The sequence below is a fragment of the Pseudosporangium ferrugineum genome (assembly GCF_003002065.1).
Taxonomy (GTDB): domain Bacteria; phylum Actinomycetota; class Actinomycetes; order Mycobacteriales; family Micromonosporaceae; genus Actinoplanes; species Actinoplanes ferrugineus_A.
Genome location: NZ_PVZG01000003.1, coordinates 168,798 through 225,647, shown reverse-complemented (window position 1 = coordinate 225,647; position 56,850 = coordinate 168,798). Strand labels below are relative to the sequence as shown.

Here is a 56,850-nt window from a genome sequence, read left to right as displayed (position 1 = left end):
CCGATGATCGCGGGGGCGGCGATGGCGCTGAGCTCGATCTTCGTGGTGGGAAACAGCCTGCGGCTGCGCCGCTTCCGCCCGGTCGCCTGACCGACCTGCGTCGGGCGGTGGGTGTGGCAGTGTGAGCCGGGCGCTTGTTCCCGGCGGTCGCTCCCGAAACCATCGGGGCGCCCGGCTCACCATCCGCGCCGCCGTGGCGTTCGGACCGGTCCCGAGGTCCGAGGTGCCGCGGCGGCATCCCCAGATCCACCTGCGGACATGACGCTACGTGATGACTCGCGCGCGGCGGAAGCGGAGCGTACGTGAAATAGCCGTTCGGTCCGCCTTTCCGAGGCGTCGGATTCCGTCAGGCGGGGGTGAAAGCACGGATATCGGGCTTGTCGCCACTGTGTCGGCGATGCGGCAGATACTCTGCGTAAAACGCGGCCCGTCGCGCAGGGTGATCAGTCGTGGCGGATGGTGTCGATCAGGGCGAGGACCTGGCGGAGCGCGGGTCGCAGAACGCGGAGCCGGGACAGCCCTACCAGGCGGTCGATGAGCGGCACGATCCCGTCGATCAGCCGGCGGGTGCGCCGCTGGCCGGGGGAGCGGTCGTACACCCAGAAGAGCACCACGCCCATCCAGCCCAGCCACAACAGCTCGGGCAGTTCCTTGCGCAACTCCGGATCGATCTTCGCGGACGACCCGTCGATCACGTCCCGGAAGATCGCGATGGCGGCCTCCCGGGCGGGCGACGACTCCCGCGAGAACGGGCTCAGCGGCGACGACGGCTCGGCCGCGGTCTTGAAGAGCGTCGCGGCGAACGAGTGGTACGGCTCGTTGACATCGATCCCGGCGTGCAACGCCCCCCGGAGCCGCGCGGCGAAGTCCTGCTCCCGCGCCAGCACCGGCTGCGCGGCGGCCCGGTGCGCGGCCTGGTTCCGGTCGTAGAACCCCTGGATCAGGTGTTCCTTGGAGTCGAAGTAGTAGTAGGCGTTCCCGACCGCGACGCCGGCCTCCTTGGCGATGGCCCGCATGGTCGTCTCGGTGTAGCCCCGCTCCCGGAACAGCCGCAGCGCCGTCTCGAGAATGAGCTGCCGGGTCTGCTCCCCCCGAGCCCGCCGAGGCCGCTCCTCCCCACCGGCTGCCGTAGACCCGCCGGCCGCCGTAGACCTGTCGGCCGCCGTGGCCCCGCCGGCCGCCGTGGGTTTGCTGGTCCCCGTGGATCCGCGAGCTTCCGTGGGTCCGCCGGTCGTCGTGGGCCCGTCGGCTGACGGGGGACCGCCCGCCGGCGCCGGCCCGCCGGTTGGCGTGGGGCCGCCGGTCTCGGTCGAGGCGGTCGCCGTAGGGCTGCCGGCTCCGGTCGCAACGGGCGGGTGCTGCGGTGAGGCCGGCGCCGGGGCGGCGGGGGACCCGCCCGCGCCGGGTTCTTCGGCGGCGGAGTCAGCGGCAGCGGTCGTCACACTGGTCACCGTAGTCGTCCGCGCGTGTCGACTGCCGGACGGCGGCCGCCGCCGCGATGAAGCGCCGGGCCGCCGGCAGCAGGGACGGGGTGCTCAGCCGTTCCGCCATTCCGCGGTAGTCCGCCAGCGCCCACAGGCAGGCCAGCCACGCGCCGTCCGAGACGTACACCAGGCCGTTGTCCGCGATGACCGTGAGATCCCGCAAGGTCGCGGCATGGTCCAGCCCGGGGAAGCGGCCCCGGGCCTCCGCGGATCCGGCAGGAACGAAATGCAACGGTACGAGCTGAGCCCGGCTCGCGAGCCACCGGTGAGCGGTCCGGCAGATCGGACAGCCCTCGTCATAGAGCACGGTGAGGAAACCGACCCGGCCGGCCCCGAACCCGGCCGGATCGACATCCCCGCTCACGCCCGCCCGGACGACGGACCCGCCCCCGGCGCGCCCGCGGGCGGAGCCACCTCCGGCATGCCCTGCCCCGGCCATCCCGGCGCGCCACCCCCGGCGGCCACGTGCGGTCCGGTGGCTGCGTGTGGTCCCGCGGCCCCCTGCGATCCGGTGGCTGCGTGTGGTCCCGCGGCCCCCTGCGATCCGGTGGCTGCGTGTGGTCCCGCGGCCCCCTGTGATCCGGTGGCGCCGTGCGGTCCGGTGGCCCCGAGCGGTCCGGTGGGTCCCTGTGGCCCGGGCGGCATCATCGGCAGGCGGCCCGCTGGTGGCAGTGGCGGCATCCCCTGGTGGAGGCGCAGGCGTCCGCGCCGGTAGCGGCCCAGGAAGAACACGTTGAGGACGTGCAGCAGGCCCAGGACCAGGAGCACGAAGCCGATCTTGTACGACAGCGTCTCCAGCGCGCGGGCCGCGTCCGGGATGCGGGCGCCGGAGCGCATCGCCACCGCTACGTAGCCGAGGTTGAGCAGGTAGAAGCCCATCACCAGGAGGTGGTTGACCGCCCTGGCGAGCCGGTTGTCCGCGAATACGTCCTCGAGGAACACCAGGCCGTTGCGGGAGAGGGTCGTCGCCACCCAGACCGTCAGCCCCACGCTGATGGCCAGGTAGACGAGGTACATCCAGACCTTGTGGTCCATGGGCCTCCGCCCTTCTTGAACACGTTCAACTGTTGACCGCCTCAGCGTAGGACGGATGTTGAACGTGTTCAAGAGAGATCCGTGACACAGGAGAGGCAGCGGCGGGTGGCGGCCCGCCGCTGCCTCAGCTCTCGGGTGGGATCAGGGCGCCAGGCCGAGCGCCTCCGCGGCGGCGCGGCCGTTGGCGTGGCCGGCGCCGTACGTGGTCACGAACGCGCGCACTCCGGCGGGGCGCCAGGCCGAGGGCCAGCCCATCTCCACCACCGTCACAGTATGGCGGGCGGCTAGGGACTCGATGAGCTTCCGGGTGGCTTCCGTGCGGTGTGTACGCCGGCCGACCACGACGATGGGCCGCGCCCCCGCCCTGGCCGCGAGCTGCTCCGCCGACGTCTCCGCCGCCACGACCGGCACCTGCTCCACGTCGTGCAGGTGCGGGGAGAGACCCCACGGCACCCGGCCCTCGGCGATCGAGTGCCCGGCGACGAGCTGAACGACGAGCGGATCGGCCAGCCCCGCCACCGACCCCTCGACCCGCACCGCCCGCCGGGCAGCCGCATAACCGATCCCCGCATCAGCGGCATCGGGTGTGGCGGGCCGGCGGGTCCAGGCGGCCAGGGCGGCTGTGCGGGCCGCCGCGTCCTCGAGCCGGCGGAGCTCCAGGCGGCCGTCCGTCAGCGCGGCCACGATCTCGGCGGCCACCCCTTCCACCAGCTCCGCGTCGACCCGGGCGCCCAGGCAGAGCAGGTCCGCGCCGGCCGCCAGCGCCCGCACCGCGCCCTCGCCGACCCCGCCCGTCGGTGAGCCGCCAAAAGCGGAGCCGCCGGAAGCAGAGCCGCCGGAAGCGGAGGGGCCGAGAACGGAGCCGCCGGAAGCGGAGGGGCCGAGAACGGAGCCGCCGGAAGCGGAGGGGTCGGGAGCGGAAGCGCCGGGAGCAGAGGGGGCGGGAGCGGAGGGGCCCGGAGCGGAGGAGTCGGGAGCGAAGGGGCCGGGAAGGGCCCCTGCGCTGCGGAAGGCCGCGCTGCGGGCGCCGCGCATCTCCAGGGCGTCCGTCACGATCGTGCCCTGGAAGGCGTACTCCTCGCGGAGCAAGCTGTGCAGGGCCGCGCGGCTGAAGGTTGCCGGGTCGTCGCCGGTCAGGGCCGGGACGCGGAGGTGCGCGGTCATGATCGATCGGGTGCCGGCCGCGATGGCCGCCGCGAACGGGGGGAGGTCGCGGTCGCGCAGGGTGCTCAGCGGTGCGTCCACCGTCGGTAGTTCCAGGTGGGAGTCGGTCACCGTGGCGCCGTGGCCGGGGAAGTGCTTGGCGCACGCCGCCACGCCGGTGCTCTGCAGGCCCGTGACCGCGGCGGCCGAGTGCCGGGCCACCTCGGGGGCGGAGGCGCCGAAGGAGCGCGTACCGATGACCGGGTTGTCGTCGGCGGTGTTGACGTCGACGGTCGGGGCCAGGTCGAGGTTGATGCCGGCGGCCGCGAGGTCGGCGCCGATCGCGGCGTAGACCGTACGGGTGAGATCCGGGTCGCCGATCGCGCCCAGAGCGGCGTTGCCCGGGTAGGGGCTGCCGGTCCGGTGCGCGAGCCGGGTCACGTCGCCGCCCTCCTCGTCGGTGGCGACGAGGAGCTCCGGCCGTACGGAACGAAGGTGGGTGGTCAGGGCGGCGAGCTGGCGCCGGTCCGCGATGTTGCCCCCGAAGAGCGCGAATCCGGCGAGGCCGTCGGCGAGCAGGGCGCATGCCCATTCGGGCGCGGTCCTGCCCGGAAAGGCCGCGAGCAGGGTGCTCAGGGCCAGGCGCCGGAGGGCAGGGTCGGGCGGCACGGGTTCCTTCCTCGGTTCAGCCACTGTGCTGGAGTGCGGTGAACTGCCATGATCGCTGAATGTCGATCGGACACGCGAATCGGTCATCATGTAAGCCGACCGTTACGCTGCCGCTACATGATGTGCGCGAACACCGTGAGGGGACCTAGTTATGGCCGCCACCCGCCTTCCGGGCACACCCCGGTTGCTGCGTGCGCTCAATGACCGCGCGGCGCTGGAGCTGCTGCTCACCAGGGGGCCGCTGACCCGGGCCCAGCTGGGCGAGCTGACCGGCCTCAGCAAGGTGACCGCCTCGCAACTCGTCGAGCGGCTCGAGGAGCGCGGGCTGGTGCGGCGCGTGGGCGAGCAGGCCGGCGGCCGGGGTCCGAACGCCCAGCTCTACGCCGTTACTCCGGGTAGCGCGCACGTCATCGGCGTCGAGGTGCTGCCCGACCGGGTGATCGCCGCGTGCGCCGACATCACCGGGGAGATCGTCGGCCGCAGCGAGCAATCCACCCAGGACAGCGATGATCCCGTACGCGCGGTGCACAGCGCCGTCATGCAGGCCGCGACCCGGGCGGGCACCGATCTCGAGTCGATCCGCCGCGTGGTGCTGGGCACGCCCGGCCTGGTCGACCCCCGCACCAGCGAGGTCTCGTTCGCCTTCGACCTGCCGCGGTGGCACCGAGGGCTGCTCGCCGAGCTGCGCAAGGACCTGAGCACCACCGTGGTGTTCGGCAACGACGTCAACCTGGTGGCGATCGCGGAGCAGCACGCCGGCGCCGCGAAGGGCGTCGACGACTTCGTGCTCATCTGGGTCGGCCGCGGCGTCGGCCTCGCCACGGTCATCGGCGGCAAGCTGCACCAGGGCAGCACCGGTGCCGCGGGCGAGATCGGCTACCTGCCCGTCGCCGGCGCGGACGTGCCGCACAACGCCTCGAAGCGTGGCGTGAAGGGTGCCTTCCAGACGCTGGTCGCCTCCGACGCGGCCAAGGCGATCGGCAAGCAGTACGGCTTCCGCGGCAACGAGTCCGCCGACGTGGTCCGCGCGGCCGTCGCCGCGGGCGGCCCGGGGGAGCCGGTGCTGGACGAGCTCGCCCGGCGGCTTGCGCTCGGCGTGGCCGCCACCTGCGTGGTGCTCGACCCGCCGCTGGTCGTGTTGGCGGGCGAGGTGAGCCAGGCCGGCGGCGCCGCGCTCGCCGAGCGGGTCGAGGCGGAGGTGGCGTCGATCACCCTGGTCACGCCCAAGGTGGTGATCAGCGAGGTGGCCGTGGAGCCGATCCTCAACGGTGCCCTGCTCAGCGCGCTCGACGCCGTACGCGACGAGGTCTTCGGCTCGACCACCGGTTAGGCGGCGGGCCGTCGGGCCGCCGCCCGCGTGCGTGGTTGGATGGACGCGTGCTCGACGCAGAGACCCCCACACCCCCCGACGACGACACCGTCATCTCCTTCGACCGGGTGAGCGTCATCCGCGGCGGCAATTTCCTGCTGCGGGGCCTCTCCTGGCAGGTGGAGCTGGACGAGCGGTGGGTCGTCCTGGGCCCCAACGGTGCCGGCAAGACGACCCTGCTCAACCTGGCCTCCGCGCGGCTGCACCCGTCCCGGGGCGTCGCCTGGGTGCTGGGCGAGCGGCTGGGCCGCACCGACGTCAACGAGCTGCGTACCCGGGTGGGCATCACCACCGGCCAGCTCGCCGAGCGGGTCCCGCCGACCGAGCGGGTGCTCGACGTCGTGGTCACCGCCGCGTGGTCGGTCGTCGGGCGGTGGCGGGAGAGCTACGACCCGCAGGACGAGGCGCGGGCCCGGGCGCTGCTGAGCCAGCTGGGCATGGCCGGCCTGCTCGACCGCGAGTTCGGCACGCTGAGTGAGGGCGAGCGCAAGCGCACCCAGATCGCGCGGGCGCTGATGACCGACCCCGAGCTGATGCTGCTCGACGAGCCGACCGCCGGCCTCGACCTCGGCGGCCGCGAGGATCTGCTGGGCCGGCTCACCGAGCTCGCCGAGGACCCGGACGCGCCGGCGATGGTGCTGGTCACGCACCACGTCGAGGAGATCCCGCCCGGGTTCACCCACGCAATGCTGCTGCGCGAGGGCACGGTCGTCGCCGCCGGGCTGCTCGGCGAGACGCTGACCGACGACAACCTGTCCAAGACGTTCGGCTTGCCGCTCGTCGTGCAGCGCCTGGGCGACCGTTACACCGCCCGGGCCGCCTGAGGAGCACCATGACCGACTCGTCGCGGCCGCGCATCGTCGTGGCGGGCAGCGCCAACATGGATCTGGTCGGGTTCGCCGAGCGGCTGCCGCGGCCGGGGGAGACCGTGCTCGGCCACGACTTCGTGATGGCTCCCGGCGGCAAGGGTGCCAACCAGGCGATCGCGGCGGCGCGCGCCGGCGCGTCGTGCACGATGCTCGGCGCCATCGGCTCGGACGCGTTCGGGGTGACCATCAAGGCGCGGCTCAACGCCTCGGGGGTCGACACGGAGCACCTGCGGACGAGCTACGGCTCCTCCGGCGTCGCCGTGATCATGGTGGACGGCGGCGGGGAGAACTCGATCATCGTGAGCCCCGGCGCCAACAACACCTTCGCGGGGCTGAGCGCGGCGGAGACCACGGTGATCGCGGAGAGCGACGTGCTGGTCTGCCAGCAGGAGATCCCGCCGGACACGGTGCTCGCCGCCGCGCGCGCCGCCCACGCCGGCGGCACCCGGTTCATCCTCAACGCCGCCCCGGCCCGCGACCTGGCGCCGGAGTTGCTGGAGACCATCGACCTGCTGGTCGTCAACGAGGGAGAGGCGACCGCGATCACGGGTACGCCCGAGCCCGACCTGCCGGCCCTGCTGGCGCTCGTGCCCCGGGTGGTGCTGACGCTGGGCGCGAACGGCTCCCGCTACGCCGACCGCGACGGCCGGGAGGAGCACGTCCCGGCGTTCCCCGTCGAGGCGGCCGATTCGACGGCGGCCGGCGACGCCTTCACCGGCGCGCTGGCCGTGGCGTGGGGTGAGGGCCGGGATCTGATCGCCGCCGTGCGCTGGGCGAACGCCGCCGGGGCCGCGTGCGCGCGGACGGCCGGGGCGTCGGCCTCGCTGCCGTCGCGCGCCGACATCGACGCGCTGTATTCCCGTTACGCCTGACGGGCCATGCTGACGAAGCGGTGCACCTCGCCGCGCAGCACCTCGGCGAGCCGGCTCAGCCCGGCCGTGCCCGCGTCCTGACCGCCGTCCACCGCCGCGGCGACGCCGTCGACCAGCCCGCTCATCTCGCGGATGCTGGCGGTGACCGCCTCCAGCACCCGGGCCGCGTCGGCCGCCGCGTGCTGCACGGTGGTGACCTGCCCGAGGATCTCCTCGGACGAGCTGCTGGTCTCGTTGGCCAGCGACTTGACCTCGCCGGCGACCACGCTGAACCCGCGGCCGGCCTCGCCCGCGCGGGCCGCCTCGATGGTCGCGTTCAACGCCAGCAGCCGGGTCTGCGAGGCCACCGAGTTGATCAGGTCGACGGCCTTGCGGATCTGGTCGGAGGCCGTACGCAGCGACCCGACCGTCGCCACGCCGCGTTCCGCCTCGGTGACCGCTGACCGGGCGAAGTCGGCGAGCCCGTTGGCCGTGGCGCCCATCTCCGTCGCCGCGGTGGCCACCTGCTCGGAGACCGTCAGCACCGCCGATTCCAGGTCGTCGGCGAGGGCGGCCCGCGACCTCGCCGCCTCCTCCAGCCGCGCCGCCGACCGGCTCATCTGCTCGTTGGACTGCGAGATCTGCGCCGCCGCCGTACGGAAGGCGCCCCGCATCCCGCGGGTGATGAACCGCCGGTGGAACCGTCCCTCGGCGGCGGCCTCGAGCGACGCCCCGGACTCCCGGACGAAGGCGTCGGTGCTGTCCAGCAGGGCGTTCACCGCGTCGCGGACGTCCCTTTCCTCCCGCGCGTCGCCGAGCGGCGGCACCCGGGTCTCGAAGTCCCCGTCGGCGGCGCGGCGGCACACCTCGGTGATCAGGCGCAGGGTGTCGGGGTTCATGACGCGCTCCGGTTGGTCAGGTCCCACACGAACTCGTCGTAGGTCCGGCCCTTCTCGGCCAGCGTGCGCTGGAGCAGGGCCCAGGACGCCTCCAGTGCGGCCGGGGAGCTGGTGTGGCGCTGCTCCTCGGCGCGCAGGGCGGCGTACAGCTTGCGGATCTCGGCGACCGCGGCCGGGTCGGCCCGGCGCCGGAACGAGTGGTAGCCCACCGGCCGGCCCTGCGGATCGAAGGAGGGGGTGATGTGCGCCAGCACCCAGTAGTGGGCGCCGTCGTGGGCGAGGTTGACGACGTACGCGAAGACCTCCTTCCGCTCCTTGAGGGTGTCCCACAGCAGCTTGAAGATGGCCCGGGGCATGTCGGGATGCCGGATGAGGTTGTGCGGCTGCCCGACGGTGTCCGCCTCGTCCAGGGCCGAGATGCGGAGGAAGGTCGGGTTCGCGTACGTGATGACGCCGCGTGGATCGGTCTTCGTGACGATCACGTCGTCATCGCCGAGCACCCGTTCGCGGCCCGTGGGGCGTACCTGGGTGGCCTTCATGCCAATCCCGTCGGCCCCCGCGAAGAACGTCTGACTATTTTCCGGCGGATGAGACTTTCATCCCCGGGGCGGGGGCGAGGGCCGACCTCACCGGGACACGGGATGGTGGTCGAGGGCGCGCTGCAGGGCGCGGTAGATCTGCCCGAAGCGCTGGGCGTCGTCGGTGCGGACCAGCATCGTCCGGGCGCCGCGCACGTCGGCCCAGATCTCCAGCCGGCGGCTGCCGCGGTCGTAGGAGCGGTCGACGAACTCGAGCAGCACGTCGGCGAGCGGCGCGGCGGCCAGGCCGATCAGGACGCTGCCGCCGACCAGGGCGATGGTGGTGGCGACGGACGCGTCGATGACCAGGGCGACGAGAACGCCGAGCGCGCCGACCACCAGCGGGGTCATCATGGCGAGGCCGAGGGCGCCGCGGCCGGCGACCGCCTTCCACTGCCGGCGCCCGCGCTCGTGCCAGACCTGGGCGAAGTCGTCCAGCCGGTAGTCGTGACCGCCGATCCGGACCCCGCCGGACGTGACCCGCACGTCCCGGTCCCGGTAGTAGGTGACCATGATCCCTCCTTCCGCGCGTGCAATGGTACTTACCCAGCGCCGCAAGTCCTACGCTGTCGGTGACTTGAACGATCGATCAGGAGGAAGCCCGCGTGAGTGATTTCGTGAAGCTGGAGATCGGTGACGGCATCGGCACGATCCGGCTCCAGCGCCCGCCGATGAACGCCCTCAACACCCAGGTGCAGGAGGAGCTGCGGGAGGCGGCCACGGCCGCGGCGGCGTCGGACGAGGTCCGGGCGGTGATCGTGTACGGCGGGGAGAAGGTGTTCGCCGCCGGCGCGGACATCACCGAGTTCACCACCACGACGTTCCAGCAGATGACCGTACGGGCGAGGGCCCTGTCCGGGGCGTTCGACGCGGTCGCGCGGATCCCGAAGCCGGTCGTCGCGGCGATCACCGGTTACGCCCTGGGCGGCGGCTGCGAGCTCGCGCTGGCCTGCGACTGGCGGGTGGTCGCCGACGACGCGAAGCTGGGCCAGCCGGAGATCAAGCTCGGCCTCATCCCCGGCGCCGGCGGCACCCAGCGGCTGGCCCGGCTCATCGGCCCCGCGAGGGCCAAGGATCTGGTCTTCTCCGGCCGGATGGTGGACGCCGACGAGGCCCTGCGGATCGGCCTGGCCGACCGGATCGCGCCCGCCGCCGACGTGTACGCCACCGCCGCCGAGCTGGTGCGGCCGTACGTGCAGGGCCCGGCGCTCGCCCTGCGTGCCGCCAAGGAGGCGATCGACGGCGGCCTCGGCGTCGACCTCGCCTCCGGCCTGGCGCTGGAGAGCCACCTCTTCGCCGGCCTCTTCGCCACCGACGACCGGGTGGAGGGCACGACGGCGTTCGTGGAGAAGCGGAAGCCCGGATTCACCGGGCGCTGATCTCGCGCATATCGATCTGTTGCCATAAAGTTCCCCTCTGTGACGACGCCCGGGCTGTGCACGACGCCGGTGCGCCGCACAGTGCTCATCGCGGTGGCCCTCGTCACCGGGCAGGCGCTGCTCTGCGTCGTCATCGGGTTCGTCACCTTCGGCGATCGCGGCGCGGCGCCGCCCCGGCCGCACGCCGCGGAGCAGCCGGCCGCCCCGCCGGCCGTCGTGCCGCCGAGCGGTCCCGGGCCGGCGGGGCCGTCCGTCGCCCCGCACGGGCCCGGAGCCGTCGTCTCCCACGGCGTACGGCCGGTGCGCCCGACCGCGACCCGCGTCCGGGAGCACCACGCCGAGCGCAGTCCCACGGCCGGCCGCACCACCGCGCTGCCGGCCTCGTCCCCGCCCCCGCCCGCCCCCGAGCCGCCGCCGACCCTCGCGCTGCTCCCGCCGCCGGGCGACGGCGCCGACGACCCGCCGGTGATCGGCGAGCCCTGCGACGACGCGGACACGACCGGCGAGACCCGCGACGGCCGGGCGGTGCGCTGCGACCGTGACCGGGACGGCGACCTGCGCTGGCGGGAGGCCTGACCGGCGTTCCGCGCTGATCAACTCCTGCGCGGCAGCGCCTACACTGACGCCCATGTCCATCGACCAGGGTCGGCACTCGCTCGGCGTCGACTTCGGCACCTCGAACACCGTCGCGGTCGCTCGCTGGCCCGACGGCCGGGCCCGGCCGATCCTCGTCGACGGCTCGCCGCTGCTGCCCTCCGCGGTGTACGCCGAACCCGACGGCCTGCTGGTGGTCGGCCGCGACGCGGTGCACAGCGCCCGCCGCGACCCCGCCCGCTTCGAGCCGAACCCCAAGCGCCGCATCGACGACGGCCTGGTGCTGCTCGGCGACCGCGAACTGGCGGTGGTCGACCTCGTCGCCGCCGTGCTGGTGCGGGTGGCGGAGGAGTGGCACCGCGCGGTCGGCCCGGTGCGCCCCGACGTCACCCTGACCTGCCCCGCCACCTGGGGCGCCACCCGCCGGGGCCTGCTCGCCGAGGCCGCCGCCCGGGCCGGCCTCGAACGCGCGCGCCTGGTCGCCGAGCCGGTCGCCGCGGCCACGTACTTCGCCGAGGTGCTCGGCCGGGACGTACCCATCGGCTCGGTCGTGGTCGTGCACGACTTCGGTGCCGGCACCTTCGATGCGAGCGTGGTCGCCCGTACGGCGGAGGGGTTCGAGGTTCTGGCCGTCGACGGCCGCGACGACATCGGCGGGCTGGACGTCGACGCGGCCCTGGTCGAGCACCTGGGCGCGATCTGCGCCCGGCAGGACGCGGCGGCCTGGAAGCGGCTGACCGAGCCCGAGACGCTGGAGGACCGGCGCGCCCAGCGGCAGCTGTGGGACGACGCCCGGATCGCCAAGGAGCGGCTGTCGCGCACCCAGTCCGCCGACGTGATGGTACCGCTGCTCGACCTCGAGCTGCACGTCACCCGCGAGGAGCTCGAGGAACTGGCCCGGCCGGTGCTCGATCAGACCGTGCAGGTCACCCGCGACCTGCTGCGCTGGGCCGACCTGCCGGAGGGGCGCCTGGCGGGGGTGTTCCTGGTCGGCGGGGCCAGCCGGATCCCGCTGGTCGCGACGCTCCTGCACCGTGCGCTGGGCGAGGCGCCGGTGGTCATCGAGCAGCCGGAGCTGGTGGTCGCCGAGGGCAGCATCCTCGCGGGCGCCGCGCTGCTGGCCTCCGAGCCGGCGGCTCCCGGGCCCACCTCGGAGCTGCGGCTGGTGTCACGCACCGGCCGGAACGGCGGCCGGCTGTCGGTGGACGACCTGGACACCGTGCCGGCGGCCCGGCACGACCTCACCGGCGGGATCCCGCCGGCCGTGGACCCGTGGCCGGACGCGGTGCACCACTGGGCCCCCGACCCGGAGGCGACGGTCGCCACCACGACCGCTTCGGTGCGTCCGGTGTCGCCGCCGGCCCGCCCGGTGTCGCCCGCGCGCGGGGTGTCGTCACCGCCGGCTCCCAAGCCGGCCGCGCAGCCCGCGTCCGTCCAGCCCGCGTCCGCCCGGCGTGCCGCGTCCGCCCAGCCCGCGTCCGCCCAGCCCGCGTCCGCCCAGCCCGCTGCCGCCCGGCGCGCGGCGCCCGCCCGGCCCGTCTCTCCGGCGCCACCCGCCGCGCCGGCTGCCCGGGGCCGGCGGCGTACCGGCCGGGGGCTGCGGGCGGTGCAGGTGTTCCTCAGCGTGGTGCTGCTCGTCTCGGCGCCGGTGGGGGCGCTGCTGGTGGCGTACAGCAGCAGCGCCGGGGTGCCGATCCAGTCGAGTGCCCGCGAGATGGTGAACGATCTCCGGCGGCTCCTGCGCTGAGTCCCGCTCACGTTCCCCCCGCCGGGCCGGTACGGTGCGTGCATCGCAGGCTGACGGCGGGAGTGGACATGGCGGGCACCATCGAGGGGCACGGCGGGGACCTGGCGCTGGCGGCGCTGCGGGCGTACGGGATCACGGAGATGTTCACCCTCTCCGGCGGTCACGTCTTCCCGATCTACGACGCCGCGCACAAGGCGGACTTCCCGATCTACGACGTGCGCCACGAGCAGTCCGCGGTCTTCGCCGCCGAGGCGGTCGCCAAGCTCCAGCGCCGCCCCGGCCTCGCCGTGCTCACCGCCGGGCCCGGCGTGACGAACGGCATCTCCGGCCTGACCAGCGCGTTCTTCAACGCCTCGCCGGTGCTGGTGATGGGCGGCAGGGCGCCGGCCTTCCGCTGGGGCTCGGGCAGCCTCCAGGAGATCGACCACGTCCCGCTCGTCGCGCCGGTCACCAAGTACGCCGCCACGGTCGGCAGCACCGACGCCATCCCCGCGGAGATCGGCCGGGCCCTCACCGCCGCGCTCACCGCCCACCGCGGTCCCGCGTTCCTCGACCTGCCGCTCGAGGTGCTGTTCTCCAGCGAGGACGCCGAGGCCCCTGCCGGGCCGGACGTCCCGGTGATCGAGGCCGACCCCGACGAGGTGGCCCGCGCGGCGGCCCTGCTCGCCACGGCCGCGCGGCCGGTGATCATCGCCGGCTCCGACGTCTGGGGCGGCGGCGCGATCGACGAGCTGCGGGCCGCGGCCGAGGCGCTGCAGGTCCCGGTCTTCACCAACGGCATGGGACGCGGCGCGCTGCCGCCCGGCCACCCGCTGAGCTTCGCCAAGGCCCGGCGTCCCGCGCTGGGCGACGCCGACGTGGTGGCGGTGATCGGCACCCCGCTCGACTTCCGGCTCAACTTCGGCGAGTTCGACCCGGCCCAGGTGGTGCACATCGTCGACGCGCCCAGCCAGCGGGCCGGCCACGTCCGGGCGGCCGTGTCGCCCGCCGGCGACCTGCGGCGGATCCTGGCCGCGCTCGCCGACCACACCGGCGAGCGCACCGACCACGCCGAGTGGATCAACGGGCTGCGGGCCGCCGAGGACGCCGGCAAGGCCCGGGACGCCGAGGCCATGGCCGCCGAGAGCGACCCGATCAAACCCGCCCGCGTGTACGGCGAACTGCGCAAGGTCCTCGCCCCGGACGCGGTCACGATCGGCGACGGCGGCGACTTCGTCTCGTACGCGGGCCGCTACCTCGAACCCGCCCGGCCCGGCACGTGGCTCGACCCCGGCCCGTACGGCTGCCTCGGCACCGGCATGGGGTACGCGATGGGCGCCCGGGTCACGTACCCGGACCGCCAGATCTGCGTGCTGATGGGCGACGGCGCCGCCGGCTTCTCCCTGATGGACGTCGAGTCGCTGGTCCGGCAGGACCTGCCCGTCGTGATCGTGGTCGGCAACAACGGCATCTGGGGCCTGGAGAAGCACCCGATGCGCGCCATGTACGGCTACGACGTCGCGGCCGACCTCCAGCCGGGCCTGCGCTACGACGACGTGGTCCGGGCGCTGGGCGGCGCCGGCGAGACCGTGGAGAAGTCCGCCGACCTGGGCCCCGCCCTCGGCCGGGCGTTCGACGCGGGCGTGCCCTACCTGGTCAACGTGCTGACCGACCCGGCGGACGCCTACCCGCGCTCGTCGAACCTCGCCTAACCCTCGTCGTCGCGGAGGTCACGCTCCCACTGGGCCAGCAGCTCGCGGTCGCGGCGGGACTGCTCGGTGTCCATCGACCGCAGGAAGTCCGGGTCGTCGTCGGGGGCGGCCGGGCGCCGGGCGGGACGGCGCATCGGGCTGCCCTCCCGCGGCGGGGCCACCGGTCGTCCCCACAGGAAGTAGGCGAGCGGGCCGAGCAGGGGGACGACGAGGATCACGAGGACCCACACCGCCCGGGGCATGTTGCGTACCCGATCGGCCGACAGCGAACCGATGAGCGCGAGCACCAGAAGCACCAGCTGCACCGCAGCGAGAAGGACGAACAACCGGACCATCTGGCAATGATGACGCGCCGAGCCCCGAACGGCGACGATCAGAGCATGACAAGCGTGGCGCCGAGGACGGCGAAGGCCGCGGTGATCAGTGCGTACCCGGTGACCGTCCGCCGTCCCGGGTGCGGTGGCCAGGCACGCAGCCCGTGGGCGCGGCGGTAGGCGAGGCCGACCAGCGCCGCCCAGCCGGCCATCGCGAGGGCCGCGCCGACGGTGATCGCGACGCCGGCCCGCGGGTCGAAGGCGGGTCGTGCGGCGAGCAGGGCCACGGCGGTCGCCGACAGTCCCGTACGCCGCCAGGCCAGCCGGGTGCGTTCCGCGGCGGCGCCGGGGTCGCGGCTCACAGCCACGCCTTGAGCAGGACGGCCACCACGAGCAGCACGGCGCCGGCCGCGACGATCAGCGCCAGGATGGCGGGGAAGCGCGACTTGGGGAGGTCCGTGCCGAGGCGCATGGCTTTTTCCGTACGCGCCCAATGGTCCACCGCTCGCAGCGCGACCACGCCGCCGAGCAGGAGCAGCGCCACCGAGATGATCTCCCGTAGCTGCGCGATGGGCAGCGGCGGCAGGAACTGCGCGCAGGCCAGGCCGCCGGCGAGCAGGGCGAGCGCGGTTCTGATCCAGGCCAGAAACGTACGCTCGTTGGCGAGCGAGAAGCGGTAATCGGGCTTCTCGCCGGCCATCGGCGTCTTCTGCGGGTTGAACCACTGGTCGAGCATGGGATCGATTATCGACCGCCGCGGTGAAGAAGCCCTCCGGCCCGGGTGGTACCCGCTTTAGGGAAGGATGGGGTCCGACGTGGTGAGGTGAGTCACTGCCCGTGGCGGGGACTCCTTAGCTACCGCTAAGTAACATCGGTGGAAACGCGAAACCGGCTGCAGGCGTGCGTCCATAAACAGGAGGGTCGTCGAAGCGCGATGAACATCGTCGTACTGGTCAAGCAGGTGCCCGACTCCGGTGCCGAGCGCACCCTGAGCGCGAGCGACAACACCGTCGAGCGCGGCTCGGCGAACAACGTCATCAACGAGATGGACGAGTACGCCATCGAGGAGGCGCTGAAGATCAAGGAGGCGCACGGTGGCGAGGTGACCGTCCTGACGATGGGCCCCGAGCGCGCCGCCGAGTCGATCCGCAAGGCGCTGTCGATGGGCCCCGACAAGGCGGTCCACGTGCAGGACGACGCCCTGCACGGCTCCTGCGCCGTCGCCACCTCCAAGGTCCTCGCCGCCGCCCTCGGCACGCTGAACGCCGACCTGATCATCTGCGGCGCGGAGTCGACCGACGGCCGGGTCCAGGTCATGCCGCACATGCTGGCCGAGCGCCTCGGCATCGCCGCGCTGACCGGCGCCCGCAAGCTCACCGTCGACGGCTCGCAGCTCACCGCCGAGCGCCAGACGGACGAGGGCTACGAGGTCGTCACCGCCGCCACGCCGGCCGTGGTCAGCGTCTGGGACACCATCAACGAGCCGCGGTACCCGTCGTTCAAGGGCATCATGGCGGCCAAGAAGAAGCCGGTGCAGAGCCTGTCGCTCGCCGACCTGGGCGTGCCGGCGGACGAGGTCGGTCACGCCGGCGCGACCTCCGCCGTGGTCGAGTTCGCCAAGCGTCCCCCGCGCAGCGCGGGCACCAAGGTCACCGACGAGGGCAACGGCGGCGCGCAGCTCGTCGAGTTCCTCGCCACCGAGAAGTTCGTCTGAGAAGGGGTCCCACAATGACTGAGGTACTGGTCGTCGTCGAGGCCTCGCAGGCTGCCGGCGTCAAGAAGGTCACGCTCGAGATGCTGACCATCGCCCGCGACCTGGGCGAGGTCTCGGCGGTCGTGTTCGGCGACGCGGGTGAACTCACCGCCAAGCTCGCCGAGTACGGCGCACAGAAGATCTACCACGCCTCGGGCGACGACATCGACGGCTACCTGGTGGCGCCCAAGGCCACCGCGGTCGCCGAGCTGGTCAAGCGCGTCCAGCCCGCCGCGGTCCTGCTCGCCTCCACCCAAGAGGGCAAGGAGATCGCCGGCCGCCTCGCGGTCAAGCTGGACAACGGCCTGCTCACCGACGCGGTGGAGGTCGCCGCCGACGGCACCGCCACCCAGGTGGTCTTCGCCGGCTCGGCCATCGTCAAGTCGAAGGTCACCCGCGGCCTGCCGATCGTCACCGTCCGCCCCAACTCGGTCACCCCGGCGCCGGCCCCGGCGACCCCGGCCGTCGAGCAGCTGACGGTCGCGGTCACCGACGCCGACAAGCTGACGAAGGTCGTCGAGCGGGTCGCCGAGCAGAAGGGCTCCCGCCCCGAGCTCACCGAGGCGTCGATCGTCGTCTCCGGCGGCCGCGGCGTGGGCAACGCCGACAACTTCAAGCTCGTCGAGGAGATGGCCGACCTGCTCGGCGGCGCGGTCGGCGCGTCCCGCGCGGCGGTCGACTCCGGCTACTACCCCCACCAGTTCCAGGTGGGCCAGACCGGCAAGACGGTCTCCCCGCAGCTGTACGTCGCCCTGGGCATCTCCGGCGCGATCCAGCACCGGGCGGGCATGCAGACCTCGAAGACGATCGTCGCGGTCAACAAGGACCCCGAGGCGCCGATCTTCGAGCTGGCCGACTTCGGCGTGGTCGGCGACCTGTTCAAGGTCGTGCCGCAGGCCGACGAGGAGATCCGCAAGCGCAAGTGATCCGTTCCGCGTGCACGGCCCGGCCCTCCGGCCGGGCCGTCGCGTTTTCCGGCCGCCGTCCCCGCCCTGCCCGGTTTTCCTGTTCTGGTGCTGGTCGGTGGCTCGGGCGTCCCGGCTGCCGGGCGGGCCGTCTCCGGCGCGGGTTCAAGGCATAAGCTTCACTGCGATGGCCTACCTGGATCACGCCGCGACCACGCCGATGCTCCCCGAGGCGCTCGACGCGTACGTCGCTGCGGCCCGGCAGATCGGCAATCCCTCGTCCCTGCACGCGGCCGGGCGTGGTGCCCGCCGCCTGGTCGAGGAGTCCCGAGAGCGGATCGCCGCGGTCCTCGGCGCGCGGCCGTCCGAGGTGATCTTCACCAGCGGCGGCACCGAGAGCGACAATCTGGCCACCAAGGGCATCCACTGGGCCCGCCGCGGCGCCGACCGGCGGCGCAACCGGGTCGTGGCCTCCGCGGTCGAGCACCACGCGGTGATGGACGCGGTCGAGTGGCTCGGCAGCCACGAACGGGCCGACCTCGAATGGCTGCCGGTCGACGAGGCGGGCCGCGTCTCGCCGGAGTCGCTGAGCGCGGCCATCGAGGCGTACGGCGACAAGATCAGCGTCATCAGCGTCCAGTGGGCCAACAACGAGGTCGGCACGCTCCAGCCGGTCCACGAACTCGCGGTCCTCGCGGCCGGTGCCGGCATCCCGTTCCACACCGACGCCGTGCAGGCCGTCGGACAGGTCCCGGTCGACTTCGCGGCCAGCGGCGCGGCGGCCCTCACGGTCAGCGGCCACAAGCTCGGCGGCCCGGTCGGCGTCGGCGCCCTGCTGCTCGGACGCGACGTCGTGGCCACGCCCCTGCTGCACGGCGGCGGCCAGGAGCGCGACGTGAGATCGGGCACCCTCGACACCGCCGGGGTGGTGGCCTTCGCCGTCGCGGTCGAATCCGCCGTCAAGACCCAGCAGGAGTACGCGGCGCGCGTGGCGGGGCTGCGGGACGACCTGGTGCGGCGCGTGCGTGCGGCCGTACCCGATGCGATCTTCAACGGTGACCCGGTCGACCGGCTGCCGGGAAACGCGCACTTCTCCTTCCCCGGCAGCGAGGGCGACGCGCTGCTGTTGCTGCTGGACGCCCAGGGAATCGCCTGCTCAACGGGCTCGGCCTGCTCGGCGGGCGTGGCGCAGCCCTCGCACGTGCTGCTGGCGATGGGCGCGGACGACGGCCGGGCGCGGTCGTCGCTGCGGTTCACGCTCGGGCACACGTCGACGGCGGAAGACGTCGACGAGTTGCTGGCGGCGCTGCCGGGCGCGGTGGAGCGGGCGCGGCGGGCCACCGCCTGGAAGTCTCCCCGCCAGTCCTAGCCTCGGCGGGTTGTCCACAGGCATGGGCCGTCGGTGGGGGATCGCCGGAGGCGGCGGCTAGGCTTGCCGCGTGCGAGTGCTTGCAGCAATGTCCGGTGGCGTCGACTCCGCCGTCGCTGCCGCGCGCGCCCGGGATGCCGGCCACGACGTGACTGGCGTGCACCTGGCGCTGTCGAGAAATCCCCAGACCTATCGGACCGGTGCGCGGGGCTGCTGCACCCTCGAGGACTCCCGCGACGCCCGCCGCGCCGCCGACGTCATCGGCATCCCGTTCTACGTGTGGGACATGGCCGAGCAGTTCCACGAGGACGTCGTGGACGACTTCGTCGCGGAATACGCCGCCGGCCGCACCCCCAACCCCTGCCTGCGCTGCAACGAGAAGATCAAGTTCGCGGCGGTGCTGGACCGGGCGGTGGCGCTCGGCTTCGACGCCGTGGTCACCGGCCACCACGCCCGCCTCGGCGCCGACGGCCTGCTCCGCCGCAGCGTCGACCTGCCCAAGGACCAGTCGTACGTGCTGGCCGTGCTCACCCGCGCCCAGCTCGGCCGCGCCGTCTTCCCGCTCGGCGACTCCACCAAGGCCCAGGTCCGCGAGGAGGCGGCCGCCCGGGGACTCGCCGTCGCGGACAAGCCCGACTCGCACGACATCTGCTTCATCGCCGACGGCGACACCCGCGGCTTCCTCGCCGACCGCCTCGGCGAGAGCCCCGGGGACATCGTCGACGGCCGGACGGGGGCGGTGCTGGGGCGGCACGGGGGCGCTTACGCGTACACGGTGGGCCAGCGAAAGGGTCTCGACCTGCGCGTTCCGGCGCCGGACGGCCGTCCCCGCTACGTCCTGTCGATCACCCCGACGACCAACACCGTCACGGTCGGCCCCCGCGAGGACCTGGCCGTCGACACGGTGACGGCCGAGCGCCCGATCTGGCACGGCGAGACGACCCCGGTCGAGTGCGAGGTCCAGCTGCGCGCCCACGGCGAGGTGGCCCGGGCGGTGGTGACCACGGACGGCGACGGGCTGACCGCCCGGCTGCGGACCCCGGCCCGGGGAGTCGCGGCGGGCCAGGCGATCGTCGCCTACCGGCCGGACCCGGGCGGCGACATCGTGCTCGGCTCCGCGACGATCACGGCGGGCCGGATGGCCTCCCCCGTGGCGGCGCACGGTGCCTGAGTTCCCTCCGGCCGGCGCTTCTCCGGCCGGTCCCATCCCCACCGGCGTCGCGGTGTCTTCCGGGGCCTCGTCGCTCGTGGCGTCTCCCAGGGCTTTCTCGCTCAGGGTGGCTTCCGGGGCTTCCTCGCTCGGAGTGGCTTCCGGGGCTTCCTCGCTCGTGGTGGCTTCCGGGGCTTCCTCGCTCGTGGTGGCTTCCGGGGCTTCCTCGCTCGTGGTGGCTTCCGGGGAGCGGGTTCCCTCGCCGGGGGCGGCCTCCGAGGGGCGGCGGTTTCCCTGGCCGGCGGGGGCGGCGACGGGCATCGGGTCGTTGCCCGGCACCGACATCGCCGAGGCGCAGCGGCTCGTCCTCGGCGAGTTCCCCGACCTGCCACACCTGCCCGAACTCCCCGAACGCGGCCCCGGCGCCGACATGATCGGACGCACCGCCGGCTTCCTCGTCGAGCTTCCCGTGCAGCTCTACGCCGGCCGGTGGCAGGTCGCGCCCCGGCCCGGCAAGGACCTGCGGCGCACGGCCGACCTCCTCGAACGCGACCTCGACCAGCTCACCGAGCAGGGCGACCGCTACGCCGGCCCGATCAAGGTGCAGGCGGCCGGCCCGTGGACGCTCGCCGCGAGCCTCGACCTGCCGATCGGCGGGCGGCTGCTGCGCGACCCCGGCGCCGTGCGCGACCTCACGGACTCGCTCGCCGAGGGCCTGCGCCGCCACATCGCCGACGTGCAGAAGCGGCTGCCGGGCGCCCGGGTGCTGCTCCAACTCGACGAGCCTGCCCTGCCGACGGTGCTGGCCGGACGGGTGCCGACCGAGAGCGGGCTGGGCGCGTACAGGGCCGTCGACGCCCCCGACGCGGCCACCGCACTGCGCACGATCGTCGAGGGCGCGGGGGTGCCGGTGATCCTGCACAGCTGTGCTCCGGGCGTACCCCTGCAGGTCGTCCGCGATGCCGGAGCCGCCGCCGTCGCCCTCGACCTGGCCCTGATCAAGGATCTCGACCCGCTCGGCGAGGCCATCGAATCCGGCCTCGGCCTCTTCGCGGGCGCCGTGCCGACCCGCCCGTCGTCCGCGGGGCGTGCCGCGGGTGGTTCGTCGTCCGCGGGGCGTGCCGTGGGTGGTTCGTCGGCTGCGGGGCGTGCCGTGGGTGGTTCGTCGGCTGCGGGGCGTGGCCCGGGTGGTCCGTCGGCTGCGGGGGGTGCGCCGACGTCGGGTCAGGTCGCCGATCGGGTGCGCGCTCTGTGGCGCCAGCTCGGCTTCCCCGCGGCGCGGCTGCCCGAGCAGGTGGTGGTGACGCCGGCGTGCGGACTCGCGGGAGCGACCCCGGGATACGTGCGATCGGTCCTCAAGGCCTGCCGCGACGCGGGACGCCGGCTCGCCGAGGTCTGACCGGCCGGAGGCTGACTCGCTGGGTTGGGCTCGCCGGGTTGGGCTCGCTGGGCTGAGCTCGCCGGGCTGGCTCGCTGGGTTGGGCTCGTGGGGTTGGGCTCGCTGGGTTGGGCTCGTGGGGTTGGACCGTCGGTGGTTCGTTGCCTTGTCGGGCGGGTCCGCTCGCAGGTCGTTGCCTTGGCGGGTGGGGTCCGTCGGGTGGCGGAAGTCTGATCGTTCGGGATTTTTTGTCGGACCCGGCGGGCATCATGCGAGACATGATTGGACGTCTCGACACCGTCGTCATCGACTGCCCCGATCCCCGTGCCCTGGCCCGGTTCTACACCGAGCTGCTCGGCATGCACGTCGTCCACGACGAGGACGGCTGGGTGGTGATCCGCACCGATTCCGACGGGCCCGGCCTGGCCTTCCAGAAGGCCCCCGACCTGGTCCCTCCGCAGTGGCCGGACCCGGCCCGCCCCCAGCAGTTCCACCTCGACGTCCGCGTGGACGACATCGAGAAGGCGGAGCAACGCGCGCTCGCAGCGGGCGCCGAACGCCTCGACGGCCAGGGCGACACCTTCCGCGTCTACGCCGACCCGATCGGGCACCCGTTCTGCCTCGTCTGGTGACGTCGGCCACGCCCTCCTGCCGGTGCACGGCGTCGGGGAATCTTGTCGGTGGGGCCGACTAACGTGCCTTCTGAAAGCCGAACTCGGAGGTCACCGGTGCCCAAGAAGCCAACCCCAGATGCCGTGCCGCCCGCCGGCGAGGAGCTCGCTGCCCACGGCGGAGAGCTTGCTGCCGACAGCCGGGGCTCAGCCGCCGGCGGTGGGGGGCTCGCTGCCGACGGCCGGGAGCTTGTCGCGGACGCTGGGGGGCTTACCGCCGACGGCGGGGAGCTTGCTGCCGGGCAGCCGACCGCCGAGCAGGTGGCCGCCGCCGGGGCCGAGCCGACGCCCGAGGCGAGTTCCCGGCATGCCGAGTTGAGTGACGAGGTTCGCGGGCATCAGTATCGCTACTACGTGCTCGACTCGCCGACGATCTCCGACGCCGAGTTCGACAAGTTGCTGCGGGAGTTGCAGGCGCTCGAGGACGAATTTCCCGCCCTGCGCACCCCCGACTCGCCGACGCAGAACGTGGGCGGGACCTTCTCGACGCAGTTCACCCCGGTCGAGCATGCCGAGCGGATGATGTCGCTCGACAACGTGTTCGACGACGGTGAGCTCGGCGCGTGGGCCGAGCGCACCGTGCGTGACGCCGGTGGGCCGGTCGGATTCATCTGCGAGCTCAAGGTGGACGGGCTCGCCATCAACCTGACGTACGAGAAGGGCCGGCTGGTCCGCGGGGCGACGCGGGGCGACGGTCGCACGGGTGAGGACGTCACGCCGAACGTGCGGACCATCCGGGAGATTCCGGAGCGGCTCGCCGGCGAGGATCCGCCCGAGCTGCTCGAGGTCCGCGGCGAGATCTACTTCCCCGCGTCCGCGTTCGCCGACCTCAACGCCTCGCTGGTGGAGCAGGGCAAGGCGCCGTTCGCCAACCCGCGCAACGCGGCGGCGGGAAGCCTGCGCCAGAAGGATCCGCGGATCACCGCCACGCGCGGCTTGCGCATGGTGGTGCACGGCATCGGGGCGCGCAAGGGCTTCACTCCGGACTCGCAGTCACACGCGTACGAGGCACTGAAGGCGTGGGGGTTGCCGACCAGCGAGCGGTGGAAACTCGTCGACGGCATGGCGGGCGTGCGGGAGTACATCGCCTACTACGCCGAGCATCGCCACGACGTCGAGCACGAGATCGACGGCGTCGTCATCAAGGTCGACTCCGTGGCCATCCAGGGGCGCCTGGGCTCCACGAGCCGCGCGCCGCGGTGGGCCATCGCGTACAAATATCCGCCCGAGGAGGTCACCACCAAGCTGCTCGACATCGACGTCAATGTCGGCCGTACGGGGCGGGTCACGCCCTTCGCGGTGCTGGAGCCCGTACGCGTAGCCGGTTCGACCGTTGCTCTTGCCACGCTGCACAATGCGCGGGAGGTCGAGCGCAAGGGTGTCTGGATCGGTGACACGGTGGTGCTGCGCAAGGCCGGCGATGTGATCCCCGAGGTGCTGGGGCCGGTGATGGACCTGCGGCCGGAGGACGCCCGTCCGTTCGTCATGCCGACCGAGTGCCCGGCGTGCGGCACCACGCTCGCTCCCGCCAAGGAGAGCGACATCGACATCCGCTGCCCCAACACGCGATCGTGCCCGGCCCAGCTGCGCGAGCGGGTGTTCCACCTCGCCGGGCGGGGTGCGTTCGACATCGAGGTGCTCGGCTACAAGGCGGCGCAGGCGCTGCTGGAGTCCGCCATCATCGGCGACGAGGGCGACCTGTTCGGCATCACCGCCGAGGACCTGCAGCGGGCGCCGTTCTTCGTCAACAAGGACGGCACGCTCGGCACCAACGCGGTCAAGCTGCTCGAGAACCTGGAAGAGGCGAAACGCCGGCCGCTGTGGCGGGTGCTGGTCGCCCTGTCGATCCGGCACGTCGGCCCGACGGCGGCGCAGGCCCTGGCCCGCCACTTCGGCTCGATGGAAGCAATCGAAGCGGCGGTGGCCCGAGGGCAGGGCGCCGCGGTCGTGGCTGAGGGCTCGGCGTCGCCTTCGGCCGTGGCTGAGGGTGGGGTGGCGGCTGTGGCCGCGCCTGAGGGCTCGGCGCCTGACGGTTCCGTCGCGCCCGAGGAATCCGTCGCGCCTGACGGATCGGTCGTGTCCGAGAGTCCGGTCGGGCCTGGGAGTCCGGTCGGGCCCGGGAGTCCGGTCGGGCCTGAGGGGGCGGCTGGGGTCGAGGGGGAGACCGGGGTCGAGGGCGACGGGTCGGTGGGCGAGGGGCAGGCCGGGTCCGGCGCTGCTCAGGGGGCGGCCGAATCGGCCGGGGCCGAGCGGCAGGTGGAGGAACTGTCCGCCGTGGAGGGTGTCGGTCCCACGATCGCGGAGAGCCTGCGGGAGTGGTTCTCCGTCGGCTGGCACCGCGACATCGTCACCAAGTGGCGCGAGGCCGGGGTGCAGATGGCGGACGAGCGTTCCGATGAGGGGCCGCGTCCGCTGGCCGGGCTGACCGTGGTGGTGACGGGCACGCTCGCGTCCTATTCGCGGGACGCGGCGACCGAGGCGCTGACGTCCCGCGGCGGGAAGGTGAGCGGCTCCGTGTCGAAGAAGACCGCCTTCGTCGTGGTCGGCGACAACCCCGGCAGCAAGTACGACAAAGCGCTGCAGCTGAAGGTGCCGGTGCTCGACGAGGACGGCTTCGGCGTGCTGCTCACCGAGGGACCCGACGCGGCCCGCGCGGTGGCCGAGATGGCCGCGCCCGCCGAGGTCGCCGCGCCCGTCGAGGCCGCGCCCGCCGTGGCCGCGTCTGTCGAGGTCGCCGCGCCCGGCGAGGCCGCGGAACCGATCCGGGACGAGGGGTGAGGGCTGCGGAACCGGTCGCGGGCAGGGTGGACACTAACGGGTGAAAAATTGTCAGATGCAGCATCTGAGACGTATGCCAATTTAATAACGGCGAGTCTGTTTCGCGTAGTTTTGTCGATATGGATCTAGGGTGAAGTGGACTCGGTCGGTCGACGCCACCATGGAGGTCGCATGGGTGCCGCACAGCAGCGCAGCTCCATGCCGGACGGTGGGCGGGCCGTGGAGGCCCGGCAGGGTGCCGTCGTCGCGGTAGGCGGCGCGATCGCCGTCGATGCTGCCCTCTGGGTGCTCTTCCCCCGGACCTTCGCGGAGTTGCCGACGGCCTTCTGGGTGATGGCCGCGCTGGCGCTGGCGGTCGACGCCCGGCCGTACGTGGTGGCCGGGCGCCGGGCCGGGTCGGTGATCCTGCCGTCGATCTGCTTCACCTTCGGCATCGCGCTGGCCTGGGGCTTCGTTCCCGGCGTCGCCGTGCAGCTCGCCGCCATGGCGGTCGCCGGGGTGCGGATGCGGCAGTCCCCGCGGCGGGCGGTGCACCTGGCCATGCAGCATGCCGTGGCGCTGGCCGCGGCGGCCGTCCTCGCCGGGCTCGCCGGACTGCGTCTCGACGCCGACCCGGACTGGGACGACGCCCTGGTAACGGTCGCCGCCGCGGCCGTCTGGATGGCCGGGCGCTACACGCTCGACGCGCTCACCACTCGGATCCTCGGTGGCGCGCGCAAGCGGCGCGAGGCGCAGCGGTGGAGTCTCGAGCTCTTCGCCACGGCGGCACTCCTGCTCCTCGGGCCGGTCGTGCTCGCCGCCGCCCAGGTGGGGCTCGCGCTCGTACCGTTGGTCCTGCTCGCTCTGCACGCCGTGCACCGGATGGTGCGGTCGGCGGGCGAGTACGAGCGCGCCGGGCGGGTCGACGCGCTGACCGGGCTGCCGAACCGGCGCGCGCTCCAGGCGTCGGTCGCGGAGTGTGACGCCGGGCGGGGTGCGCATCGCCCCGAGCGGCGGCTCGCGCTGCTGCTCCTCGATCTCGACCGCTTCCGTACGGTGAATGACGCGCTCGGTCACGCGCACGGTGACCGGTTGCTGGTCCAGGTGGCACAGCGGCTGGCTGCCGTCGTACCCCCGCATGATCTTGTCGTCCGGCTCGGCGGTGACGAGTTCGCGGTGCTGGCCACGCGGGTCGACGGGCCGGGATCGGCCCGGCGGATCGCGGCCCACCTGGCCGACGCGCTGCGGTCGCCGTTCGCGCTCGACGGGCTGGTCATCGACGTGAGCGCGTCGATCGGCATCGCGCTGCAGGCCGAGCGCGGCGGCGACGGCGCGTCCCTGCTGCGCCAGGCGGAAGCCGCGATGTACGACGCCAAGCAGCGCGGCGCCCAGTACGCCGTCTACGCCCGCGACGCCGCGCATCACACGCCCGATCTCACCCTCCTCGCCGATCTGCGCCGCGCCCTTCAGCAGGAACCGGCCGAGGGCCTGATGCTCTATTACCAGCCGCAGATCGCCATCGCGACCGGCGAAGTCGTGGGCGTCGAGGCCCTGCTGCGCTGGCGGCACCCCGACCGCGGCATGGTCGGCCCCGAGGAGTTGCTGCGGGTCGTGGAGCCCACGCCGGTCATGCGCCTGCTCACGAGCCGGGTGTTGCGCGAGGTCATCGGCCGCCTCGCCGCCTGGCGGGACAGCGGCCGGCCCATCCGGGCGTCGGTCAACGTGAGCGTGCGCGACCTGCATGCCACGGACATCGCCGAAGAGATCCAGGATCTGCTTCTCCGGTACGCCGTGCCGGCCGACCTGCTGCAACTGGAGATCACGGAGAGCGCTCTGATGGCCGACCCGCACCGGGTCCTCGACACCATCACGCGGCTCGACCGGATGGGAGTGGCGATCTCGCTCGACGATTTCGGCACCGGCTATTCCTCTCTTCAGCATCTTCGGCGGCTGCCGATCTCCGAGGTGAAGATCGACCGGTCCTTCGTCCTCGGCATGGCCGCCCATACCGGGGACGCCGCGATCGTGCGGTCCGTCATCGCGCTCGCCGACTCGCTCGGGTTGCGCGTCGTCGCCGAGGGCGTCGAGGACGAACGCACGTGGCGCCTGCTCGCCGCGGACGGCTGCCACGCCGCGCAGGGCTGGTTCCACGCTCGCCCGATGCCCGCGGAGGCGTTCGGCGAGTGGCTGGCGCGCTACCGGCCGCTCCGGCCCGGGCGGGAGCCGGGAGCGCTGGCCACCACCTGAGTCTGCTCCTCCGTCCGGGACGACCCCGCCGGTTATCCACAACCCATGCCGCCGGCTGATCGGCGGCCCGGTTGTCCACAGCCTTGCCGCCGGCCGACCGGCCCGGTTGTCCACAGCTTTGGCGTCGGCTGACCGGCCCGGTTGTCCACAGCTTTGCCGTCGGCCGAGCGGCCCGGTTGTCCACAGACCGGGGAGCCGCCCGACAAACCGCTCGCCGGGGCAAATAGACTTCCCGGGTCAGCATCGCCGACGGAAACCAGGGGGCACGATGGCCGCCATCTCCCGCGAAGAGGTCGCGCATCTCGCGCGCCTGTCGCGGCTCGCCGTGACCGAGGAGGAGCTGGACAGGTTCGCCGGCCAGCTCGACGTCATCCTGCAGTCGGTCGCCCGCATCGGTGACGTCGCCGCCGACGACATTCCGCCCACCTCGCACTCCGTGCCGCTGACCAACGTCTACCGCGACGACGTCGTGCAGCCCTGCCTGACCCAGGACGCGGCGCTGGCCGGCGCGCCCGACACCGCCGAGGGCCGGTTCCGTGTGCCGCGCATTCTGGACGAGGAGGCGTGAGCGCCGTGAGTGACGTCACCAGGATGACGGCGGCCCAGATCGCCGGCCTGATCGCCGCCGGCGAGACCTCGGCGGTCGAGGTCGCCACCGCGCACCTCGACCGGATCGACGCCGTCGACGACCGTGTGCACGCGTTCCTGCACGTCGACCGCGAGGGCGCGCTCGCCGCCGCCGCCGACGTCGACGCCCGGCGCGGGCGGGGCGAGGAGCTCGGGCCGCTGGCGGGTGTGCCCGTCGCGGTCAAGGACATCATCGCCACCAAGGGCGTGCCGACCACCGCCGCTTCCAAGATCCTCGAGGGCTGGAAGCCGCCGTACGACGCGACGCTCGTCGAGCGGCTCCGCGCCGCCGGCACGGTCATGCTCGGCAAGACCAACATGGACGAGTTCGCGATGGGCTCCTCCACCGAGTATTCGGCGTACGGGCCCACGAACAACCCGTGGGACCTCGGGCGTATCCCCGGCGGCTCCGGCGGGGGCAGCGCGGCTTCGCTGGCCGCGTACGAGGCGCCGCTCGCCATCGGCACCGACACCGGCGGCTCGATCCGTCAGCCCGGTGCGGTCACCGGCACGGTCGGGGCCAAGCCGACGTACGGCGGCACGTCCCGCTACGGGCTCATCGCCTTCTCGTCCTCGCTGGACACGCCGGGGCCCTGCGCGCGTACGGTCGAGGACGCCGCCCTGCTGCACGCGGTCATCGCCGGCCACGACGTGCGCGACTCCACCTCGATCCCGCAGCCGGTTCCCGACGTCGTCGGCGCGGCCCGCCTCGGCGCGACCGGCGACCTGTCCGGCGTCAAGCTGGGCCTGGTCAAGGAGTTCGCGGGCGAGGGCGCCGAGCCCGGTGTCATCGCCGCGTTCCGCGAGTCGGTCGAGGCCCTGGTCAAGCTGGGCGCCGAGGTCGTCGAGATCTCCTGCCCCCACTTCGAGTACGCCCTCCCGGCTTATTACCTGATCGCCCCCAGCGAGGCGTCGTCCAACCTGGCCCGCTTCGACGGTGTCCGCTACGGCCTGCGCGCCGGTGACGACGGCAAGCGCTCGCTCGAGGAGGTCATGTCGCTGACCCGCGACGAGGGCTTCGGTCCCGAGGTCAAGCGGCGCATCATCCTCGGCACGTACGCGCTCTCCAGCGGCTACTACGACGCGTACTACGGCCAGGCGCAGAAGGTGCGCACGCTGATCACGCGTGACTTCACCTCGGCGTTCGAGAAGGTCGACGTGCTCATCGCGCCGACCACGCCGTTCGTGGCGTTCCCGTTCGGGTCTCGCACCTCGGATCCGTATCAGATGTACCTCGCCGACCTCTACACGATCCCGACGAACCTGTACGGCGGCCCGGCCATCTCGGTGCCGTGCGGGCTGTCCGAGGGGCTGCCGGTCGGCTTCCAGATCATGGCCCCGACGATGGCGGACGACCGGATGTACCGGGTGGCCGCAGCGCTCGAGTCGGCGGTCGGCACCCTCACACCGCCCGAGCTCTGACGGCGGCGTTCCGGCCGGGTTCCGCGCCCGGCCGGACGCCACCGGATCGTAAGAATCCCGGCGGCTCTCCGCCGCCACCGCGCACTAGGCTTGTCCCCATCAGGATGTCTCGCCACCTGGAGTTCACCGCATGAGTACGACTGCGCTGCCCTCGTACGAGGACGCGACCGCCCGCTACGAGCCGGTGATCGGCCTGGAGACGCACGTCGAGCTCGGCACGAACACGAAGATGTTCTGCGGCTGCCCGACCGAGTTCGGGGCGGAGCCCAACACCCAGGTGTGCCCGGTGTGCCTCGCGCTGCCGGGGGCGCTGCCGGTCGCCAACCGCCAGGGCATCGAGGCCACCATCCGGATCGGCCTGGCGCTCAACTGCGACATCGCCTCCTGGTGCCGCATGGCCCGGAAGAACTACTTCTACCCGGACATGCCGAAGAACTTCCAGACCTCGCAGTACGACGAGCCCCTCTGCACCGACGGCTACGTCGACGTGGAGATCGACGGCGAGACCGTGCGCATCGGCATCGAGCGGGTGCACCTCGAGGAGGACACCGGCAAGACCCTGCACGTCGGCGGGGCCACCGGCCGGATCCACGGCGCCACCGAGTCGCTCGTCGACTACAACCGGGCCGGCATCCCGCTCGTCGAGATCGTCACCAAGCCGGTCCCGGGGATCGGCGCCAAGGCCCCCGAGGTCGCCCGGGCGTACGTGACGGAGCTGCGCGACATCATCCGCTCGCTCGGCGTCTCCGACGTGCGCATGGAGCAGGGCTCGCTGCGGTGCGACGTCAACACCTCCCTCAACAAGCCGGGGGAGGAGTGGGGCACGCGTACGGAGACGAAGAACGTCAACTCGCTGCGTTCGGTCGAGCGCGCGGTCCGCTCCGAGATCATCCGCCAGGCCGGCATCCTCGACGACGGCGGCAAGATCGTGCAGGAGACCCGCCATTTCCAGGAGGACACCGGCGACACCCGCCCCGGTCGCTCCAAGGAGACGGCCACCGACTACCGCTACTTCCCCGAGCCCGACCTGGTCCCGATCGCGCCTGACCCGGCCTGGGTCGCCGAGCTGAAGGCCGCCCTCCCGGAGCGTCCGAGCGCGAAGCGCGCCCGCCTCCGCGAGGAGTGGGGCATCAGCGAGCTCGACATGCAGTCGGTGGCCAACGCCGGCGCCGTCGAGCTCATCGAGGAGACGATCGCCGCGGGCGCCAGCCCTGCCGGGGCCCGCAAGTGGTGGATGGGCGAGCTTGCCCGCCGCGCCAACGAGACCGGCGTCGAGCTGGCCGAGGTCGGCGCCACCCCGGCCCAGGTGGCCCAGCTCCAGGCGCTCGTCGACGACGGAAAGCTCAACGACAAGCTGGCCCGTACGGTCCTCGAGGGCGTCGTGGCCGGCGAGGGCGACCCGGCCCAGGTCATGGCCGCCCGCGGCCTCGAGGTCGTCTCCGACACCGGCGCCCTGCAGACCGCGGTCGACGAGGCCATCGCCGCCAACCCGGACATCGCCGCGAAGATCCGCGACGGCAAGGTGGCAGCGGCGGGAGCCCTGGTCGGTGCGGTCATGAAGACAACCCGAGGCCAAGCGGACGCCAAGACGGTGCGCGACCTGATCCTCGCCCGCCTGAGCTGACACCCCACCGGGGGTGCCGGGCTCGGGGCACCCGCCCCGCCGAGTCCGGCCCGCGGATCCGGGCCCGCGGATCCGGGCCCGGACGCCAGCTCCACCCGATCCGGCCCGGCCGTCCGCGCCGGGTCGCCCGCTATACCCGCGACGCCGGGACGCCTGTTCCACCCGCGCTGCTGGGACGCCTGTTCCACCCGCGCTGCTGGGACGCCTGTTCCACCCGCGCTGCCGGGACGCCTGCTCCACGCGTCCGCCCCGGATGCCTGCTCTCCCGCGTCAGGGCTTCGGGGTCGGCCTCCTGCTGCGCGGCTTTCGGGTGTCCGACCGGTCTGCGAACCGGACAAAATGAGCTGAGGGTTTCCCGGGATGTCTCTACTCTCGCCGGGTGACTGAGAGCGCTGACTATCTGACACTGCGAGAGACCTTCAACCAGGACGCCGAGCGGTATGACCGGGCTCGGCCTCGCTATCCCTCGGCGTTGTTCGATGATCTGGCTGCTGCGGGGGTGGGGCCCGGTGCTCGGGTTCTTGAGATCGGCTGCGGGACCGGGCAGGCGACGGTTGCGCTGGCCGAGCGCGGCTATCGGGTTCTGGCGGTCGAGTTGGGTGCCGACATGGCGGCGGTGGCGCGGCGGAATCTTGCTCGCTTCGAGTCGGTCGCGGTTGTCACGGGGGCTTTCGAGGAGTGGGCCCTGCCGCGCGAACCCTTCGATGTGGTGTTCTCGGCCACGGCCTTCCATTGGGTCGACCCGGCCGTGCGGGTCCGGAAGTCGGCCGACGCTCTCCGGCCGGGCGGCATTCTCGCCACGGTCAGCACGCACCACATCGCCGGCGGCACGGAGCCGTTCTTCGCCGCGGCGCAGGGGTGCTACGAACGGTTTGACCCGGCCACGCCGCCGAACCTGCGGCTCGAGGGGGCCGACACCATCCCCGAGGACGACGCCGAGCTGGTCGCGTCCCGGCGTTTCGGACCGGCAACCTTTCATCGGTACGAGTGGGAGCAGGCCTACTCCACGGGGGAGTACCTGGACCTCCTTCTGACCTACTCGGGGCATCGAGCCTTGCCTGCAGCCCAGCAGACCGGGTTGCTCGACTGCATCGGCCGGTTGATCGACGAGGACCACGGCGGGCGGATGGTCAAGCGTTACCTGACCGAACTCCGCACCGCCCACCGCACTGATTAACCACGTTCCGATGCGTCATGCATCGCGACGCCAAGCCAGCACGTCGGGGCGTCCGGGGCAATGGGGCGGGAGTCGGTCGGCCTCGGGTACGGGGTGGGTGTCGGCTGGCCGTGGGCAATGGCTGGGTTCGGCTGGGCCTCGGGTTGGCGATGGGAGCCGGGCGGTCTCGGGCAATGGCTGGGCGTCGGCTGCGCCTCGGACAGGGGTGGGGTCGGCTGGCCGTGGGCCGTGGGCCGTGGGCCGTGGGCCGTGGGTCGTGGGTCGTGGGCGGGGGTCGGCTGCGCCTCGAACAGGGGTGCGAGTCGGCTGGCCGTGGGCCGTGGGCCGTGGGCGGGGGTCGGCTGCGCCTCGGACAGGGGTGGGTGTCGGCTGGCCGTGGGCCGTGGTTGGGGGTCGGCTGGGCCTCGGGTAGGGGGTGGAAGCCGGCTCGCCTCGGGCGGTGGCTGGGCCCGGGTAGTGGGATCGGAGCGGGCCGGCGCCCTGGGGGAGTACGAAAGCGAGGTGCGGGACCGGCAGCGACACCGGACAGTAAGGCTGAGCGCGGCTCATGCGGTGTGTGGTTCCGCCGGCGTCCGGGTGACCAGGTCGACCGGCCGGAGGCGGGCGGCAGGGGGGCCGGGACGGCAGGTGAGTGGCTGTGTGCTGGTGGAGGTGGTGTGGCCGTACCGTCGGCGGGTTTGGGGTTTTGGGGTCAGCGGCCCGGGGTGATTGCGGGGGTTACGCCGTTGAAGACCGAGGGGTTTGTGGTGGGTTCGGGTTCGGTGCCGACTACCTTGCGTTGCATTTCGACGTTGGATTGGCCTGTGCCGCCCAGTTGGATGTCGTCGTAGGCCTTGAGGGTCTGGTTCTCGTCGAAGTAGAGGACGGAGAGCTGGAGGGGGGTCGGTTCGTCCTTTTCGAGGCCGCGGAGGCCGGCGCCGCCCGTGGAGCCTTCGATCAGGAGGCGGGTTTCGAGGGGTGGGGGTGCGGCCGGGTCGGAGGGGGCCGGGGCGGGTGAGGGGGAGGCGCCGTCGGCGGGGGGTGAGGGTGGGGCGAGGATGCTGACCTCGCGTTTGTGGGTGTGGCCTGCGAGGACTACGGGGACGACGCCGGACAGTGGTGGGGCCATGGCGGGGTCGTGGACCAGGGCTACGCCTACCTTGGTGTTCGACTGGGCGATCGTGGTGGCCAGGCGTTGGCCGCTGGTGAGCAGGAGGTTGCCGCCCGGGTCGTCGGCGGTGGCGGCGGGTGGGGTTTCGCTCTTGTCGGGAGTGAATTCGGGGTCGCCGATGCCCGCGATGGTGAGGCCGTTGATCGTGGTCATGGAGTTGTCCAGGACCGTGGCGTTGCGCTGGCGGGCGACCGCGGCCTGAATCGCCGTCGAGTCGTGGTTGCCGCGCACGTAGATGTACGGCACCCCGAGCTGGCCGATGGCGTTGACGTAGGACGTCTCGGCGCTGCTGCCCCAGTCGACGATGTCGCCGGTGTCGACCACCGCGTCGATGTCCCAGGACTTGATGACGGTCCTGATCACGTTCCAGGATGTCGGGTTCAGGTGCAGGTCGGAGACATGCAGGATGCGGGTCGTGTTGCCGGACGGCTCCACCGGCAGCGTGGACACCGTGGTGTAGATGCGGCTCACGTTGCTCACGAGCTCGGCGAGCTGGTCGGCGTAGCGGCCGTAGTTGTCGGCGATCCGGCGGGCGTCACCGACGACAGCCGGGGCGTTCACCAGCAGGCCCTCGTAGCGCGGTTCGCTGATCGAGTCGGGGCGGACCGTGCCGGCCGCCAGGCCGAGGCTGCCACCCGTGACGACCAGCGCGAGGACGCCGGCGGAGGCGACCCGGCGGATGTTGCGGAAGATCAGCGCGGACAGGACCAGGGCGCACACGATCGCCGCGCCGAGCGCGCGCAGGCCGAGCTGGAGCACGCCCTTGGTCACGTCGTCGACGGCGGACTGGCCGGCCGCGCTGATCGCCGTCGGGTCGTCGATGAGCGCCTCGGTGCGCTGCTGGTCCAGCGAGCCGAGATCGACCTTCAGGTGGATCGGGCCGTCGTGGCTGTCGAGGTGCAGGGAACCGAGCGGCGGGATGTCGATCTCGCTGCCGCCCTCGATGGACGGGCTGATCGACATGTCCGCGCGGAACGGCCCGACGGCGATCTGCGACTGGGCGAACAGCATCGTGCCGATGACGACACCGGTCAGGCTCACCAGCAGGACGGCGGCCCAGACGCGGAGACGGTGGGTCCAGGCGTGCCGCCACACCCGGCCCGCGGCCGCGGTCAGCCGCGCGATTCGGTTTCTCATGGTCAACGGCTCACCTGCCCCCGTGCACCGGTCGTCAAACCGTCGGTCAACTGCGTCCCGCGCCCCCGTCCGAGAAGACCAGCCTGATGATCCGGTCGTCGTCCGGCTGCGGGTCGCCGCCCTGCTCGTGGTTGGAGGTCGCCACCCAGAGCGAGCCGTCGGGGGCCGTCGCGAGTGCGCGGAGCCGGCCGTACTCGCCCTGGAGCAGTTCCTGAGGCTTGCCGAAGAGGGTGCCGTTGCCGGTGACCTCGACCATCCACAGCCGCTTGCCGTCCCGGCACGCGGTGGCGACCAGGCGTTCCAGCACCGCCACGCCCGAGCACGACGACTCCGGGTTCGGCCAGCTCACCAGCGGATTCGTGAACTTGGCGGCGGTGCCGTCACCCTCGGCGGTGGGCCAGCCGTAGTTCTTGCCCTTCTGGATCACGTTCAGCTCGCCGGTCGTGCGCTGGCCCGACTCGCTCGCGTAGAGCCGCTTGCCGCCGTCCCAGGCGAGCCCCTGCACGTTGCGGTGCCCCGACGACCAGACCGGGGAGGTCTTCACCGGGTTGCCCGGCGACGGCTTGCCCTCCGGGGTGATCCGCAGGATCTTGCCGCCGAGGCTCTTGGGATTCTGCGCGTTCGTGCCGGTGGCGGTGCCGTCCCCGGTCGCCACGTAGAGCTGGCCGTCGGGGCCGAACGCCAGCTGCCCGCCGTTGTTGTCGCGCGAGTGCGGGATGCCGGTGAGGATGGTCTGCGGCTCGCCCTTCAGCTTCAGCTTCGCCACGCGGTTGTCCGCCGCCGTCGAGTAGTAGACGTAGACCGTCCGGTCGGTCGCGTACTTCGGCGAGACGGCGATGCCGAGCAGGCCGCCGTCGCCGCCGGAGGCGACCTCGGACAGCCGCTGCACCTCGGTGACCTTCAGGCCGTCGGCGTCCGACTCCGGGCCGACCTGGAGGATGCGGGCGGTGTCCCGCTCGGTGACCAGCGCGGCGCCGTTCGGCAGGAACGCCATGCCCCACGGGACCTCGAGCCCCTTGGCCAGCACGGTGACGGCGACCTCGCGCTCGCCGCCGGCCGGGGCGCTCGCGGACCCGGACGGCTCCGGCAGGTTGGGCGGCGCGCCGGCCACGTCCGGGTCCGGTGGGCCGAAGCTGCACGCGGTGGTGAGGGCCAGCACGGCGCCGAGCATCACGGCACACGCACGGGCGCGGCGACTGCGCAGGTTCACACGACCTCCTCGTTCACCAGACCAGGGTAGCCGCGGGCGGGCGGCGGTCCGGACCCGCGACTAGTTTGGTGACGTGATGGTATGGATTGCCCATGAGGCGGGCCGGGAACTGCTCGGCGAGGTGCCGGCCGGCGTACGGGTCGAGGTGTGCGAGGACGCGGCGGCCTGGCCCGCCGACCCCGCTGAGGTGGACTTCTGGGTGCCACCCTTCCTTTCGACCGTACGGGCGACCGACCAGTTGCCGAAGTTCACGAAGGTTCGCGTGGTCCAGCTGCTGTCGGCGGGCGCTGACGCGTGGGTCGGGCACGTGCCGCCCGGCGTACAGCTGTGCGACGCGCGGGGCGTGCACGACAAGCCCGTGGCGGAATGGGTGCTCGGCGCCGCCATCGGGGCGTTGCGGCAGTTCCCGGCGTTCGCTCGGGCCCAGCAGCGCGAGGACTGGGCGGCGAAGCAGTTCACCCCGACCGCCGAGCTGACCGGCAAGCGGGTGCTCATCGTGGGCGCCGGGTCGATCGGCCGGGCCATCGAGGAGCACCTGGCACCGTTCGGCGTCACGGTCACCAGGGTGGCGCGCACCGCCCGGCCGGCCGAGGGGGTGCACGGCGTGGAGGAATTGCCGGAGCTTCTTCCGTACGCGGAGGTCGTGGTCCTGGTCGTGCCCTTGACCGACGCGACGCGCGGGATGGTCGACGCCGCCTTCCTGGCCGCCATGCCCGACGGTGCGCTGCTGGTCAACGCCGCTCGCGGGCCCGTGGTGGACACCGGGGCGCTGGTCGCCGAGCTGGCGTCGGGGCGGATCTCCGCGGCCCTCGACGTGACCGATCCCGAGCCGCTGCCCGCCGGCCACCCGCTCTGGCAGCTGCCGAACGCCTTCATCACGCCGCACACCGCCGGCTCCGTGGTGGGACTGCTGCCGAGGGCGTACGGGCTGGCCGGCGATCAGCTCCGGCGCTTCGCGGCGGGTGAGCCGCTGATCAATCAGGTGTCGGAGGGTTACTGATCTCCTGGCCGCCGGCCTCCAGGACGGCGGCCAGGTTGGTCGTGGTGACCCCGGTGAGGCGCAGCACCTTGCCGTCGGTGAGCAGCGCGGAGACGCGCCCGCGCGGATCCGGGGCCAGCTCGGCGACGCGCGACCAGGGCACGAAGGTCGAGCCCGCCAGCGCCCGGACCCGCAGCCCCTCCGCATCGACGTCGGTGCCGGCGCGCCAGGCCCAGACCATGATCGCCAGCGGGATCAGCAGGACGGGCGCGAGCTGCCAGCGGGCGCCGGCGAACGGCACCGTGCCGACGAACGCGACCAGGGCGGCGACGATCAGGGCGCCGGGCTTGCGGACGCGCAGGGCGGGCTTTCGACTCACGGTCGTCATCCTCGCACCCGGCCGATCCCACTTTTTTGTCGGACCCGGCGTCCATACTGCTCACCATGACCGCATTCCTCGCCATCGGCACCCAGAAAGGCCTGTTCCTGGCCACCAGCGACGACGACAGACGGAGCTGGCAGGTCAGCCCCGCGCACTTCCCCGGGCGGGCGATCTACTCCGTCGCGTTCGACATCCGCGGGCCGGCTCCCCGCATCCTCACCGGCGTGGACAGCTCCCACTTCGGTCCGAGCGTCGCCGTCAGCGACGATCTCGGCACGACGTGGCAGGAGCCCGACACCGCCCCGCTCGCCTTCCCTCCCGACGCCGGGGCGGCGGTCGAGCGGGTGTGGCAGATCGCCCCCGCCGGCCCCGACCAGCCCGGCGTCGTCTACGCCGGCACCCAGCCGTCCGCGCTGTGGCGCTCCGTGGACGGCGGCCGCACCTATGAGCTGGTCCGCGGGCTGTGGGATCACCCGCACCGCCCCGACTGGGGCGCCGGCTACGGCGGCCAGGCGGTGCACAGCATCCTGACCCACCCCACCGACCCCGAGCGGTTGCTGGTCGCCATGTCCACCGGCGGCGTCTACCGCACCACCGACGGGGGCGCGACCTGGGCCCCGGCCAACCAGGGCATCAAGGCCTACTTCCTGCCCGACCCGTGGCCCGAGTTCGGCCAGTGCGTGCACAAGGTGGCCCGCGACGGCGCCGACCCCGAGCACCTTTATGCGCAGAACCACCACGGCGTCTACCGGTCCACCGACGGCGGCGACTCCTGGCAGTCCATCGCGGACACCCTGCCGTCGGACTTCGGCTTCCCGATCGTCGCGCACCCGTCCCGGGGCGGCACGGTGTGGAATTTCCCGCTGGTCAGCGACGGCGAGCGGCAGCCCGTCGACCTGCTCTGCCGGGTGTTCCGCTCGACCGACGCCGGCGCCACCTGGTCGCCGCAGTCCGAGGGCCTGCCGGGCGGGCGTTACTACCCCGTGGTGCTGCGCGATGCGATGTGCACCGACAACGCCGCTACCGCCGGGGTCTACTTCGGCACGCGCTCGGGCGAGGTGTTCGCCAGCCGCGACGAGGGGGAGAGCTGGTCCACGGTGGCCGCGCACCTGCCCGACGTGCTCTGCGTGCGCGCGGTGCAGGTCTGATGCCGACCGTGCTGGTTCCCGGCGTGCTGCGTACCGAGACGGGCGGGGCCTCGCGGCTGGAGGTCGCCGGCGGCGGCTCCCTGAGGGCCGTGCTCGACGAGCTGGCCGAGCGCTGGCCCCGCCTCGAGCGGCGCATCCGGGACGAGAGCGGGGTGCTGCGCCGCTACGTCAACGTCTACGTGGACGGTGAGGACTGCCGTCGCAGCGGGGGACTGGAGACGCCGGTCCCGCCGGGAGCCGAGATCCAGGTGCTGCCGTCGGTGGCTGGGGGGTGCGGCTGACCGCGAACAGGAGGTCCATATACGACAAACCGCCGATGCGCAGTCCCACGGGCCGCACGTAACCTGTCCGAGGGACGATCGTTACCCGGTGTGGGAGCAGCGTCCCCTGCGCCGCTCCCGGCTTTACCCCACAACGTCCGTAGAGGATCCCGTAGACGTGGCTGTGCCGCCCCCCGCACGCCCCGCCACCCGGGTCGGCACCCGGGTGACATTCCTGCTCATCCCGATGGCCGGTGCGCTCGTGCTGGCCGCCGGGGTGGCCGGGCTCGTGCCTGCCGTTCCCGCCCTGGCCGCCGGTGTCGGCGTGGTCGCGCTCTTCGCCACCGCCGTCCTGTGGCAGACCGCCCTCGCCATCCACCACGACGAAGGAGCCTTCGCCGCCTGCCGCGGCGCCGGCCTTCTCGGTGTCGCGGCGCTGCTGACCGGCCTGACCTGCGGCGTGTTGCTGCTGGACGGCACCGCGGCCGACCTGCTCGCGGCGGGCGGCGTCGGTGCCACGGGCGCGTTCTGCGTGCTCGGCACCATGCTCCTGCCCGGCGCGGCGGCCACCGTCGCGGTCCGGCTGCGGCGCGCCTTCGACGGGCTCGGGCTCGGCATCAGCCTCGGCTTCGCGGCGTACCTGATGACCCCGATGCACCGCACCCCGTGGGCGGGCCTGGCGAGCACGCTGCTGGCCGCCGCCGGCATCTCCATCGTGACCGTCATCGTGCTCCGCGCCCGGCTGCACCGGCCCGCCGCGCTGCGCTGCGGCTTCGGCGTGACGGCCGTGCTGATCGCCCTCTGCGCGGTGGTCAATCTCCAGCTCTCGCACGTCGGCGGCCGGCTCGTCCCGCTGCTCGGCCTGGTCATCGCGGCCGGACTCACCCTGGCGGCGGACGGCGGCTCGCGGCGCAACCTGCCGGAACACCTCGAACCCAAGGAAGCGGACCACTACCTCTCCAGCTACCCGCTGCTCGCGGTGCCGGCCGGCGTCGGCGTGGTGGCGGCCATCATCCACCTCATCGTGGTGGGCACCTTCAGCACCACCGCCATCGTGCTCGGCGTCACGATGGTGGCCGTGCTGACGATGCGTGAGCTGCTCGTGGTCAGCGACATCCGCCGCTACACCGCCCAATTGCGGGTCAAGGAAGCGCATTTCCGCTCGCTGGTCGCCGGCGCCACCGACCTCACCCTCGTGCTCGACGACCGGCTCACCATCCGCTGGCAGTCACCGGCCGCCACCCGCCTCTTCGGGCTCGAGGACGCGCAGGTCGTCGGCCGTACGTTCCTCGAACTGATCCACCCCGACGACGTGGCCGGGGCCCGGGACGGCATCGAAGCGCTGCTGGCGGGCGAGCACGCCGACGGGCCGCCCGCGCTGATCAACGCCCGGCTCCGCGACGGCCACGGCATCTGGCGCGACACCGAGTCCACCGTGGCCGACCAGCGTTCGGTTCCCGAGGTCGCCGCGCTGGTGGTGCACGTCCGCGACGTCGGCGAACGCCGGCACCTCGAGCGCACCCTGCACCGGCTGTCGTACACCGACCAGCTCACCGGGCTGGCCAACCGCCGCTCGCTGATGCGCGACCTCCTCGAGTTCCGGCGCCGCCCCGGCCAGCAGGGCACCCTGCTCGTCATCGACCTGCACGGGCTCGCCGAGATCAACGACAGCCGGGGGCGGGAGACGGGCGACGCGGTGCTGATCGAGGTCGGCCGCCGCATCCGCAGCCTGCTCGGCGAGGACGACGTGGCGGCGCGGCTGGGCGGCGACGAGTTCGGGGTGCTCACGCCGGACGGGGCGGTGCTGGCGTACGCGCTGGCCACCCGCATCGTCACGGCGGTGATGGAGCCGTACGAGCTGCCCGGCATGATCGTCGAACTGCACACCAGCGTCGGCCTCGCCGAACTCTCCGGCGGCCAGGACTCCGAGGAGGTCCTGCGCCACGCCGACCTGGCCCGCAGCCGCGCCCGCCAGCTCGGCCGCGACCGCGTCGAGTGGTACGACACCGACGTCGAGATCCAGTTGCACCGCCGGATGGACCTCGAACGCGAGCTGCTCGGCGCGGCCGACCGCGGCGAACTCGATATCGTCTTCCAGCCGGTGGTCTCGCTCCGCGACGCCCAGCCGGTCGGCGTCGAGGCGCTGCTGCGCTGGCGCCACCCGAAACTCGGCACGATCCTGCCGGCGGAGCTGCTCCCGATCGCGCGGGCGGTCGGCTGCGCCGCCGAACTCGACGAATGGGTGCTGGAAGAGGCGTGCCGCCGCCTCGCCGGCTGGACCTCCGGCGGCAGCGACTTCTGGCTCTCGGTCAACGTCGCCCCGCGCGAACTCCTCACCGCCCGCTTCCCCGAACGCGTCGCGGAAATCCTGCAGCGGCACGGTATCGAGCCGGAACGCCTGGTCGTCGACGTCCAGGAAACCTGGGTGGCGGAGGACGTGCCGGCGATCGTGGCCGCTCTCTCCGGCCTGCGCAAACGCGGCGTCCGCGCGGCCCTCGACGACTTCGGCGCCGGCCAGGCATCGCTCGCCCACCTCCGCCGCCTCCCCGTCGACCTGCTCAAACTCGACCAGTCCCTGATCAACCAGCCCGCCGAACAGGGCACCACGCCGGCGGTCCTCGACGTGGTGGTCAGCCTCGGCCGCCGGCTCGGCCTGGAAATCGTCGCCAAGGGCCTCGAATCCGACGACCAGATCGACCGCGCCCGCCAGGCGGGATGCCACTACGGCCAGGGCTTCGCCCTCGGCCGCCCGGCCCCGGCCGAACGCATGGAGGCCTACCTGGACAGCAACCGAGGATGATTTTCCGGTACGGGCGCGGTGGCCGAGCAGACGCAGGCACCGGGCCCGAGCCACCACGGCCGGAGGAGGCGCCGCTCGGCCTGAGGAAGCGGCCGCCGGGCTGACCCGCTGCTGGCGCGCAGCTGCCCGCTGGCCCGCTGCCCGCTGGGCTGCTGGTTGCTGGGCTGCTGGTCGGTGGTTCGGCTGAGGGTGGGCTCGGCTGAGCCTTGGCTTTGCCTGGCGGTCGCCGGCTGGGCGTTACCTGGCGGTCGCCGGCTGGGCGTTACCTGGTGGGGGTGGCGATTTCGGTCGGTGGCGTGGTGACCTGCTCGCGGATGGCGGTGTCGAGGTCCGTTGCGGTCAGGCCGAAGGTGCGGGCGGTTTCCGTTGCGTCCATGAGGAACGGCGCGTAGTTCTGGTAGGCCATCTCCGCCATTTCCCGGGCCATCGGCACGAACACCCCGGCCACGCTGAGGACGAGGCGGGGCACCTGGATCAGCCGGACCGGGGGCACGCCCGCCGCGGCGGCGTAGCGGCGGGCGAGTTCGCGGATGGTCACCGCCGGTGGGGACGGCACGTGCCAGCCGCGGCCCCACGCGCGTTCGTCCTCGGCGAGGGTGACCAGGGCCTTCACCATGTCGCCGTTGTAGGTGAAGGTGTGCGGCACATCGAGGTCCGCGGGGATGACGGCCGGACGGCCCTTCTCCATGGCGGGCGCGATGATCAGTCGGTACAGGCTCACCGCGTTGCCGCCGATGTAGTCCGAGCCGCGGACCTCCACCGTACGGATGCCGGCGGTGCGGGCCTGCTCCCACAGCCGCTTGCGGAGACGGCCCTTGCGTCCGGTGGCGGCCAGCGGGGTGTGCTCGTTCATTCTGCCGCCGGGCTGCTCGCCGTACGCGTAAAGGCTTCCGGTGAGCGCGAGGACCGCGTCGTTGGCCTTCGCGGCGGTGATCGCCGCGGTTTGCAGGGGTGGTAGGTCGCGCTCCCACGACGTGTAGGAGGGCGGATTCGCGCAGTGGTAGATCACGCGCGCGCCGCGGGACAGCTCGGTGAGGCGGGCCGGGTCCGCGGCGTCCGCGGCGACCCTTTCGATCAGGGGGTGCTCGGGGCCCGAACCGCGGCGCGTGACGATGAGGACGCTCTCGCCGCGGCCGGCGAGCGACCGCGCGACGTTCGTGCCGATGGAACCGGACCCGATGATGACGTGTTGAGCCATGACAGTTCTCCTTTCGAGATAGCGCAGACCTACGACGGCTCGCGCGGTGGCGAGCCCGGCCGGGAGTGGGGGCGAGCTCGGGGCCTGCCTTCGCATTTAACGGCGTTAGGATTACTAACACCGTTAAAGCTAGGTCGGCCTCGCCGGTACTGTCAAGCGGCGGCGGCTACTGTGCGGGGAACCACCGAGGCGGAGTGACGGGACATGCCGAGCAGCACACGACGGGCCCGGGAGCGGGCGAGCACGCGGGAGCGGATCGTGGAGGCGGCGCTGACCGTCCTCGAGGCCGAGGGCGCCGCGGCGCTGACGATCCGGCGGATCGCGGCGGACGTGGAGTACACGGCGCCGATCGTCTACCAGTACTTCGCGAGCAAGGACGCGCTGATCGTGGAGCTGATCGCGCACGGCTACGAGCTGATGCTGGCCGAGGCCAAACGGATCGCCGGCGAGGAACGCGATGTCGACCGGCGCTTCCTCGGGGTCGCCCGCGGGTACATGCGGTTCGCCGCCGAGCACCCGCACCTCTTCGCGGTCATGAACAACGGGATCGTGATCGCCGCGGACGAGCGGCAGCGGGTCACGAAGCCGACCGTCGACCTGCTGCTCGAGCTGATCACCACCTGGGCGGACGCGCATGGCGTCGTCCTGGCCGACCCCGTCGAGGCCGGCGAGATCGTCTGGGGGGCGCTGTACGGCATCGCCTCGCTGGGCCAGCTCGGGGTCATCGGGGCCGAGCGGGCGGAACGGCTCGGCGAGCAGGCCCTCGCCACCATCCTCCGCGGCTGGCTGGCCGGCCCAACCTGATCAGCGAGACGGGTTTGATGAGCGACGCGGCCGGCCGGTGGGCGGCCCACGAGCGGTCGGCGGGCGGTCGATGGGCGGTCGGCGGGTGGGCGGGCGTCAGGAGTCGCGGGGCGGGGCGGTGCTGCCTCGCGGCGTCAGGTGGGCGGTGCCTTCCTCGACGTCCTTGACCGGCTCGCCGGCGATCGCGGCCAGGAGCTGGCGGGCCGCGTGGGCGCCGTACGCCGCGATGTCCCTGCTCAGGGCCGTCAGGGGCGGGTGGACCAGGGAGCACAGCGGGGAGTCGTCCCAGGCCACGATCGACAGGTCGCCCGGCACCGACAGGCCCATCTCCTGGGCCACCGACAGGCCCGCCACGGCCATCACGTCGTTGTCGTAGATGATCGCCGTCGGGCGTTCCGCGTTGATCAGGAGCCGGCGGGTGGCGCGCCCGCCCTCCTCGCCGGTGTAGTCCGAGGGGACGGTCACCGCCTCGCTCAGGCCGAGGGACGCGCAGACCTCGGTGAAGGCTTTCGTACGCGTACGCGTGTGCAGAAGGTCCGGCAGGCCGCCCACCCGGGCGATCCGGCGGTGCCCGAGCGCCATCAGGTAGCGGACCGCCTCGGTGATGGCGCCCGCGTCGTCCGACCAGAGCTGGGTCAGCCGGCCCGTGTCGCCGGGCCCGCCGATCACCACCGCCGGTAGCTGCAGCTCGTTCAGGACGGGGATGCGGATGTCGTTCTCGCGGAGGTCCGTGACGAAGACGCCGTCCACGCGGCGCTCGCCCCACCAGCGGCGGTACACCTCGGTCTCGTTCTCGGGCGTGGCCACGACCTGGAGGGTGAGCGCGTACGAGCGGGCCGCCAGTTCCTGCTCGAACCCGCTGATCAGGCCCATGAAGAACGGTTCGATGCTGAGGATGCGGGCGGGGCGGCACAGGGTCAGGCCGACGGCCCGGGCGCTCGCCCCGGACAGGGCGCGGGCGGCGCTGTTCGGGTTGAAGCCGATCTCCTGCGCGATCGCGACGATGCGCTGGCGGGTCGCCTCGGAGACGCCGGGCTGGCCATTGAGGGCATAGGACACTGCCCCTTTGGACACACCCGCCCGCCGCGCGATGTCGGCGATCGTGGGCCGCTTCACTCGCCTCGCCTTCCCTGTGCCGCGTCTGGCGCGGACCTCCATGAACGCGCCGGGGCGCGGTAATCGTCGAGCTCTCGAGAAGTGAACAGCTCCCGGGAAAGTGAACCGTAAGCGGGTCCGCCTCCGCGGCGAAACCGCTGGTGGAGCGCTCTCACGCTACCTCGCCCCGGGATCGCCGTGGCGGGCACCGATAGCTTGATCGGTTAAGTGTTACAGCACACACGCAGAGTGCGACAGTCCCTGTCCGTAATAGGGCGCTTTACGGTCGCTTACATCGGTTCAATGCGGTGATCGACATCCGGTTGTAACACGCTATTGACAGTCGATGTGACGCGGCATACGGTCACGTCACTTATCCGGTTCAGTAAATCTCTCTCGCACTTTCTTCGGGGCGGTGGAGTCCCTCGCTGTGCCCTGGGTTCGATCTTGAGGAGGAGCAATGTCACGGTTCGGCATGCGAGGTGCGGCGCTGATCGCCGCGGGCCTCGCCGGCACGCTGGCGATCTCGGCCTGTAGCGGCCAGAGCCTCGAAGGCGGCGGCGACAAGGCCGCCGACGGGCAGGTCACGCTGAAGGTCAACTTCTGGGGTGACATGGGCCTGGACGCGCTCAAGGCCGCGTACGAGAAGGAGCACCCGAACGTCAAGATCGTGCTGAACTCGGGCGAGTACAACGCCCAGCACGAGGACCTGCAGAAGAAGCTGGTGGCCGGCAGCGGCGCCCCGGACATCTCCGCGGTCGACGAGGGCTTCATGGTCCAGTTCCGCGGTCAGGCCGACAAGTTCGTCAACCTGCTCGACAAGGGCGCCGCCACGTACGAGTCGAAGTACCTGCCGTGGAAGTGGCAGCAGTCGAAGTCCGCCGACGGCAAGCAGATCGGCCTCGGCACCGACGTCGGCGGCCTGGCGATGTGCTACCGCAGCGACCTGTTCAAGAAGGCCGGCCTGCCCACCGAGCGCGACGCCGTCTCGAAGCTCTGGCCCACCTGGGACGACTTCATCAACGTCGGCAAGCAGTACGTCGACAAGACCGGCAAGAAGTTCGTCGACTCCGCCACCAACATGTTCAACCCCGTGCTGGCCCAGCAGCCGCAGGGCTTCTACAACGAGCAGGACCAGCTCCAGATGGAGGCCGGTCCCAAGGTCGCCTTCGAGATCAGCATGAAGGCGGTCAAGGCGGGCCTCTCCGCGAACCTGGTCAGCTTCCAGCCGAACTGGGACCAGGGCTTCAAGAAGGACCAGTTCGCCGTTCTCGCCTGCCCGGCGTGGATGATCGGCCACATCCAGGACACCGCGCCCGACCAGAAGGGCAAGTGGGACATCGCCGCGATCCCCGGCGGCGGCGGCAACTGGGGCGGCTCCTGGTGGACCATCCCCAAGCAGGGCAAGAACCAGGACGAGGCGTACAAGTTCGTCGAGTGGATGATCCAGCCGCAGCAGCAGATCGAGGTCTTCAAGACCGTCGGCAACCTGCCCTCGCAGCCGGCCCTCTACAAGGACCCGGCGGTGCTGGACTACAAGAAGGAGTTCATGAGCAACGCGCCCACCGGCCAGATCTTCGCCTCGACCGCGGAGAACCTGAAGCCGCAGTACCTGGGCAAGCGCAACGGCCCCACCCGGGTCGCGGTGGAGAACGTCATCACGCGGGTGCAGCAGGGCTCGCTCGCTCCGGACAGCGCCTGGCCGGAGGCGGTCAAGGAGGCCACGAAGGCCGCCAACTCCTGATCCCACGTTCGTGAAGGGGCGGCCCGGCCGGGTCGCCCCTTCTCAAGGAGGAAGGAGGGGCCGTGTCCCTCACCCACAAAGCCCCGCCGGTCGTCCCGCAGGACAGTGAACCGCACCCGCCGGCCACCCCGCCGAAGCACAAGCTGTGGTTCTACCGTTTCGACACCAAGCGCACCCCGTACGTCTTCATTTCGCCCTTCTTCATCCTCTTCGCGATCTTCGGCCTCTTCCCGATCGTCTTCAACGGGATCGTCGCCCTGCGCACCTGGCGCCTCGACGACCCGGACCGCAACGGCTGGGCCGGCTTCGACAACTTCGAGCGGCTGCTGCACGACGAGGACTTCTGGAACGCGCTCGGCAACACGTTCGGCATCTTCATCCTCTCCACCGTGCCGCAGCTGCTGATCGCGCTGATGGTGGCCAACCTGCTCAACCGCAAGCTGCGGGGTACCACCTGGTGGCGGGTCGGGGTGCTGCTGCCGTACGTGACCCCGATCGCCGCCTCGACGCTGGTCTTCGCGGTCTTCTTCTCCCGCGACAACGGCATGGCCAACTGGCTGCTCTCCCTGGTCGGATTCACCGACCTCGGCGACCCGCTGGACTGGCGGGCGTACAAGTGGAGTTCCTGGATCGCCATCGCCACGATGGTCAACTGGAAGTGGATCGGCTACAACGCGCTGCTCTACCTGTCGGCGATGCAGGCCATCCCGAAGGACGTCTACGAGGCGGCGGCGGTCGACGGTGCCGGCCCGTGGCGGCAGTTGTGGCGGATCACCGTACCGATGATCCGACCGGTGGTGATCTTCACCGTGGTGCTCTCGACCATCGGCGGGCTCCAGCTCTTCAACGAGCCGATGCTCTTCGAGGCCAACCCGGCGGCGGCCACCGGCGGCTCGAACGGCCAGTGGCAGACCATCGCGCAGCTGATCTACAAGGTCGGCTGGAAGGACCTGAACCTCGGGTACGCGGCCGCGATGAGCTGGGCCCTCTTCCTGATCATCCTGATCGTCGCCGCCCTCAACGCCTTCATCACCAACCGTCTCGGAGGAGGCCGGCGATGACCACCGTGACCGCACCCCCGCCCGGCAAGCGGCGCCGCCGGGAGATCGGCCGCGCCCCGCAGGACACCCGTGGTAACTGGTCGACGTACCTGGCCCTCACCGCGGTGCTCGCCCTGTCGGCGTTCCCGCTCTACTGGATGTTCGTGATCGCCACGAGCACCGACGAGGCCGTCTCGCAGACGCCGCCGTCGGTGGTCCCGGGCAACCAGCTGCTGACGAACCTGCGTGAGGTCTTCACGATGCAGGACGTCTACTTCACCGCCTCGCTGATCAACAGCTTCATCGTGGCCAGCGTGGTGACCGTGTCGACGCTGTTCTTCTGTTCGCTGGCCGGGTTCGCGTTCGCCAAGCTGCGGTTCAAGGGCCGCGACCCGCTCATGTTCGTGGTGATCCTGACCCTGACCGTGCCCAACCAGCTCGGCGTGGTCGCGCTCTACATCCTCATGGGCAAGCTCGGCTGGAACGGCACCCTGCTCGCGGTCATCGCGCCGTTCCTGGTGAGCGCGTTCGGCGTCTTCTACATGCGCCAGTTCATCCTGAACTCGGTGCCGGACGAGCTGGTGGAGTCGGCCCGGATGGACGGTGCGCTGACGCTGCGCATCTACTGGAGCATCGTCGTGCCCGCGATCCGGCCGGCGCTGGCGGTGCTCGGCCTGCTCACCTTCGTGGCGACCTGGAACGAGTTCCAGTGGCCGCTGATCACCCTCAACGGCACCGAGTTCCCGACGTCGATGGTGGCCCTGTCCGACCTGGCCAGCGGCAACTACGTCATCTACCGGCGGGTGCTGGCGGGCGCCTTCATGGCCACGATTCCGCTGCTCGTGCTGCTGGTCCTCGGCGGGCGGCAGATCGTGCGGGGAATCATGGAAGGCGCCGTGAAGTCATGATCAGGGGAGTCCTGTGAGTTCGTACCGACCTCTGCACGAGGGCTGGACCGTGAGCGGCGGCGACGTCTCCGGCGTCGCCGCCGCCGTGCCCGGCTGTGTGCACACCGACCTGCTCGCCGCCGGTCTCATCGACGATCCCTACACCGACGACAACGAGAAGAAGCTCGCCTGGATCGGCCGTACCGACTGGGAGTACGCCACCACCTTCCGCCACGTGCGCGGAGCGGACCGCGTCGACCTGGTCTGCGACGGCCTCGACACCGTGGCCACGGTCATCCTCAACGGGGTGGAGCTGGGTCGCACCGCCAACATGCACCGCGGCTACCGGTTCGACGTGCGGGACGCGGTGCGGGACGGCGACAACGAACTGCGGGTGCGGTTCCAGTCCGCGTACACGTATGCCGAGGCGCAGCGGGACCGGTTGGGGGACCGGCCCAACGCGTACCCGGAGCCGTTCAACTTCATCCGCAAGACGGCCTGCAACTTCGGCTGGGACTGGGGGCCGACGCTGGTCACCGCGGGCATCTGGCAGCCGATCGGCCTGCACACCTGGGCGACCGCGCGGCTGGCCGAGGTCCGGCCGCAACTCACCGTCGACGACGGCACCGGCACCGCCGAGGTCCGGGTGCGGCTGGAACGCGACGCTCCCGGGCCGGTCACCGTCGCCGTCTCGATCGCCGGCCGGCGGGTCGAGACCACGACCGAGGGTGACGAGGCCGTCGTGACGGTCACCGTCGGCGACCCCGAGCTCTGGTGGCCCCTCGGGTACGGCGACCCGCGCCGTTACGCCCTCGACGTGACCCTCACGGACGCGGCCGGGCGGCGGCTCGACGTGTGGACGCGGCGGGTCGGCTTCCGCACCGTACGGGTGGACACCACGCCCGACGCCGAGGGCAGCGCCTTCACGGTGATCGTCAACGACGTGCCGGTCTTCGTCCGCGGCGTCAACTGGATCCCCGACGACGTCTTCGCGAACCGGGTCACCCGCGACCGGCTGGCCGCGCGGTTCCGGCAGGCCGTCGACGCGAACGTGAACTACCTGCGGGTCTGGGGCGGCGGCCGGTACGAGTCCGAGGACTTCTACGACCTCGCGGACTCCCTCGGCCTGATGGTGGGGCAGGACTTCCTGTTCGCCTGCGCCGCGTACCCGGAGGAGGAGCCGTTCGCCTCCGAGCTGGCGGCCGAGGCCCGGGAGAACGTGGTGCGGCTGTCGTCGCACCCGAGCCTGGTGATGTGGACCGGCAACAACGAGAACATCTGGGGCCACGAGGACTGGGACTGGAAGCAGGACCTCGACGGCCGCACCTGGGGCGCGGGCTTCTACTTCGACCTGCTGCCGCGCATCGTGGCCGAGGCCGATCCGAGCCGCTTCTACTGGCCCGGCAGCCCGTGGTCGGGGCGGGAGGACCGGCACCCCAACGATCCCGCGTACGGCACCACGCACATCTGGGACGTCTGGAACACCGACGACTACCTGAAGTACCGCGAGTACCGGCCCCGGTTCGTGGCGGAGTTCGGGTATCAGGCGCCGCCCGCGTACGCGACCCTGCGCCGCGCGCTGTCCGACGACCCGCTGGCCCACGACTCGCCGGGCATGCAGGCGCACCAGAAGGCCGCCGACGGCGACGCGAAACTCCGGCGGGGCCTCGACGCGCACCTGCCCGCCCCCCGCGACTTCGACGACTGGCACTACCTGACGCAGCTCAACCAGGCACGCGCCCTGTCGCTGGGCATCGAGCACTTCCGCGCGCTCCGCCCGCACTGCATGGGCGCGATCATGTGGCAGCTCAACGACTGCTGGCCGGTCACGTCCTGGGCGGCGGTCGACGGCGACGGACGCAAGAAGCCACTCTGGTACGCGCTGCGCCACTCGTACGCCCCCCGCCTGCTGACGGTCCAGCCCCGCGACGGCGTGCCGGTGCTGGTGGCGGTCAACGACTCCGGGCAGCCGTGGACGCTGTCGGGGACGGTTTCCCGCCGTACCCTCGCCGGGGTCGTCGAAGCGCAGGTGCCGATCGGCGTGACCGTCGCGCCGGGCTCGGCCACGACGCTGCCCCTGCCGGCGGAGGTCGCCACGGCCGGCGACCCGGCCGGCGAGTTCCTGATCGCCGAGGCGGGCGACGACCGGGCCTGGTGGTTCTTCGCCGAGGACCGGGACATCGCGTGGCCCCCGCCGACGTTCAACGCCACGGTCACCGAGGCGGCCGACGAGACCCACGTGACCGTGACGGCGCACCACCTCCTGCGCGACGTCACGCTGCACCCGGACCGCCTGCACCCGGCCGCCGAGGCCGACCGGTCCGGCGTCACCCTGCTGCCCGGCGAATCCGTGACCTTCCGGGTACGCGGCGCGCAGAACCTGGACGCGGCGGCGCTCACCGCCCGCCCGGTCCTGCGCTGCGTCAACGACCTGCACTGAGAGGGAGGCCGCCGCGTCCCGCTTCCTCAGGGGCGGTACGCGGCGGCCGGGTGCAGGTGGCGGCGCAGGAAGCCGTGCCAGGTCTGCTCGAAGCCGCGGGTCAGGGCGCTCCCGGCGGCGAATCTGTCCCACGCGTGGAAGGCACCCGCGTAGACGTGCAGGTCGGTCGGGATGCCCGCGGCGATGAGCCGGCGGCCGAAGTCGATGCCCTCGTCGCGGAGGACGTCGTACTGGGCCACGGCCACGAAGGTGGGCGGGAAGTCGTGCAGGTCGGTGGCGCGGCCGGGCGCGCAGTAGGGCGACAGGCCGGGGTCCGCGACGCGGTCGCCGAGGACGGCGGCCCAGGCGAGGTCCATCTGCTCGCTGTCGAAACCGATGCCGAGGTCCGCGGCGGCCTCCGTCCGCGACGGCGCCACGTGCCGGTCGTCGAGCATCGGGTAGCTCAGCGCGAGGACGCACGGCGCCGGCAGGCCGCGGTCGCGGATCAGGAGCATGGCCGCCGCGGCCGGCGCGCCGCCGCCGCTGGCACCGGCGAGACCGATCCGGTCCGGGTCCAGGCCGTGGTCGGCGGCGTGGGTGCGGAGCTGTTCGTACGCGAGAAAGCCGTCCTCCGCCTGCCCGGGCGCCCGGGTCTCCGGAGCGAGCCGATAGTCGACCGCGGCCAGAACACAGTCGAGGGCGAGGGCGAGCCCGGCGTGGTACGCGACGTCGTAGTGGGCGTCCCCCATCACCTGCGCGCCGGCGTGGAACCAGAGCAGGGCGGGCAGCGGTTCGGGCCGGCCGGCCGGGCGGTGGAGGACGATGTCGAGCAGGGTGCCGTCGTCGCGCCGCGCCCGGACGATGTCGACCTCCACGCGGGGGTCGTCGAATTCCGTCGCGGACGGTTGCGGAATCGCCGCCATCATGGCGCGGAACCCGGGGATGTCGGTGAAGTCGAGCAGCTTGCCGTTGCTGGGCAGCCGCGGCAGGGCGTCGAGGGCGGCCGCGAGCTCGGGGTCGAGGGGCATGGTCGTGCTCCTTCTCAGAAGAGGGGTGGCTGGCCGCTGGCGGCGGTGATGCCGCCGTCGACGGGCAGGATCGCGCCGGTGATCATGCGGGCGTCGGCGGAGGCGAGGAACGCGACGGCGGCGGCCACGTCGGCGGGGGTGGCGTACCGCTTGACGGCCCGTCGCTGGTTGAACTTGTCGATCAGGCCCTGGTACTGCGGGGCCGCGTCGTCGGGCAGCGTGAGCGCGGGGGCGACGGTGTTGACGCGTACGTCGTCCTGGCCGAGGTCGAACGCGAGGCCGCGGGTGAAGTTGACGACCGCACCCTTGGCGGCGTTGTAGGCGGTCATTCTGCGGTCGCCGCCCAGGCCCGAGGCGGAGGCGATGTGCACGATGTTGCCGTGGCTGTTCCTGAGGTGGGGCAACGCGGCCTGCGCGCCGAAGAAGCAGCTCTCGACGTTGGTGGCCATGGCGGCCCGCCAGTCGTCGATCGTCGTCTCGGCGAACTCCTTGAGCAGGCCCGCCCCGGCGTTGGAGACCAGCACGTCGAGGCGCCCGAACCGGTCGACGGCGGCCCGGACCATCGCCCGGACGTCCTCCTCCCGGGTGACGTCGGTGGTGACCGCGTAGGCCCCCAGCTCGGCGGCGAGCGCGTCCAGCCGGTCCCTGCGCCGGGCCGCCAGCACGACGTCGGCGCCCTCGGCGGCGAACCGGCGCGCAATGCCCACGCCGATGCCGGAGCTTGATCCGGTGACGATGACCGTCTTGCCCTTGAAGCGTTGTTCCATGGATTTCCCTGTCAGTGACTGACGATAAGGGTGTCAGTCGCTGACGATAAGGCATGTCAGGAACTGACGCAATGTGCTAGCCTCGCCGGGTGCCGAGAAACGGGGACGAGGTCAAGCGGCGACTTCAGGACGCCGCGCTGGAGATGTTCACCGAGCGCGGGTTCGACCACACGTCGGCCGCGGACATCGCGGCGCGCGCGGGGGTCACCGAGCGCACCTTCTTCCGCCACTTCACCGACAAGCGCGAGGTCTTCTTCGACGGGCAGGACGAGCTGCTCGGCACGCTGCTCGCCGGGCTCGCCGCCGTCCCGGCCGGCACGAAGCCGATGGCCGCCCTGCGCGCCGCCTTCCACGGGGCCGTCCCCCTGCTGGAGGCCAACCTGCCGGTCGTCCTGCCGCGGCTGCCGATCATCGCCGCCACCCCGGCGCTGAAGGAGCGTTCGCTGGCGAAGACCCAGGCGCTGGCGGAGGCGCTGGCCGCCGGCCTGGCCGCCCGTGGCGTGCCCGCTCAGCTCGCGTCGCTCTGCGCCCAGGCCGCGATGGTCACCTTCGGGCTGGCCGTCCGCCGGTGGCACGAGAACCCGTCGACCGGGCCGCACGAGCACCTCGACGAGGCCTTCCGCGAGCTGCGGCTCGCCACCGCCGCCCTCAAGCAGAGCTGACGTCGACGGCTGCCCTTAGGCAGAGCTGACGGCGACGGCTGGCTGCGGCCGCCGGCGGACAGGATCTCGGACCGCGGCGCGTTTCAGGTCGCCTCAACAGGCCGGGCCGGCGGACGCGAACGGCCCGGGCCACGCACGGGGATCCGTGTGTGTCCGGGCCGGTCGGTGTTGCTTCCGGGTTAGGCGTGGGCCGTACCGGAAAGGGTTCTTATTCCGGGACCTTCCTGTACGCGCCGTCGCTCGCGCTGGTGGCCATCGAGGCGTAGGCACGCAGGGCCGCGGAGACCGGGCGCCGGCGGTCGGCCGGGGTGTACGGCTTGGGGCGGCGCTCCTCCTCGTGGCGGCGCTGGGCGAGGGTCTCGTCGTCGACGTTGAGGGTGATGCCGCGGCCCGGGATGTCGATGGTGATCTCGTCGCCGTCGCGGACCAGGGCGATCAGGCCGCCCGCGGCCGCCTCCGGGGAGACGTGGCCGATGGAGAGGCCGGACGTGCCGCCGGAGAAGCGGCCGTCGGTGATCAGGGCGCAGGCCTTGCCGAGGCCGCGGCCCTTCAGGAAGCTCGTCGGGTAGAGCATCTCCTGCATGCCGGGGCCACCCTTGGGGCCCTCGTAGCGGATCACCACCACGTCGCCCTCGACGACCTGCTTGCCGAGGATGCCGTCGACCGCGGCGTCCTGGCTCTCGAAGACGCGGGCCGGGCCGGAGAACTTCCACAGCTCCTCGGCCACGCCGGCGGTCTTCACCACGCAGCCGTCCGGGGCCAGGTTGCCGAAGAGGATCGCGAGGCCGCCGTCGGCCGTGTACGCGTGCTCGACCGAGCGGATGCAGCCCTCGGCCGCGTCCGTGTCGAGCGTCGCCCAGCGGTTCCCGGTGGAGAACGGCTGGGTGGTGCGTACGCCTCCCGGGGCCGCGTGGAACAGCTCGAGCGCCTCCGGGGTGGCCGAGCCGCCGCGGATGTCCCAGGCGTCCAGCCAGCTGGTGAGGTCGGGGGAGTGCACGGAGCGCACGTCGGTCCGGAGGGCGCCGCCGCGGTGGAGCTCGCCCAGCAGGGCGGGGATGCCGCCGGCCCGGTGCACGTCCTCCATGTGGTACTTCGGGCTGTTCGGGGCGACCTTGCTCAGGCAGGGCACCCGGCGCGACACCGCGTCGATGTCCGCCACGCTGAAGTCGATCCCGGCCTCGCGGGCCGCGGCGAGCAGGTGCAGGACCGTGTTCGTGGAGCCGCCCATCGCCACGTCGAGGGCGACCGCGTTCTCGAACGCGTCGCGGTTGGCGATGCTGCGCGGCAGCACGCTCTCGTCGTCGTTCTCGTAATACTGCCGGGCGATGTCGACGATCAGGGCGCCGGCCTTCTCGAAGAGCGCCTTGCGGGAGGCGTGCGTGGCCAGCGTCGAGCCGTTGCCGGGCAGCGCCAGGCCGATCGCCTCGGTGAGGCAGTTCATCGAGTTGGCGGTGAACATGCCGGAGCAGGAGCCGCAGGTCGGGCACGCCGAGCGCTCGATCGTGTCGAGCTGGGCGTCGGTGACGCTCTCGTTGGCGCTGGCCGACATGGCGTCGACCAGGTCGAGCTTCTCGTGCACGACGCCCTCGATGGCGACCGTCTTGCCGGCCTCCATCGGGCCGCCGGAGACGAACACCGTCGGGATGTTGAGGCGCAGCGCGGCGATCAGCATGCCGGGGGTGATCTTGTCGCAGTTCGAGATGCAGACCAGGGCGTCGGCGCAGTGCGCGTTGACCATGTACTCCACCGCGTCGGCGATGAGCTCGCGGCTGGGCAGCGAATAGAGCATGCCGCCGTGGCCCATCGCGATGCCGTCGTCGACCGCGATGGTGTTGAACTCGCGGCCCACGCCCCCGGCCCGGGCGATCGAGTCCGCCACGAGACCGCCGAGGTCCTTGAGGTGGACGTGCCCGGGTACGAACTGGGTGTAGCTGTTGGCGATGGCCACGATGGGCTTGCCGAAGTCGTCGTCCGTCATGCCGGTGGCGCGCCACAGGGCGCGCGCGCCGGCCATCGTCCGTCCGTGGGTCGAGGTCCGGGAGCGCAGCTCAGGCATTACTACATAGTGCCACCGCGGGGAAGGACCGGGGTCGAACCGGCACCGATGATGTCCACCCCTCGGGATACCGAAAACCTTGCGGGTACGGCAGAGTGTTCCCGTGCACTCACCGTCCGGCGTGGAGCTGGCCGGGCTGGCGAGCCTCATGGTCGCTGTCCCGGCCGTCGCCCTGCTGGGGAATTCCGGTCGCCGGCACACCGGGGCGGCCCGCAACGCGCACCTTCTGCTCGCCGCGGGCGGCGCGACGGCGACCGCCGCGGCCCTGGCCGGGCTGATCAGCGCGCTGTTCCTCGCGCACGACCCGATGCCGCACCACCGCCAGACGCTCGGCCAGGCCGTCGCCGTCGCGATGGCCATCGGCACGTTCATGCTGCTGGTCGGCACCCTCATGCTGCCCGGCGCCGCGGAGAGCCGCCGCGCCGCCCTGCGGCACCTGCTGGACGGGCTGATCCTCGCCGCCGCGATGTGGTTCGTGGGCTGGATCCTGGTCACCGAACCCACCCGCCTCCTGCGCGGCCTGACGCCGATGGGCTGCGGCTCGCTGCTGCTGGGCGCCGGGGTGGCGGCCGTCGCCATCGGGCTCACCGCGGTCCTCGCCATGCACGCGCACCGGCCCCGCAACGTCACGGTCCGGGTCGCCGCGGGGGTCAGCCTGGTCGCTGTCACGGCCACCGCGCTGCCGGCCGGCATCTGCCAGGGCTCGCCGGTGCTGGTGTGCCTCGGCGCCGCCCTGCTGCCGGTCGGCCTGTTCGTGGTCGCGCGCGCGGTCGAGAGCGCGGACCGGCCGGTCACGGTCAGCGGCGACATCATCCAGCGCAACACCGGGTACGCCTTCGTGCCGATGGCGGCCATGGTGATCGCCGGGACGTACCACCTGCTGGCGGGCGGCGAGTTCGGCGGCTTCGGGTTCATCGGCGCCAGCGTCGAGGGCTTCGCGCTGGTCGGCCGGCAATACCTCGCCCTGGGCGACGTGAAGAGCTACACGCTCCAGCTGCGCCAGCGGGAGGCGCACTTCCGTGAGCTCGCGCACACCGACCCGCTCACCGGCCTGGCCAACCGCCGCGGGCTGGTCCGGGCGCTGCGCGAGCCGGCCGTCCGGCACCGCCCGCGCACCCTGGTCGGCCTCGACCTCGACGGGTTCAAGAACGTCAACGACATGCGCGGGCACGACGTCGGCGACGCGGTCCTGGCCGAGGTCGGCGAGCGGCTGCGGGCCAACCTGCGCGAGGGCGACGTCGCGGCCCGGCTCGGCGGCGACGAGTTCGCGGTGCTGATGTGGGCCACGCCGGAGGAGGCCATGACGGCCGGCAAGCGGCTGCTGGCGGTGCTCTGCGAGCCGTACGAGACGGAGGACGGGTCGGTCTTCCTGTCGGCCAGCGTCGGCGTGGCCGGTTCGCCCGCGCCGGGGGACACCGGCGAGCTCATGCGCGACGCGGACCTGGCGCTGCGCTACGCCAAGCAGCGCGGCAAGAACCGGGTCGAGCGCTACCAGAAGCACTACGACGAACTGCTGCGCCGCCACAGCGTGCTGGAGAACGAACTGCGGCACGCCATCGAGCGTCGCCAGCTGCGGCTGGTCTTCCAGCCGGTGGTCGCGCTTCCTTCCGTACGCCCGGTGGGCGCGGAGGCCCTGCTGCGCTGGCACCACCCCGACCTCGGTGCGGTGCGCCCCGACGAGTTCATCCCGGTCGCCGAGGAGTCCGGCCTGATCGGCATGCTCGGTTCCTGGGTGCTCGACCAGGCGTGCGCGCAGCTCGCCCGGTGGCTGGCCACCGGGCACGACGTGTGGGTGTCGGTGAACCTGTCGCCCAAGGAGCTGCACGCCGCCGACTACGCCGGTCAGGTCGCCGCGGTGCTGGAGAAGTACGGCGTACCGCCGCAGCGGCTGGTGCTCGAGGTGACCGAGCACGCCGTCGCCACCGACATGGACGAGCTGATCCGCCGGCTCGTCGAGCTGCGCTCCACCGGGGTCCGCATCGCGCTGGACGACTTCGGCGCCGGCTACTCGTCGCTGGGGCAGCTGCGCAACCTGCCGGTCGACATCCTGAAGATCGACCACGCGCTGGTGGCGGAGCCCGAGTCGCGTACGGGCACCGCCGCGCCGCTCGTCGACGTGGTGGTCCGCCTCGGCCACCGGCTCGGCCTGGAAGTGCTCGCGGAGGGCATCGGCACCTCCGCCCAGCGCGAGATCGTCGAGGAGGCGGGCTGCCGGCTCGGGCAGGGTTCGCTGTTCGGCTGGGGCGTGCCGGCGGAACACCTCGAAGCGCAGCTGCGCACCGTACGGACGCCCGGGTCCCGGCCGGCGCCGCAACCCCGCAACCGTCCCGCCGCCGCGCCGAGCGCCCCGGCGCGCAGCCAGATCGTCATGCTGGGCCCCGG

At 72.6% G+C, this 56,850-nt stretch carries 49 protein-coding genes and 2 pseudogenes (2 of these 51 running past the window's edge); 32 read left to right on the top strand and 19 right to left on the bottom strand.

The features are described from left to right. Positions 1–90: the 3' end of a heavy metal translocating P-type ATPase gene (locus CLV70_RS08385; RefSeq protein ID WP_106125817.1), read on the top strand. It extends 2,172 nt beyond the left edge of the window; only the last 90 of its 2,262 coding nucleotides appear in the window; its start codon lies off the left edge, out of view; it ends in the stop codon at positions 88–90. Between the two features lie 353 nt (positions 91–443). Here the strand turns inward: CLV70_RS08385 and CLV70_RS42085 are convergent, their stop codons facing one another. From CLV70_RS42085 to CLV70_RS08365, 4 genes are all read right to left on the bottom strand, one after another. Further along, positions 444–1,442: a TetR/AcrR family transcriptional regulator gene (locus tag CLV70_RS42085; protein WP_425440126.1), complete on the bottom strand. Its 999-nt coding sequence runs from the start codon at positions 1,440–1,442 to the stop codon at positions 444–446. Beyond that, positions 1,423–1,923 (bottom strand): thiol-disulfide oxidoreductase DCC family protein, encoded by a 501-nt coding sequence (locus CLV70_RS08375; protein ID WP_106125816.1) that lies wholly within the window; start codon positions 1,921–1,923, stop codon positions 1,423–1,425. Before CLV70_RS08375 ends, CLV70_RS42085 begins: the two co-directional genes overlap by 20 nt. Continuing rightward, entirely contained in the window at positions 1,845–2,519 is a 675-nt protein-coding gene (locus CLV70_RS39630; RefSeq protein ID WP_158277731.1) for a collagen-like protein, read from the bottom strand. Before CLV70_RS39630 ends, CLV70_RS08375 begins: the two co-directional genes overlap by 79 nt. A gap of 141 nt (positions 2,520–2,660) precedes the next feature. After that, positions 2,661–4,331 (bottom strand): glycoside hydrolase family 3 N-terminal domain-containing protein, encoded by a 1,671-nt coding sequence (locus CLV70_RS08365; RefSeq protein ID WP_106125815.1) that lies wholly within the window; start codon positions 4,329–4,331, stop codon positions 2,661–2,663. Positions 4,332–4,482: 151 nt separating this feature from the next. Here CLV70_RS08365 and CLV70_RS08360 point away from each other — a divergent pair, with 151 nt between their 5' ends. Genes CLV70_RS08360 through CLV70_RS08350 form a run of 3 tightly spaced genes read left to right on the top strand, consistent with a single transcriptional unit; the run spans position 4,483 to position 7,441 of the window. After that, the gene (locus CLV70_RS08360; protein WP_106125814.1) at positions 4,483–5,661 is read left to right on the top strand and encodes an ROK family transcriptional regulator; all 1,179 of its coding nucleotides are present in this window, start codon (positions 4,483–4,485) and stop codon (positions 5,659–5,661) included. A gap of 35 nt (positions 5,662–5,696) precedes the next feature. Further along, positions 5,697–6,524, top strand: a complete 828-nt coding sequence (locus CLV70_RS08355; protein ID WP_106125813.1) for an ABC transporter ATP-binding protein — start codon at positions 5,697–5,699, stop codon at positions 6,522–6,524. Positions 6,525–6,532: 8 nt separating this feature from the next. Beyond that, positions 6,533–7,441, top strand: a complete 909-nt coding sequence (locus CLV70_RS08350; protein WP_106125812.1) for a ribokinase — start codon at positions 6,533–6,535, stop codon at positions 7,439–7,441. On the opposite strand, the gene CLV70_RS08345 is transcribed toward CLV70_RS08350, so the two are convergent. The 3 genes from CLV70_RS08345 to CLV70_RS08335 all read right to left on the bottom strand — a co-directional run bounded on the left by CLV70_RS08345 (position 7,432) and on the right by CLV70_RS08335 (position 9,410). Continuing rightward, positions 7,432–8,319, bottom strand: coding sequence for a methyl-accepting chemotaxis protein (locus tag CLV70_RS08345; protein WP_106125811.1), 888 nt, complete (start codon positions 8,317–8,319; stop codon positions 7,432–7,434). The two genes, CLV70_RS08350 and CLV70_RS08345, sit on opposite strands and share 10 nt — an antisense overlap. After that, positions 8,316–8,858: a PAS domain-containing protein gene (locus tag CLV70_RS08340; protein WP_106125810.1), complete on the bottom strand. Its 543-nt coding sequence runs from the start codon at positions 8,856–8,858 to the stop codon at positions 8,316–8,318. Before CLV70_RS08340 ends, CLV70_RS08345 begins: the two co-directional genes overlap by 4 nt. 87 nt (positions 8,859–8,945) lie before the next feature. After that, the gene (locus CLV70_RS08335) at positions 8,946–9,410 is read right to left on the bottom strand and encodes a DUF6232 family protein (RefSeq protein ID WP_106125809.1); all 465 of its coding nucleotides are present in this window, start codon (positions 9,408–9,410) and stop codon (positions 8,946–8,948) included. 92 nt (positions 9,411–9,502) lie between these two features. Between CLV70_RS08335 and CLV70_RS08330 the strand changes: the two genes are divergently transcribed. The 4 genes from CLV70_RS08330 to CLV70_RS08315 all read left to right on the top strand — a co-directional run bounded on the left by CLV70_RS08330 (position 9,503) and on the right by CLV70_RS08315 (position 14,308). Continuing rightward, positions 9,503–10,276 (top strand): enoyl-CoA hydratase/isomerase family protein, encoded by a 774-nt coding sequence (locus CLV70_RS08330; RefSeq protein WP_106125808.1) that lies wholly within the window; start codon positions 9,503–9,505, stop codon positions 10,274–10,276. Between the two features lie 39 nt (positions 10,277–10,315). Continuing rightward, complete coding sequence (locus CLV70_RS08325; RefSeq protein ID WP_146163994.1) at positions 10,316–10,852, top strand: hypothetical protein; 537 nt, start codon at positions 10,316–10,318, stop codon at positions 10,850–10,852. A gap of 52 nt (positions 10,853–10,904) precedes the next feature. Continuing rightward, positions 10,905–12,617: an Hsp70 family protein gene (locus CLV70_RS08320; RefSeq protein ID WP_106125806.1), complete on the top strand. Its 1,713-nt coding sequence runs from the start codon at positions 10,905–10,907 to the stop codon at positions 12,615–12,617. Positions 12,618–12,685: 68 nt separating this feature from the next. Then, the gene (locus tag CLV70_RS08315) at positions 12,686–14,308 is read left to right on the top strand and encodes an acetolactate synthase (RefSeq protein WP_106126069.1); all 1,623 of its coding nucleotides are present in this window, start codon (positions 12,686–12,688) and stop codon (positions 14,306–14,308) included. Here CLV70_RS08315 and CLV70_RS08310 read toward each other — a convergent pair. From CLV70_RS08310 to CLV70_RS08300, 3 genes are read right to left on the bottom strand one after another with little or no spacing between them, the layout of a single operon-like run. Further along, positions 14,305–14,643: a PLDc N-terminal domain-containing protein gene (locus CLV70_RS08310; RefSeq protein WP_106125805.1), complete on the bottom strand. Its 339-nt coding sequence runs from the start codon at positions 14,641–14,643 to the stop codon at positions 14,305–14,307. The genes CLV70_RS08315 and CLV70_RS08310 overlap by 4 nt on opposite strands. Positions 14,644–14,681: 38 nt before the next feature. Next, complete coding sequence (locus CLV70_RS08305; protein ID WP_245908105.1) at positions 14,682–14,984, bottom strand: DUF202 domain-containing protein; 303 nt, start codon at positions 14,982–14,984, stop codon at positions 14,682–14,684. Continuing rightward, the gene (locus CLV70_RS08300; RefSeq protein ID WP_106125803.1) at positions 14,981–15,358 is read right to left on the bottom strand and encodes a YidH family protein; all 378 of its coding nucleotides are present in this window, start codon (positions 15,356–15,358) and stop codon (positions 14,981–14,983) included. The genes CLV70_RS08305 and CLV70_RS08300 overlap by 4 nt, the downstream gene beginning before the upstream one ends. 198 nt (positions 15,359–15,556) lie before the next feature. Here CLV70_RS08300 and CLV70_RS08295 point away from each other — a divergent pair, with 198 nt between their 5' ends. The 7 genes and pseudogenes from CLV70_RS08295 to CLV70_RS08270 all read left to right on the top strand — a co-directional run bounded on the left by CLV70_RS08295 (position 15,557) and on the right by CLV70_RS08270 (position 21,809). Next, the gene (locus CLV70_RS08295) at positions 15,557–16,336 is read left to right on the top strand and encodes an electron transfer flavoprotein subunit beta/FixA family protein (RefSeq protein ID WP_106125802.1); all 780 of its coding nucleotides are present in this window, start codon (positions 15,557–15,559) and stop codon (positions 16,334–16,336) included. Positions 16,337–16,350: 14 nt separating this feature from the next. Next, complete coding sequence (locus CLV70_RS08290; RefSeq protein ID WP_106125801.1) at positions 16,351–17,301, top strand: electron transfer flavoprotein subunit alpha/FixB family protein; 951 nt, start codon at positions 16,351–16,353, stop codon at positions 17,299–17,301. Positions 17,302–17,467: 166 nt separating this feature from the next. Continuing rightward, a complete protein-coding gene (locus tag CLV70_RS08285; RefSeq protein ID WP_106125800.1) occupies positions 17,468–18,649 on the top strand; it encodes a cysteine desulfurase family protein in 1,182 nt (393 codons plus the stop codon). 70 nt (positions 18,650–18,719) lie between these two features. Beyond that, the gene (mnmA, locus tag CLV70_RS08280) at positions 18,720–19,820 is read left to right on the top strand and encodes a tRNA 2-thiouridine(34) synthase MnmA (protein ID WP_211303684.1); all 1,101 of its coding nucleotides are present in this window, start codon (positions 18,720–18,722) and stop codon (positions 19,818–19,820) included. Between the two features lie 214 nt (positions 19,821–20,034). After that, positions 20,035–20,871: pseudogene (locus CLV70_RS08275) on the top strand (uroporphyrinogen decarboxylase/cobalamine-independent methonine synthase family protein); the annotation flags it as partial. A gap of 120 nt (positions 20,872–20,991) precedes the next feature. Next, positions 20,992–21,198 (top strand): annotated as a pseudogene (locus CLV70_RS42080) (methionine synthase); the annotation flags it as partial. 257 nt (positions 21,199–21,455) lie between these two features. Further along, on the top strand, positions 21,456–21,809 hold the full coding sequence (locus CLV70_RS08270) for a VOC family protein (RefSeq protein ID WP_211303683.1): 354 nt from the start codon (positions 21,456–21,458) through the stop codon (positions 21,807–21,809). A 186-nt stretch (positions 21,810–21,995) separates the two neighbouring features. On the opposite strand, the gene CLV70_RS40080 is transcribed toward CLV70_RS08270, so the two are convergent. Further along, complete coding sequence (locus CLV70_RS40080; protein WP_170148585.1) at positions 21,996–22,157, bottom strand: hypothetical protein; 162 nt, start codon at positions 22,155–22,157, stop codon at positions 21,996–21,998. A gap of 6 nt (positions 22,158–22,163) precedes the next feature. On the opposite strand from CLV70_RS40080, the gene ligA reads away from it, so the two are divergent. From ligA to CLV70_RS08240, 6 genes are all read left to right on the top strand, one after another. Beyond that, entirely contained in the window at positions 22,164–24,626 is a 2,463-nt protein-coding gene (gene ligA / locus CLV70_RS08265; RefSeq protein ID WP_342750360.1) for an NAD-dependent DNA ligase LigA, read from the top strand. 171 nt (positions 24,627–24,797) lie between these two features. After that, positions 24,798–26,852, top strand: coding sequence for a putative bifunctional diguanylate cyclase/phosphodiesterase (locus CLV70_RS08260; RefSeq protein ID WP_106125797.1), 2,055 nt, complete (start codon positions 24,798–24,800; stop codon positions 26,850–26,852). 268 nt (positions 26,853–27,120) lie between these two features. Further along, positions 27,121–27,420: an Asp-tRNA(Asn)/Glu-tRNA(Gln) amidotransferase subunit GatC gene (gene gatC, locus CLV70_RS08255; protein ID WP_106125796.1), complete on the top strand. Its 300-nt coding sequence runs from the start codon at positions 27,121–27,123 to the stop codon at positions 27,418–27,420. A gap of 23 nt (positions 27,421–27,443) precedes the next feature. Beyond that, positions 27,444–28,901, top strand: a complete 1,458-nt coding sequence (gatA, locus tag CLV70_RS08250) for an Asp-tRNA(Asn)/Glu-tRNA(Gln) amidotransferase subunit GatA (RefSeq protein ID WP_425440132.1) — start codon at positions 27,444–27,446, stop codon at positions 28,899–28,901. 130 nt (positions 28,902–29,031) lie between these two features. Continuing rightward, positions 29,032–30,525, top strand: a complete 1,494-nt coding sequence (gene gatB / locus CLV70_RS08245) for an Asp-tRNA(Asn)/Glu-tRNA(Gln) amidotransferase subunit GatB (protein ID WP_106125795.1) — start codon at positions 29,032–29,034, stop codon at positions 30,523–30,525. 379 nt (positions 30,526–30,904) lie between these two features. Continuing rightward, positions 30,905–31,702 (top strand): class I SAM-dependent methyltransferase, encoded by a 798-nt coding sequence (locus CLV70_RS08240; protein WP_245908104.1) that lies wholly within the window; start codon positions 30,905–30,907, stop codon positions 31,700–31,702. 691 nt (positions 31,703–32,393) lie between these two features. On the opposite strand, the gene CLV70_RS08235 is transcribed toward CLV70_RS08240, so the two are convergent. Then, the gene (locus CLV70_RS08235) at positions 32,394–33,989 is read right to left on the bottom strand and encodes a metallophosphoesterase (protein ID WP_106125794.1); all 1,596 of its coding nucleotides are present in this window, start codon (positions 33,987–33,989) and stop codon (positions 32,394–32,396) included. A 46-nt stretch (positions 33,990–34,035) separates the two neighbouring features. Further along, a complete protein-coding gene (locus CLV70_RS08230; RefSeq protein WP_106125793.1) occupies positions 34,036–35,160 on the bottom strand; it encodes a PQQ-dependent sugar dehydrogenase in 1,125 nt (374 codons plus the stop codon). Between the two features lie 112 nt (positions 35,161–35,272). On the opposite strand from CLV70_RS08230, the gene CLV70_RS08225 reads away from it, so the two are divergent. After that, the gene (locus CLV70_RS08225; RefSeq protein WP_106125792.1) at positions 35,273–36,199 is read left to right on the top strand and encodes a 2-hydroxyacid dehydrogenase; all 927 of its coding nucleotides are present in this window, start codon (positions 35,273–35,275) and stop codon (positions 36,197–36,199) included. On the opposite strand, the gene CLV70_RS08220 is transcribed toward CLV70_RS08225, so the two are convergent. Continuing rightward, on the bottom strand, positions 36,174–36,566 hold the full coding sequence (locus CLV70_RS08220) for a PH domain-containing protein (protein ID WP_106125791.1): 393 nt from the start codon (positions 36,564–36,566) through the stop codon (positions 36,174–36,176). The genes CLV70_RS08225 and CLV70_RS08220 overlap by 26 nt on opposite strands. A gap of 56 nt (positions 36,567–36,622) precedes the next feature. Here CLV70_RS08220 and CLV70_RS08215 point away from each other — a divergent pair, with 56 nt between their 5' ends. The 3 genes from CLV70_RS08215 (at position 36,623) to CLV70_RS08205 (ending at position 40,768) form a co-directional block, all read left to right on the top strand. Next, a complete protein-coding gene (locus tag CLV70_RS08215) occupies positions 36,623–37,708 on the top strand; it encodes a WD40/YVTN/BNR-like repeat-containing protein (RefSeq protein WP_106126064.1) in 1,086 nt (361 codons plus the stop codon). Next, positions 37,708–37,989 (top strand): MoaD/ThiS family protein, encoded by a 282-nt coding sequence (locus CLV70_RS08210; RefSeq protein ID WP_211303682.1) that lies wholly within the window; start codon positions 37,708–37,710, stop codon positions 37,987–37,989. Before CLV70_RS08215 ends, CLV70_RS08210 begins: the two co-directional genes overlap by 1 nt. Positions 37,990–38,146: 157 nt before the next feature. Next, complete coding sequence (locus CLV70_RS08205) at positions 38,147–40,768, top strand: putative bifunctional diguanylate cyclase/phosphodiesterase (protein WP_245908102.1); 2,622 nt, start codon at positions 38,147–38,149, stop codon at positions 40,766–40,768. 262 nt (positions 40,769–41,030) lie between these two features. Here CLV70_RS08205 and CLV70_RS08200 read toward each other — a convergent pair whose 3' ends face one another. Then, positions 41,031–41,966 (bottom strand): NAD-dependent epimerase/dehydratase family protein, encoded by a 936-nt coding sequence (locus CLV70_RS08200; RefSeq protein ID WP_106125789.1) that lies wholly within the window; start codon positions 41,964–41,966, stop codon positions 41,031–41,033. A gap of 204 nt (positions 41,967–42,170) precedes the next feature. Here CLV70_RS08200 and CLV70_RS08195 point away from each other — a divergent pair, with 204 nt between their 5' ends. Continuing rightward, a complete protein-coding gene (locus CLV70_RS08195; RefSeq protein WP_106125788.1) occupies positions 42,171–42,770 on the top strand; it encodes a TetR/AcrR family transcriptional regulator in 600 nt (199 codons plus the stop codon). 96 nt (positions 42,771–42,866) lie between these two features. Here the strand turns inward: CLV70_RS08195 and CLV70_RS08190 are convergent, their stop codons facing one another. Further along, positions 42,867–43,886, bottom strand: coding sequence for a LacI family DNA-binding transcriptional regulator (locus CLV70_RS08190; protein WP_106125787.1), 1,020 nt, complete (start codon positions 43,884–43,886; stop codon positions 42,867–42,869). A gap of 439 nt (positions 43,887–44,325) precedes the next feature. On the opposite strand from CLV70_RS08190, the gene CLV70_RS08185 reads away from it, so the two are divergent. The 4 genes from CLV70_RS08185 (at position 44,326) to CLV70_RS08170 (ending at position 49,976) form a co-directional block, all read left to right on the top strand. Next, on the top strand, positions 44,326–45,609 hold the full coding sequence (locus CLV70_RS08185) for an ABC transporter substrate-binding protein (protein ID WP_106125786.1): 1,284 nt from the start codon (positions 44,326–44,328) through the stop codon (positions 45,607–45,609). 62 nt (positions 45,610–45,671) lie between these two features. Beyond that, positions 45,672–46,670: a carbohydrate ABC transporter permease gene (locus CLV70_RS08180; protein WP_106125785.1), complete on the top strand. Its 999-nt coding sequence runs from the start codon at positions 45,672–45,674 to the stop codon at positions 46,668–46,670. Beyond that, positions 46,667–47,557, top strand: coding sequence for a carbohydrate ABC transporter permease (locus CLV70_RS08175; protein ID WP_106125784.1), 891 nt, complete (start codon positions 46,667–46,669; stop codon positions 47,555–47,557). Before CLV70_RS08180 ends, CLV70_RS08175 begins: the two co-directional genes overlap by 4 nt. 13 nt (positions 47,558–47,570) lie before the next feature. Then, entirely contained in the window at positions 47,571–49,976 is a 2,406-nt protein-coding gene (locus CLV70_RS08170) for a glycoside hydrolase family 2 protein (protein ID WP_106125783.1), read from the top strand. Positions 49,977–50,002: 26 nt separating this feature from the next. On the opposite strand, the gene CLV70_RS08165 is transcribed toward CLV70_RS08170, so the two are convergent. Together CLV70_RS08165 and budC are read right to left on the bottom strand one after the other, a co-directional pair. Further along, positions 50,003–50,983: an alpha/beta hydrolase fold domain-containing protein gene (locus CLV70_RS08165; RefSeq protein ID WP_106125782.1), complete on the bottom strand. Its 981-nt coding sequence runs from the start codon at positions 50,981–50,983 to the stop codon at positions 50,003–50,005. Positions 50,984–50,997: 14 nt separating this feature from the next. After that, the gene (budC, locus tag CLV70_RS08160; protein ID WP_106125781.1) at positions 50,998–51,750 is read right to left on the bottom strand and encodes a meso-2,3-butanediol dehydrogenase; all 753 of its coding nucleotides are present in this window, start codon (positions 51,748–51,750) and stop codon (positions 50,998–51,000) included. Positions 51,751–51,839: 89 nt separating this feature from the next. Here budC and CLV70_RS08155 point away from each other — a divergent pair, with 89 nt between their 5' ends. Continuing rightward, on the top strand, positions 51,840–52,412 hold the full coding sequence (locus tag CLV70_RS08155; protein WP_245908101.1) for a TetR family transcriptional regulator: 573 nt from the start codon (positions 51,840–51,842) through the stop codon (positions 52,410–52,412). Positions 52,413–52,620: 208 nt separating this feature from the next. On the opposite strand, the gene ilvD is transcribed toward CLV70_RS08155, so the two are convergent. Then, a complete protein-coding gene (gene ilvD, locus CLV70_RS08150; protein ID WP_106125780.1) occupies positions 52,621–54,468 on the bottom strand; it encodes a dihydroxy-acid dehydratase in 1,848 nt (615 codons plus the stop codon). A gap of 103 nt (positions 54,469–54,571) precedes the next feature. Here ilvD and CLV70_RS08145 point away from each other — a divergent pair, with 103 nt between their 5' ends. Further along, positions 54,572–56,850, top strand: the 5' portion of a protein-coding gene (locus CLV70_RS08145) for a putative bifunctional diguanylate cyclase/phosphodiesterase (protein WP_425440125.1). The gene runs 100 nt beyond the window's last position; 2,279 of the gene's 2,379 nt are visible here — the first part of the coding sequence; its start codon is at positions 54,572–54,574; the stop codon falls past the right edge of the window.

Bases quoted from the DNA above. Each gene is read 5' to 3' on its own strand.
- CLV70_RS08375 (WP_106125816.1), bottom strand. From the start codon at position 1,923: ATGGCCGGGGCAGGGCATGCCGGAGGTGGCTCCGCCCGCGGGCGCGCC.
- CLV70_RS39630 (WP_158277731.1), bottom strand. From the start codon at position 2,519: ATGGACCACAAGGTCTGGATGTACCTCGTCTACCTGGCCATCAGCGTG.
- CLV70_RS08360 (WP_106125814.1), top strand. From the start codon at position 4,483: ATGGCCGCCACCCGCCTTCCGGGCACACCCCGGTTGCTGCGTGCGCTC.
- CLV70_RS08350 (WP_106125812.1), top strand. From the start codon at position 6,533: ATGACCGACTCGTCGCGGCCGCGCATCGTCGTGGCGGGCAGCGCCAAC.
- CLV70_RS08345 (WP_106125811.1), bottom strand. From the start codon at position 8,319: ATGAACCCCGACACCCTGCGCCTGATCACCGAGGTGTGCCGCCGCGCC.
- CLV70_RS08340 (WP_106125810.1), bottom strand. From the start codon at position 8,858: ATGAAGGCCACCCAGGTACGCCCCACGGGCCGCGAACGGGTGCTCGGC.
- CLV70_RS08335 (WP_106125809.1), bottom strand. From the start codon at position 9,410: ATGGTCACCTACTACCGGGACCGGGACGTGCGGGTCACGTCCGGCGGG.
- CLV70_RS08320 (WP_106125806.1), top strand. From the start codon at position 10,905: ATGTCCATCGACCAGGGTCGGCACTCGCTCGGCGTCGACTTCGGCACC.
- CLV70_RS08315 (WP_106126069.1), top strand. From the start codon at position 12,686: ATGGCGGGCACCATCGAGGGGCACGGCGGGGACCTGGCGCTGGCGGCG.
- CLV70_RS08310 (WP_106125805.1), bottom strand. From the start codon at position 14,643: ATGGTCCGGTTGTTCGTCCTTCTCGCTGCGGTGCAGCTGGTGCTTCTG.
- CLV70_RS08300 (WP_106125803.1), bottom strand. From the start codon at position 15,358: ATGCTCGACCAGTGGTTCAACCCGCAGAAGACGCCGATGGCCGGCGAG.
- CLV70_RS08295 (WP_106125802.1), top strand. From the start codon at position 15,557: ATGAACATCGTCGTACTGGTCAAGCAGGTGCCCGACTCCGGTGCCGAG.
- CLV70_RS08290 (WP_106125801.1), top strand. From the start codon at position 16,351: ATGACTGAGGTACTGGTCGTCGTCGAGGCCTCGCAGGCTGCCGGCGTC.
- CLV70_RS08285 (WP_106125800.1), top strand. From the start codon at position 17,468: ATGGCCTACCTGGATCACGCCGCGACCACGCCGATGCTCCCCGAGGCG.
- CLV70_RS08270 (WP_211303683.1), top strand. From the start codon at position 21,456: ATGATTGGACGTCTCGACACCGTCGTCATCGACTGCCCCGATCCCCGT.
- CLV70_RS40080 (WP_170148585.1), bottom strand. From the start codon at position 22,157: ATGCCGGGAACTCGCCTCGGGCGTCGGCTCGGCCCCGGCGGCGGCCAC.
- CLV70_RS08260 (WP_106125797.1), top strand. From the start codon at position 24,798: ATGGGTGCCGCACAGCAGCGCAGCTCCATGCCGGACGGTGGGCGGGCC.
- gatC (WP_106125796.1), top strand. From the start codon at position 27,121: ATGGCCGCCATCTCCCGCGAAGAGGTCGCGCATCTCGCGCGCCTGTCG.
- gatA (WP_425440132.1), top strand. From the start codon at position 27,444: ATGACGGCGGCCCAGATCGCCGGCCTGATCGCCGCCGGCGAGACCTCG.
- gatB (WP_106125795.1), top strand. From the start codon at position 29,032: ATGAGTACGACTGCGCTGCCCTCGTACGAGGACGCGACCGCCCGCTAC.
- CLV70_RS08235 (WP_106125794.1), bottom strand. From the start codon at position 33,989: ATGAGAAACCGAATCGCGCGGCTGACCGCGGCCGCGGGCCGGGTGTGG.
- CLV70_RS08230 (WP_106125793.1), bottom strand. From the start codon at position 35,160: ATGCTCGGCGCCGTGCTGGCCCTCACCACCGCGTGCAGCTTCGGCCCA.
- CLV70_RS08220 (WP_106125791.1), bottom strand. From the start codon at position 36,566: ATGACGACCGTGAGTCGAAAGCCCGCCCTGCGCGTCCGCAAGCCCGGC.
- CLV70_RS08215 (WP_106126064.1), top strand. From the start codon at position 36,623: ATGACCGCATTCCTCGCCATCGGCACCCAGAAAGGCCTGTTCCTGGCC.
- CLV70_RS08210 (WP_211303682.1), top strand. From the start codon at position 37,708: ATGCCGACCGTGCTGGTTCCCGGCGTGCTGCGTACCGAGACGGGCGGG.
- CLV70_RS08200 (WP_106125789.1), bottom strand. From the start codon at position 41,966: ATGGCTCAACACGTCATCATCGGGTCCGGTTCCATCGGCACGAACGTC.
- CLV70_RS08195 (WP_106125788.1), top strand. From the start codon at position 42,171: ATGCCGAGCAGCACACGACGGGCCCGGGAGCGGGCGAGCACGCGGGAG.
- CLV70_RS08185 (WP_106125786.1), top strand. From the start codon at position 44,326: ATGTCACGGTTCGGCATGCGAGGTGCGGCGCTGATCGCCGCGGGCCTC.
- CLV70_RS08175 (WP_106125784.1), top strand. From the start codon at position 46,667: ATGACCACCGTGACCGCACCCCCGCCCGGCAAGCGGCGCCGCCGGGAG.
- CLV70_RS08165 (WP_106125782.1), bottom strand. From the start codon at position 50,983: ATGCCCCTCGACCCCGAGCTCGCGGCCGCCCTCGACGCCCTGCCGCGG.
- budC (WP_106125781.1), bottom strand. From the start codon at position 51,750: ATGGAACAACGCTTCAAGGGCAAGACGGTCATCGTCACCGGATCAAGC.
- ilvD (WP_106125780.1), bottom strand. From the start codon at position 54,468: ATGCCTGAGCTGCGCTCCCGGACCTCGACCCACGGACGGACGATGGCC.